A 42938-nucleotide genomic window follows, 5' to 3' on the forward strand; every position below is an offset into this window, starting at 1 on the left:
CGAACGCCATCAATTACCGCGATCTGATGACAGTCAAGCATGCGGCCGCCCGGGGTATCACTGAACCCCGCATTCCCAACTCTGATGGGGCTGGAATTGTCGAGGAAGTAGGATCGGGGGTCACGGACTTCAACGCGGGCGACCGCATAGTCGGAACCTTCTTCGAGGACTGGTCGTGCGGGGATATCAGCGCCGCGGCAAGGGCCTGTGCCCGAGGCGGCACAGCCGAAGGACTGCTCTGTGAATACGCCTTAATGACCGAGCGGAGCGCGCTTCCTATTCCTCAGAATTTATCCTTTGAAGAGGCGGCGACGCTTCCCTGCGCTGGCCTGACCGCCTGGAACTGCCTGATCGAAGCGGGAGGTGCAAGACCCGGAAATACCGCTCTGCTGCTCGGGACCGGGGGCGTCTCTGTCTTTGCTCAGCAGATGGCCAAGGCTTTCGGCATTCGCACGATCCTCACCTCCAGCAGTGATGAGAAGCTGGCACGGGCCGCGGACCTCGGGGCAAATGAGCTCATCAATTACCGGAAGAATCCGGAGTGGGAGCAGGAGGTCCTCCGCCTGACCGGTGGCAACGGTGTCGATCTGGTGGTCGAGGTCGGGGGTGCGGGCACGCTTGAAAAATCGATTGCGGCGGTCAAGGTCGGCGGGCGAATTTCTCTCGTCGGTGTTCTGACAGGAGGCCAAATCAATCCGACCCCCATCATGCAAAAATCGGTTCGGCTGCAGGGAATATATGTCGGGCCGCGTGATATGTTCGTCAGAATGAACGCCGCGCTTGAGCAGAACGATATCCACCCCGTTATCGACAGCGTGATCGATTTCAAGGACGCCAGGGACGCCTATCGCCACATGGAAGGCGCGACGCATTTCGGAAAAATAGTTATTTCAATTTAAGCCGCGACACGGCCGCCAGCAGGAGAGTAAAATGAAGTTGTTACGATACGGGTCCGCGGGTCAGGAGAAGCCGGGCATGCTGGACGAAGCGGGCCAGATCCGCGACCTGTCGGCGATCATTGGCGATATATCCGGGGATGTCCTCACCGATGCCGGGCTCAAAAAACTTGGCGCCGTCGATGTGCAGACCCTGCCGGTTGTCAGCGATGGCTCCCGGATCGGACCTTGCGTCGGCGCGGTCGGCAAATTCGTCTGTATCGGCCTGAATTATTCGGATCACGCGGCGGAGGCCGGACAGCCGGTCCCGACCGAACCCATTGTCTTCATGAAAACCACATCGGCAATCTGCGGGCCCAATGACGACGTTGAAATCCCGAGGACATCGCAGAAGACCGACTGGGAAGTCGAGCTTGGCATTGTCATCGGCAAACGGGCAAAATATATTACTGAGGCTGAGGCGCTTGACCATGTGGCCGGTTATTGCACGGTAAACGATGTGTCGGAACGGTCTTTCCAGTCGGAGCGGCTGGGCCAATGGACGAAAGGCAAGAGCCACGATACCTTTGGCCCCATCGGTCCGTGGCTGGTCACCCGCGACGAGGTGCCAGACCCGCAGAACCTCAATCTGTGGCTGGAGGTGGACGGCGTCCGCCGTCAGGACGGCAATACCGGCACGATGATTTTTGGTGTCGCCACCATTATTTCCTATCTCAGCCAGTTCATGACCCTTAATGTCGGCGACGTGATTTCCACGGGAACGCCGCCGGGTGTCGGGATGGGACAGAAGCCGAAACCAATTTTCCTGAAGGCCGGACAGGTCATGAAGCTTGCAGTCGAGGGCCTTGGCACGCAGGAACAGACAACCATACAGGCATGATATTGCCAAAACAGAAAACATCAGGATATTCAACATGAAAGCAATCAAATCGCCCGAAAGTATTGGCTTCAGTTCCGACCGGCTGGAATATGTCACCGACTGGATGGACCGCTATGTGGAGGAGGGCAAGCTCGCGGGCTCGCAAACCATAATCGCCCGCGGTGGAAAAATCGCCTATTCCAAATCCGTCGGCCTGGCGGATGTCGAAAATAATCTGCCGTGGGCAGACGATACCCTGGTGCGCTTTTATTCGATGACGAAGCCGATCACCTCCGTCGCCCTGATGATGCTGTTTGAAAAGGGTCTGTTCCACCTCGACGATCCGGTCGAGGATTTCATCCCGGCCTTTAAGGATATGCGGGTCCTGCGCCTCGGCGCGCGCAATATCGACGATACGGAACCCGCGACGACGAAAATGACGGTTCACCACCTGCTGACCCATATGTCCGGCCTGACCTATGGCTTCAATGAAGGCACTCTTGGCACCCATTATACGGAGTCGAAGATGGATTTTGGGCCGCGCCGGGGCACCTTGGCGGAACAGGTCGATAAACTCGCCGGCATGCCGTTACTGTTCGATCCGGGCACGCGCTGGAATTACGGCGTGTCCACCGATGTGGTCGGGCGCCTAGTCGAGGTGATTTCCGGACAGGACCTGAAAAGCTACTTCGAGGAACATATCTTCGGGCCGCTCAACATGACCGATACCGCCTTTGATGTGTCCGAGGACAAGGTGGGGCGCTATTCCTCGGCCTATGGTGTCTCCGGGGACGGGAGCCTCAAGCTCATGGATGCGCGCGAGAAAAGCATCTTCCTTGCTGGAAGAACGGTATGCTATTCGGGTGGCGGTGGCCTGATTTCCACCGCCGGGGACTATTTTAAATTTGCCGAGATGCTGCGGCGACGCGGGGTGCTGGGCGATGCCCGGCTGCTCGGCAGCCGCACGGTTGATTTCATGACCCGCAATCACCTGGAAGGCGATCTCGCCCTGAACGGCCAGCCGTTGTTTTCGGAAGTCTCTTTCATCGGTGTTGGGTTTGGACTGGGTGGTTGGGTCATGCTGGAGCCGACACGTTCTCAGATGATGGGCTCCGTCGGTGATTTCGGCTGGGGCGGCATGGCCAGTACCGTTTTCTGGGTGGACCCGATCGAGGACCTGACGATCATCTATCTCACCCAGTTGATGCCGAGCAGCCATTACCCCTTGCGCAAGGAACTCCGCTCCCTGGTTTATCAGGCGCTTATCGACTAGGCGCCTGTCCGCGATATGCAAAGGTTTAATGTCGAGATCGGCTATGTGGTTGTGAAGGCTCTGTCTTAAAACTGCCATCAAACAACAACCGTTCTGTCACTGAATGGACATGTCCCTGCAACAGCGTGCGGCGATAAACGCGATAATCTCTGTAATGTATTGGAGTTTATCGTGGAAACATTGCAATTTAATAATCTCGAACTGCGCCTGGCCCAGTGCGCCGCCGATGTCGACGCGGCGCAAAGCCTGAGATACCGTATTTTTTATGAGGAAATGGGGGCGACGCCGACGCCGCAATGCCGGGCTTTTGCCCGGGATGTTGATCGGTATGACGAGATTTGCGACCATTTGCTGGTTATCGATCTTGACCGCAGTGACAATCGCGGGCCCTGTGTCGTCGGCACCTACCGGTTTTTGCGCAGCAGCGTGGCGCGAAAATTCTCGGGCTTTTACTCCGAGAACGAATTTGATCTCGGCAATCTACATGCCTTTCCCGGCGAGATCATGGAGCTTGGCCGTTCCTGTATCGATGCCGCCTATCGCCGCCGCGGGGCCATGCAGCTTTTATGGCGGGGCATTGCCGCCTATATTTTCGAGCATGATATCCAGATTATGTTTGGCTGCGGCAGTATTCACGGCATCAACCTCAAGGAACAGGCGCGGGTTCTCTCCTATCTGCACCATTTCCACAAGGCGCCGGGCCACCTCCGCCCGCGCGCGCTGGACGATCGGTATATCCCGATGAATGTCCTGCAAAAGAAGGAGGTTGACCGGGAAAAGGCTCAGGCCGAATTGCCGCCGCTACTGAAAGGCTACCTACGGCTTGGTGGTTATATCGGGGACGGCGCGGTCATTGACCGGCAGTTTAACACAATTGACGTTTGCGTCGTCGTCGAAACCGAAAACGTGACCGGTAAATATATCCGTCATTTCGCCCGCAACCGCACGGAGGGCGTTGCGCCAGGTTTCGCGGCCTGACGGCCCTAATTATCCCGGTGGGCGCCTTGTGAAATCCACCAGCCGATGAGAGCGCGCTCATCATCGGTCATCTTCGTGATATTGCCGAGCGGCATAGTATGGGTATCAATGGCCTGCTGGCGGATACGGGTTGCCGCGCCGGCGATCTGGGCGGGGGTTTCAAGCTTGAGCCCCTTTGGCGGTGTGGCGAAATCTTTGTTCGCTGGCTTCGCCGCATGGCAACTGGTGCAGCGCGAATGGATAATCTCCTCGACTTGTGTAAAGGATATTTTTTCCGTCGGCGCTTCGTCCGATGATTTCGGGGCGGCGGCATAGGCAATAAGGAAAAATAGCACGAACGCAAGCGGCAGCAGGAAAAATCCCTGCTTCGCCCGGCCCTGGTTCTTCATATTGAAATAATGCCGAACCAGCACTCCGACGAGAGAAATCCCGGCCAGCAGAAGCCAGCCATATTGATTGCCGAAGGTCATCGGGTAATGGTTGCTGATCATGATAAACAGCACAGGCAGAGTGAAGTAATTGTTATGGAGCGAACGCTGTTTGGCCCAGAGGCCGGGTTTCGGGTCGGGCGTTTTGCCCTCTTTCGCCGCGGCGACCATCGCTGTCTGGCCCGGAATAATGACCATCAGGACGTTGCCCACCATAATCGTGCCGATCATCGCGCCGATATGAATATAGGCCCCGCGGCCACTGAACACTTTCGATAGCCCATAGGCCGCAAGGGTGAGCAGGACGAACAGGATCACGCCAAACAGAGCCTGATTATTGATCAGCGGAGATTTGCACAGCTGGTCATAGAGGATCCAGCCGCCAACAATTGCCCCAAGCCCGATAAGGATGGCAGCGTCTCGTGAAATATCGGCAATGCTGCGATCAATCAGGTAAATGTCAGCGCTGAAGTAATACAGGATGGTCAGCAGGATAAAGCCGCTGATCCAGGTGAAATAGGCCTCAAATTTGAACCAGTGTAGGACCGGCGGGATTTCCGGCGGGGCGAGGCGGTATTTCTGTACCTCGTAAAAGCCGCCGCCATGAACAGCCCAAAGCTCGCCGCCCACCCCGGCCTTGTCCTTGTATCCGTCCTTGACCGGCGGGGTCAGGTTCATATCGAGCCAGACAAAATAAAAGGAGGCCCCGATCCAGGCAATTCCGGTAATAATATGGATCCAGCGGATTGCCATCTGTACCCATTCCATAATGTCCATTTCCATCGCCGATTGTCCCCTCGCAACAGATCCCGTCCAATATTGCCGCAAATTTTTGTCTCTGGCAATTTCTAGGGATATAACATTTACTTATGTGAGATTCTGACAGGCGCGGATGATTTCACACGCGGCATACTGAACCTCTGCCTTGGTGGTAGAGCGCCCAAACCCGACCCGGATCGTTGCTGCGGCCTCACGCGCACTCAATCCCATCGCTCGCAACACATGGGACGGTTCGGATAGCAATGACGTGCAGGCGGAGCCCGTTGACAGGGCAAGTGCGGGCAGATCGTGCAGCAGGTCTTCGGCGTCCACACCGACGAGTGTAACACTCAGGCATCCGGGAATATGCGGGGCTTCCTCGCCATTGAACTGCACCTGCTCGCCTAAACTCGCACTCAATGAGGATTGCAGGCTCTCGCGAAGCTGTCGGAGATGCTGCGCATCGCGCCCGCGCTCAGCCCCGATGATTCGGCAGGCGGCCCCAAGTCCGACACAGAGGGCGGTCGGAAGTGTTCCTGCCCGCAGATTTCGTTCTTGTCCGCCGCCCACAACCTGTGGCTTGATCCGGGTTCGGTCACGGACGTAGAGCGCACCGATGCCCATAGGGCCATATAATTTATGTCCTGACAAGCTAAGAAGGCTGAGATGGAATTCCTCAACGTCGATTTTTTCGGTGCCTAGACCTTGCGCAGCATCGCTGTGAAAGGTCACCCCGTGCTTTTTACAGATGGCGCCGATCGCCGCTAAATCCTGGCATGTCCCAGTTTCATTATTGGCAGCCATGACAGAGACAAGCAGGGTTTCAGGTCGGATCGCTACTTCGAGGGCATCAAGATTAATACGTCCGGTACTGTTCACGGCCAGCAGGGTGATATCGAGCCCTTCCTCGGCGAGAGCCTCTAGTGGGCGCAGGATGGCTTCGTGCTCCGTTGTGACTGAGATGATATGACGCGCGCCGGCGTTTGCCCGAGCGATCCCGAGGAGGGCGAGGTTGTTTGCCTCTGTCGCGCCGGAGGTGAAGATTATTTCATGAGGGTTGGCGGATATTAGTGCGGCAATTTCCGTGCGCGCGATTTCGATGGCGTCCCGGGCTCGTGCACCAAAGGCATGGGTCATGCTATGGGGATTGCCAACTCCGTCTCGCCAAAAAGGGGCCATAGCGTCGGCCACCCGTTCGTCCACCGGCGTCGACGCCTGATGGTCGAGATAAATTGGCAGAGTTAGGGGCTTGCCCTCAAAAATTATTTGCCGGGGCTGTCGGTCATCGTCGGTCATCGGGTCAGGCGCTATAGGCCTCAAGGCGTGCCAGCATCGCCTGTTTCCGCGTGTCAGGGCAGAAGCTCGCCTCGAACCCGTTGCGTGCTAGAACGAGAATATCGTCGCGTGTGAGATTGAGACTATCGGTGATTGCCTGATAATTTTCGTTGATGTAACCGCCGAAATAGGCCGGATCGTCGGAATTGATCGTTGCCTTCAATCCCCGTTCCAACATTCTCCGGATCGGGTGATCGCGCATATCGTCAACGCCCGCGAGTTTCAGGTTGGAAAGCGGACAGACGGTCAGGGCCATCTGCTCGGCCGCGAGCCGGTCGCAGAGCGCGTCATCTTCAAGCGAGCGGTTGCCATGGTCGAGCCGGTCAATTTTAAGAATATCGAGCGCCTCAAGGACATAGTCGGGCGGGCCTTCCTCCCCGGCATGGGCGACGGCGAGGAATCCGTCGGCCTTCGCCTTGGCAAAGACCCGCGCAAATTTGGAAGGCGGATGACCGAGTTCGGAGGAGTCAAGCCCGACGGCGATGATCTGATCCTTATGGGCAATTGCCTGATCCAGGGTTGCAAAGGCCTCCTCCTCACTCAAATGGCGGAGGAAACATAGGATAAGCGCCGAGGTGATGCCATATTCCGCCTGTCCCGCCGCGAGCGCCCGGCTGATGCCGTTCACGACGGTGTCAAAGCTGATCCCGCGCGCCGTATGCCCTTGAGGATCGAAAAATATCTCCGTATGAATGACATTCTGGCTATGTATTTTTGTGAGGTAAGCAAACGTCAGGTCGTAGAAATCCTGCTCAGTGATGAGAACGCTCATTCCCTGATAATAGATATCGAGAAAATCCTGAAGGTTGGAGAATTGATAGGCCTCTCTTACCGCCTCGACGGAGGCAAAGGGCAGGGAGATGTTGTTTCGTTTAGCGAGCGCGAACATCAGTTCCGGCTCCAGGCTGCCCTCAATATGCATGTGCAATTCAGCCTTGGGCATGGAGTTGATGAAATCTGTCAGATCGGTCATTGCGCTCTCCGTTGTGATGGTTTGCAGCATAAAATAAAACCCCCGCCGATCTGATCAAGAACGGCGGGGCTGAGTATGGCAGATAACGCCGTTACTTCGGCAGGTTGCCTTCAATACCTTCAACATACCAGTTCATGCCGAGCAGGGTGCCGTCATCGAGGGCGGTGCCTTCGGCCGCGCCGACAGAACCGTCCTGCTTGTTAAACGGACCGGCAAAGGGTTGGATTGAGCCATCCTCGATGCCCTTGCGGGTATCCTCGGCCAACTTGACCACTTCCTCCGGCAGTTTCTTATTATATGGCGCCAGCTTGACCATGCCTGACTTGAAGCCGCCCCATGTATCCTCGGACTTCCAGGTGCCGTCGAGCATTGCATTGGTCCTCTCGATATAATACCCGCCCCAGTCATCGATAATCGCGGTCAGCTGCCAATTTGGCGCAAATTTGGCCATATCGGACGCCTGTCCAACCGCCCAAACACCTCGGCTCTCGGCGACCTGCATGGGGGCGGCGCTGTCCGTATGCTGCAAGATAACATCCGCACCCTGATCGATGAGGGCCTTGGCGGCATCCCCTTCTCTGCCCGGATCATACCAGGAATTAACCCAGGCGACCTTGACGACGACATCCGGGTTTACGCTGCGGGCAGCGAGGGTCGCCGCATTGATACCGCGCACAACTTCCGGGATCGGGAAGGAGCCAACATAACCGATGACATTGGTTTTTGTCATCTTCCCGGCGATCTTGCCAACCACATAGCGGCCCTCATAGAAGCGGGCGGAATAAGTGGCGACATTGTCGGCGCGCTTATAGCCGGTGGCATGCTCGAATTTTACATCCGGAAACTGCTTCGCGACTTTCAGCGTCGGGTTCATGAAGCCAAAGGAGGTGGTGAAAATGAGTTTATATCCTTCGGAGGCCATCTTCCGGATAACGCGCTCCGCATCCGGGCCTTCTTTTACGCTTTCGACAAAACCTGTTTCCACCTTATCGTTTAGAGCCTTCTGCATGTCCTGACGGCCGACGTCATGGCGATGGGTGTAGCCAAAGTCACCAACCGGGCCGACATAGATGAAGCCGACCTTCGCTTTCTCATCGGCGGCGGCAGCGCCCCCGATGAGCAGGCTGCCGACGATGGCGGCAGTGCCAATCACGGCAGAAAGTTGTTTTAGCATCATGTGTTTCTCCTTAAACTTGAGTAAATTGGTGCGTATTTTTACTTCGTTACGCCGCCGGGTGAAATATTTTTCCGATACAGGCTGGCGCATGTTTTCTGATTCTGGATTGGTCTTTTGAGATCAGAACCAGTACGATCACAGTTGCCAGGTACGGAAGCATCGAAAGGATCTGTGAGGGAACGTTAAGTCCGGCTGCCTGTGCATGCAACTGCAAAATTGTGATGCCGCCGAACATATAGGCCCCGACTAGCACTAAACCCGGCTTCCATGTGGCAAATACGATCAGCGCCAGCGCGATCCAGCCGCGGCCCGCGGTCATATTCTCCGCCCACATTGGTGTATAGGCGAGGGAAAGATAGGCGCCGCCGATGCCCGACATGGCGCCGCCGAAGATGACAGCAAGATAGCGGATACCGATCACCGAATAGCCGATGGAGTGGGCGGCGTCATGGGAATCACCGACGGCCCGTAAGATCAGCCCGCTTTTGCTTTTGTAGAGGAACCAGCTGACGAGGGCGACCATAACGAACGACAGGTAGACCAGCGCATCCTGTGCAAAAAGGATCGGGCCAATATAAGGCAGGTCCGACAGCCCGGCAATGTCCAGTTGAGGCAGCGGCGGCACGGGTTGTCCGACAAAGGCCTGCCCCATCAGCGCGCTTAATCCGACACCGAACAGGGTAAGCGCGAGCCCGGTCGCCACCTGGTTCGCCATAAGCGACAGCGTCAAGATGCCAAAAAGGAATGCCATGATCCCTCCGGCAACAGCAGCAACAATGATGGCGAGGATATAACTCCCGCTAACCGTCGCGGTCATGAAGCCGCTGACCGCGCCGATCAGCATCATGCCCTCAACGCCCAAATTGAGGACGCCGGATTTCTCAGTGACAAGCTCGCCTAGACTTGCAAATACGAGGGGTGTTGCTGCCGTGATGATGGTGAGAATAACCGGGACGATCCAATCAAATCCAGACATTACAAGGCGGCCTTTCTCGCTGTGTTCAGGCGGAAACGGTAATGGACAAGGACGTCACAGGCGAGCAGGTAAAACAGAATCATACCCTGAAACACGCCGGTGACCGCGACGGGCAAGCCAAGGTTGATCTGGGCTGTCTCGCCGCCAAGATAGGTGAGGGCCATCAGCAACCCGGCGAAAAAAATGCCGACCGGATGCAGCCGTCCGAGGAAGGCGACGATGATCGCCGTGAAACCGTATCCTGGCGAAATGCTGGGTAGCAGCTGTCCGATCGGGCCGCTAACCTCCGAGATACCGGCAATACCCGACATGGCGCCGCCGAATAGCAGGGAAAACCAGACGATCTTTTTCTGGCTGAACCCGGCATACCCACCCGCCGTCGGGGCGGCACCGATCACCTTGATCTGGAACCCGATGAGTGTGCGGGCCATCATGATCCAGGTACCGAGAACCGCTAGGAGTGCCAGCAGTGTACCAAAATGCAGACGGGTGCCGGATACCAGGATAGGCATGGTGGCGCTGTCGCTGAAGGTCTGGGATTCGGGAAAGTTATAACCGGCAGGATCGCGCCACGGCCCATGGATCAGCAGCGATAGCAAAAGCAGGGCGACATAGACCAGCATCAGGCTGGTCAGGATTTCATTGGCATTGAACCGGGTCTTGAAATAGGCCGGTATCGCCGCCCACGCCGCTCCGCCAACCGCACCTAAAATGATCATTGCCGGGAGGAGAAAGATGCTGTCGGTATCGGGAAAGTAAATGAACAGCGCGCTGCCGGTAATGGCGCCGATCGTCAACTGTCCCTCGGCGCCGATATTCCAGACATTAGCGCGAAAGCCCACAGAAAGCCCAATCGCGCACAAGATCAGCGGCGTCGCCTTCACGAATAGTTCCGACCGGCCGTAGGCAGAATTGAGCGGCGCGACGAAGAAATTGACAAGTGCGTCAACCGGATCGACCCCGAGAATATGGAACAGGACGATACTGCTCAGCATTGTTAGGACAAGCGCGAGCAAAGGAGTGACATATACCATCGCCCTCGAATACTCGCTGCGCTTCTCAATCTTAAGCAACATGAGCCTGCCCTCCCTCGGCGGTAGTGCCATTCGCACCGCCCATCAGCAGGCCGATTTCCTCAAGTGTGATTTCGCTGAGGGGGCGGGCAACCGACAGCCTGCCGTCGGCAATCACCGCAATGCGGCTGCTGATGGCGAACAATTCATCGAGGTCTTGACTGACGACGAGAACAGCCGTTCCCTGTTCGGCCAGGTTGATCAGCGTCTGGTGGATGTCCGCAGCGGCCCCGGCGTCGACGCCCCAGGTCGGATGGGCGACGATAATCACATTTGGCTGCTGCAGCACTTCGCGTCCGACGATGAACTTTTGCAGGTTGCCACCGGACAGGCTGCTCGCCGTGTGTTTTATTCCCGGGGTGCGGACATCGAATTTAGCGACAATATCCTCGGCATAAATGGCAGTGGCACCCTTGTCGATAAAACCGCCCTTAAGGAGGTTCTTGCGCCGGAAACCGCTCAAGAAAGCATTCTCGGCCAGTGTCATTTCCGGCACCGATCCATGCCCGAGCCGATCCTCTGGCACGAAGGCAAGACCGAGATTGCGGCGGCCGTTTGGCCCCAACTGGCTGATGGATTTTCCGTCGAGCTGGATGGCCTCCGCATCGCGGCAGATGGTCTCGCCGCTGAGGGCAGATAACAGCTCAATCTGGCCGTTTCCGGCAACTCCGGCGATGCCGAAAATCTCGCCGCCGCGCACCTCGAAGTTAATCGTAGTGAGATTGAAGCCAAACTCGATATCCGCATCGATACTGAGGTTACGGACTTTTAGACGAACCGGGCCGGAGGCTCCCTCCGTTTGACGTTTTGGTGCATGTAAATCGGTGCCAATCATCATTTCCGCAAGGCTTTTGGCGGTTTCAAGCGTCGGATCGCATTCGCTGATATATTTGCCACCGCGTAGGATCGTCGCCTTGTGGCATAGCGCCTTGATCTCGTCGAGTTTGTGACTGATATAGAGAATGGAAACGCCCTCCGTGGACAACCGCCGAAGCGTTTCAAACATCTTGTCAACTTCCTGCGGGGTGAGAACGGAGGTGGGCTCATCCATGATCAGGAGCTTCGGGCTTTGTAGCAGGCAGCGGACAATCTCGATGCGCTGTTTTTCCCCGACCGAGAGCGTATGAACCTGGCGATGGGGTTCGAGCGGCAAGCCGTAGCTGGTGGAAATTTCGATGATCCGTTTTTCCAGCGCCTTCATGTCCTGCCGTCCGGGCATGCCGAGGGCGATATTTTCGGTAACGGTCATGGCTTCAAATAGTGAGAAATGCTGAAAGACCATACCAATGCCAATTTTCCGGGCCGCATGCGGGCTCGAGATTTTTACGCATTCGCCTTCCCAGAAAATCTCCCCCTCGTCGGCCTGAAGAACGCCGTAGATGGTCTTGACGAGCGTGCTTTTGCCAGCACCGTTTTCGCCGAGCAGGGCATGGATTTCGCCGGGCATGATTTTCAGATCAATATGATCATTGGCCAGGCAGCCCGGATAGGCTTTTGTAATCCCCCGCAATTCCAACTGCGGCGTCTCGGCGCTGTTCCCCGTCATTCACCCCTCGCTTCCTGTTCACGCACGCGTTACATCCCCTGTAGATATTGCGTCCTCGATCAGCTATTTCTCAGCAAACCATATTTACGGTCCATTTGCACCTGTTGACTTTACTCGAACACATTCTGCCGCCCGCTGCTGGTGCCGGAGCAGCAAATCAGTGGCGACACTCGCCGCAATTTCCGCCGGACGCTTGCCGGTAAGCCCGTCAAGGCCGATCGGGCAGGTGATCCGGGCGATGGTTCCGGCATCGAACCCGCGCTGCGCGAGGCGCTTCTCAAACTTTACCTTTTTTGTCTTTGAGCCGATCAAGCCGATATAGGCATCCGGCGGCGCCTGCCGTAGCAAGGCCTTGCATATCTCGAGGTCCAACTGGTGGCTATGGGTCATCACCAGATTAAAGTCGGCCGAGAGTAGCTGCGTGACGATACCAGCCGGACTGTCGGTGAGCCGTTTCGTGACATTGCCGGGCAGGACTTGCGGAAATTCGTCCGCGCGCATATCCACCCAGGTGAGGGCGCAGGGCAGCGGCGACAGGGCCTGGACGATCGCCTTGCCCACATGGCCCGCGCCGAACAGGGTGATATGAAATTCCGCATCAGAAAAAGACTGAACCAGCGTAAACCCGGTCTCGCCGGGGGCAATGACAATCTCCGCGCCGGGCTGGTTCCGGCGCCGATCAATGGCTGCCTGCAAGGGCTTGTCGAGATAGATCGCGGCGTCCTCTTGCAGAACGATCCGGCGGCGGCAGGCATCCTTCGACCAATGGGACAGAAGCAGCGAACCCTTTATATTTTCATTTAACTGGTTAAATAATTTTATGTCGCTATCGGTTAGTCTGCCGAGCAGAATATTGACATGGCCGCCGCAACATTGGGCGAGTTCCGGGCCGAGCGGAAAAGTGAGGATCGCTGCCTCCCGATCCGGTGCCTTGAGCAGCTCCCGCGCTTCCGCCGTCGCAAGATACTCAAGCCGCCCGCCGCCGATGGTGCCGACGGTGGCAGTGATTGTCACCAGCATTTGGGCGCCGGTCTCGCGCGGGGTCGAGCCCTTGACAGCGCCAACCGTCACCAGCACGGCGGGGTCTTCGTTTGCCCTCAGGGCCGAAAATATGTCGCGCCAGTCACTCATTGTGCAGCTTCAACGACGGGCGTTTGCCGCGCCGCGTCCGCCATGTCCTGAACCGCCTTCAGGACCCGTTCCGGCGTCGCCGGGGCATCAAGGTCGGGATAAAGGCGGTAGTTCGAGACGCTGGAGATCGCATCGGCAATGGCGTTGAAAGCGGAGATGGCCAGCATGAGCGGCGGCTCGCCGACCGCCTTGGATTTGTAGATCGTCTCCTCCACATTTTCACCGGCGTCAAATATTTTCATGTTGAAGATTGCCGGGCGGTCACTGCAGGCGGGTATCTTATAAGTGGAGGGGGCATGGGTTTTAAGGTTGCCCTCGGCATCGAAGAAAAGCTCCTCCGTCGTCAGCCAGCCCATGCCCTGAATGTAGCCGCCCTCAATCTGGCCAAGGTCGACATAGGGATTGAGGCTCTTGCCCGCATCATGGAGGATATCCACCGCGGTAATCTTGTTCTCCCCGGTCAGGGTATCGACGACTGCCTCCGACAGGGCCGCCCCATAGGCGAAATAGTAAAAGGGCCGCCCGGTCAGGGTTTCTGCGTCGTAATGAATTTTCGGGGTGCGGTAATATCCCGTTGCCGACAGTGAGATCCGGTTGAGGTAGGCCTGCTGGACCAGCTCGGTGAAAGTGATCTCCGTCGCGCCGATCCGAACGCGGTTCGGCAGGAAATGTATTTCATGCTCAGCGACATTATAATGGGCAGTGGCAAAGGTGATGAGCCTGTCTTTCAGGGTCTGGGCCGCTGCCTCGGCCGCCTTGCCGTTCAAGTCAGCCCCGGAGGACGCCGCGGTCGGTGAGGTGTTCGGCACTTTGTCAGTGCGGGTGGCGGTGATCTTTACCCGGTCAATATCGACCTGCAGGACCTCGGCGACGACCTGCGCGACCTTGATATAGAGCCCTTGGCCCATCTCGGTGCCGCCATGATTGATCATCACGCTGCCGTCCGTATAGACATGGAGCAGGGCGCCCGCCTGGTTCATATGGGTGGCGGTGAAGGAAATGCCGAACTTGACCGGCGTCAGCGACAGGCCTTTTTTCAGGTAGGGGCTGGTCTCGTTGAAGGCGCGAATGGCCACCCGACGGTTCACATAATCTGCACTTTTCTCAAGCTCGTTTATAATCTCTGGCGCGATATTATCCTCTACCGTCATCTGGTAGGGTGTGATATTGCGTGTTTTTTTGCCATAGAGATTGATCTTGCGGACCTCCAGTGGGTCCCTGCCAAGATAGGTGGCAATGACATCCATCATCCGTTCCGGCGCCAGCATACCTTGCGGCCCGCCAAATCCGCGAAAGGCGGTGTTGGAGACCGTGTGGGTTTTGCAGCGATGGGAAGTAATGGTGACATTCTCGAAATAATAGCAGTTATCGACATGGAACATGGCGCGGTCATTGATGGAGGCGGAGAGGTCAACCGAGCGACCACAGCGGGAGGCGAGGATGAACTCCGCCCCGCTCACCCGTCCGTCCTTGTCGAAGCCGGCCTCGAACTTGACAACAAAATCATGGCGCTTGCCGGTCATCACCATGTCATCGTCGCGATCAAGGCGGATTTTGGCGGGGCGGCCGATCTTGGCGGCGGCGAGGGCCGCCATGGCCGCGAACCAGGCTCCTTGCGTCTCCTTGCCACCAAAGGCCCCGCCCATGCGCCGCACCTGCACGGTCACGGCGTTATCGGGCAGATCGAGAAATTTGGCGACGTTATGCTGGACTTCCGTCGGATGCTGGGTTGAGGAATAGACGAAGATATCCCCGTCCTCGCCGGGAAGGGCAAGGGCGACTTGCCCCTCAAGATAAAAATGATCTTGCCCACCGACCTCGAACGTCCGGCTTATCTTGTGTTCTGCTGCGTTGATGGCGTCACGGGCATTGCCGCGCTTGATCTCGCGGCTCGGCAGCACGTAAGATCCGGCGGCCATTGCCTGCTCGACGGTGATGATCGCTGGAAGCTCTTCATATTCAATGACGGCGTGGGCGGCGGCGGCGCGGGCCTGCTCCAAGGTCTCTGCGACGACCGCGAACAGGGCCTGCCCGACATATTCGACCAGTCCGTCGGTAAACACCGGGTCGTCCCCGGCGATGGGGGAGGCATCATTGATCCCGGGCACGTCCTCTGCCGTCAGCACGGTAACAACACCGGGCCGTGTGCGGACATTGGCGACATCAAGCTTTATGATTTTTGCATGGGCTTTTTTACTTTGCGCAATATAAAGATGCAGCAGGTTTTTCGGTTCGTGGATATCGTCAATATAGTGCGCCTCGCCCGCCGCCTGCTTTGCCGCGCTGTCATGGACAATCCCGCCATTCACCCGGCCGCGAATTTCGGTTGTGCCCGCCGGAGGATTACGCATAGGCAAGCCCCCCTGCTCCAACAATGCGGGTGGCGACCCCTGGCGTTGTCGTCTCAATGGCGAATTTCTTCAGCAGGTTCTGCGCGCTCATCAGCCGGTATTCCTTGCTCGCGCGCATGTCGCTCATTGGTTGGTAATCTTCGGCCATCATGGGTAGCGCGGCCTCGATGCTGGCGACCGACCACTCGGTACCGATCAGGGCTTTTTCGGTCTGGTGCGCGCGCGCCGGCGTTCCCGCCATTCCGCCATAGCAGATGCGGATATCCTTGACGCGGGACCCGTCGAGGGTCAGGCGAAAGGCGGCACAGGCCGCAGAAATATCCTGATCGAAGCGTTTGGAAAGTTTATAGGCGGCAAAGCGGCTGTTCCCGTCCGGAAGCGGCACAAATAGTTTTTCGACGAATTCCTCGGGCCTCAAGTCCTGCTGGCCATAGGTGATGAAAAAATCCTCAAGCGCGATGTCCCGTGTTCCCGTGGCCGAGCGCAGCCGCAACCGGGCGCCCAGCGCGATCAGGGCAGGGGGTGTGTCGCCGATCGGTGAACCGTTGGCGATATTGCCGCCGATTGTCCCGCTGTTGCGAATCTGGGTTGAGGCAAGGCGGCGGATCAGTTCGCCGAAATCGGGATAATATCCGGCAAGCTGCGACCAGGCCTCGCTATAGCTGACACCGGCGCCGATGCTGAGCTGGTTTTTCTCCTCCGATATCTGCCGGAGTTCGGCGATCTGGCTGATATGGATAACGCAAGGGAGGTCGCGATGTTGCTTGGTGACCCAGAGCCCGACATCGGTGGCCCCCGCCAGAATTGTGGCCTCGGGAAAGCGCTCAAGTAGTCCGGCAAGCTCGTCCGTCGTCTTGGGGGCAAAATAGTGCCGGTCCGCCCCCGTGAGGGATAGGCTTTCGTCTTTTTGCAGGGTTTGGAGCAGCGCCGTGGTGGCAGAGGCGCGGTCGTGAAACTGGTCGCGCAGGTCGGCGCGGGCAATGTCTTGTGCCGCCTGGATAAGCGGGCCATACCCGGTGCAGCGGCAGAGATTTCCGGCGAGAATATTGTCGATATGACCGCGATCGGGCGTGCGGCCGGTATGCATCTCGGCGAAGATTGACATAACGAAGCCCGGTGTGCAGAACCCGCATTGGGTTCCGTTGGCAGCGACGAGCGCCTCCTGAACCGGATGCAAGGTACCGTCCGACGCCTTCAGGTCCTCCACCGTGATTATCTCCTTGCCGTCCAGCATCGGCAGGAACTGGATGCAGGCATTGACCGCTTGATACCGAAGGCCGCCGTCGTGAAGATCGCCGAGGACAACACTGCAGGCACCGCAGTCGCCTTCGGCGCAGCCCTCCTTGGTGCCGGTCAGGGCCCTGTCATAGCGAAGATAGTTGAGCAGGGTTTCGGTTGGATCGATATTCTCCAACTCGACAATCTCACCGCGGTGAACAAATCTCAATTTATTGCGCATGTTCAACTCCGAAACCGCTTTTCGCCACTATATCAAATTTATCCTGTGCGCGAAATCCTGACAATTCTAACTTCCCCTATAGGTCGAATAGCTATAGGGGGAAACCAGTAGTGGGACGTGATAATGTTCGGTTGCATCGGATATTCCGAACCGCACAACAATCTCGTCCAGAAAGGGGGGGGCTGCAAGTGGCCCGTCCTGCTTGTTAAAATAGCCCCCAACATGAAAAATCATCTCATACTGGCCGACTTCAAACGCCGCGCCCTCCAGGAGCGGTCCGTCGCAGCGGCCATCAGCATTGGTGGTAACCGTTTTGAGCGAGGCTCGGTCATTCATCGAAATGCGGTAGAGGTCGATGGCGATGCCGCCGCCCGGCCTTCCCGTGGCCGTGTCCAGAACATGCGTCGTCAGTTTGCCCATATCATCCCCCAGGATGCCCAGCCTTTGTCCCGGCTGGGGCCTAAAAAAGCTTTGCATGACCGTGCCCACATTGTCTACATAATTTATTTATTTTGTATACAATAATATAATATATTGTATAAATGACGGAAGGGAAATACGCAGGTTAAGGATTATTTATGCGCAGGACTGCCCCAACAGTCGCTTTGAACATCGCCGGGACATCGGCCCGCAGCGCCGCACCGAACGAGCATATTCACGCGGAAATGTTCGCCGCCATTCTTGAGCAGCGCCTTGCCCCCGGTACGAAGCTGTCGGAGGACACGCTTGGCGAGATATTCGGCGTTAGCCGGACTGTCGTCCGGGCAGTGCTGCAGCGCCTCGCCCATGAGCGGATCGTGCGCATTCATCCCAACCGCGGTGCCTTCGTCGCCGAACCGACCCCGGAGGAGGCGCATGAGGTTCTGCAGGCCCGCCACTTGATCGAGGAGGGGATCATCCGTCTTGCCGCACAAAAGCGGACGGCCTCCGATATTGCCGATCTTCGCCACATGGTCGCGGCGGAACAAGATAGCCTGAATGCCGGAGACCATCAGGCCTGGGTACGGCAATCGGGAGATTTTCACCTTAAGCTGGCGACCATTGCTGCAAGTCAGACACTGTATGCCTATCTCAAGGAGTTGGTGTCCAGAACCTCGCTGATTATCGTGCAATATCAGAAAGGCAACCTGTCCGCCTGCAACTGTGATGAACATACTGATATTATTGATGCCCTCGCAGCGCCGGACGAGGAGCGGGCGGTTGCCGTCATGCATGTCCATTTACAAGCCTGTGAGGACAAGCTGAGCCTGAACGGCGAGACGCCGAAAAGCGATCTTCATGCGATATTCTCCAGATCTTCGAAAAACCAGGAGCCGACATCGTGACCGAACCGTCAATCTATCCCCGTAACCTCATCGGCTATGGCGGCAATCCGCCCGATCCGAAATGGCCGAACGGGGCGCGGATTGCTGTTCAGTTCGTCCTCAATTATGAGGAGGGCGGTGAAAATTCCATTCTTCATGGCGATGCGGCCTCGGAAGTGTTCCTGTCGGAGATTGTCGGCGCTGTGCCGTTGCCGGGCGTCCGCCATATCAGTATGGAATCGATCTATGAATACGGCAGCCGCGCCGGGGTCTGGCGGATCTTGAAACTGTTCGAGAAATTCAACCTCCCGCTCACGATTTTTGGCGTTGCTATGGCTCTGGAGCGCCATCCTGATGTCGCCCGTGCCTTTGTCGAGGCCGGTCACGAAATCTGCAGCCACGGATATCGCTGGATTGACTATCAATATGTGCCCGAGGCGGTCGAGCGCGAACATATGCAGAAGGCGATCGCGATTATTGAGAATTTAACCGGCGCGCGGCCGCTCGGCTGGTATACGGGCCGGACCAGCCCGAATACGCGACGACTAGTCGCCGAAGAGGGGGGCTTCCTCTATGATGCCGATGCCTATGATGACGATCTACCCTACTGGATCGAGGAGGCCGGGCGCAGCCAGCTGATCATCCCCTATACCCTCGATGTGAACGACATGCGCTTCGCCTCCTTTCAGGGATTTAACTGCGGTGACCAGTATTTCACCTATTTGAAAGACAGCTTCGATACCCTGTATGAGGAGGGGGCCACCAGCCCGAAGATGATGTCTGTCGGGATGCATTGCCGCCTTGTCGGGCGGCCTGGACGGATCGCCGCGCTGAAACGGTTTCTGGAATATGCAACCGGGCATGAGGATGTTTGGTTCTGCCGCAGGATAGATATTGCCCGTCACTGGTACGCCGAACATCCGCCGGGCATTGGATCGGCAAAAAAATGACCAGATTTGGAACATCACCTAGTAAAATGAACAAGGTTCAATTTATTGAGGCTTTCGGGGATGTTTACGAGCATTCTCCGTGGGTGGCAGAGGCAGCCTGGGCGCGGGGAATAACCGGGCGTCATGATGAGGTCGAGGTACTTGCGGCGATGATGGCTGACATCGTCGCCACTGCCGGGATGGATAGAAAATGCGCGCTGATAGAGGCCCATCCAGATCTGGCCGGCAAGGCGGCGGTTCGCGGTGAATTGACCTCGGCGTCAAGTTTTGAGCAGGCAGGGGCCGGTCTTGCTGAATGCAGCCCAGAGGAATTTACAGTGTTCCAGGCCTGTAATAATGCCTATCGGGAGAAATTCGGTTTCCCCTTTATCATGGCAGTGAAGAACAGCAATCGCCATGACATCCTCGCCGGATTTGAGGCGCGGCTTAAAAATTCGCCTGAACGGGAATTTGAGACGGCGCTTGCGGAAATTGATAAAATTGCGCAGTTCCGGCTTATGGAACGATAGAATTCGGGGCGTACGTCCCCGGTAATGGAGATAGTTTATGAATGTGTTTGCCCCGGAGGCGGCGGAATTCGCCGCGAAATATACGGATCTGGCGTCTCCGCGATTGGGGGCCGAGGTCACCTTTGCGACTGATGATTTTTTTGCCGACAAGGCACGCCTGATAGATTCAGCCGATCCGGTTTTCACTGCCGACAAATACGATGATAACGGCAAATGGATGGATGGGTGGGAAAGTCGCCGAAAGCGCGGGGAGGGCTTCGATCACTGTATCGTCCGTCTTGGCCTGCCGGGAATTATCCGCGCCGTCGATATTGACACAAGTCACTTTACCGGCAATTTCCCGCCGGCGGCCTCGATTGATGCCTGTCATGTGAATGGGGAGCCGTCGGCGGAGACGGACTGGACGGAAATCGTCCCGGCGGTGACCCTTGCCGGGAACAGCCACCATGTGGTTGCCGTCGCGAATGTTGAGACATGGAGTCATTTACGGCTCAATATCTATCCCGATGGCGGTGTCGCCCGGCTCCGTGTCTACGGCGAGGTGCAATGTAACTGGGAGACGCGGGACGCCAACGAAATTGTTGATCTCGCCGCGCTCGTCAATGGCGGGCGCGGGGTCGCGGCCAGTGACCAGCATTACGGCTCTCCGTCCAATATTCTGGCACCGGGGCGTGGGATCAATATGGGCGATGGCTGGGAAACCCGCCGCCGCCGTGAACCCGGTAATGACTGGGCAATCATCGCTCTCGGCCATCCAGGAGTGATTTCGAAAATTGAGGTCGATACGGCTCATTTCAAAGGCAATTTCCCGGATCGTTGCTCAATTCAGGCGGCTTTGGTGACTGGCGGCACTGACGCGTCCCTGATCCCCCAGAGCATGTTCTGGAAAACGCTGCTGCCCGAACAGAAGCTTTCCATGGATAACATCCATGACTTCACGGGTGAAATTGAAAATATCGGCCCGGTCAACCATGTCAGGCTGAATATCATTCCCGATGGCGGGATAAGCCGCCTCCGGCTGTTTGGAAAGATCGGCGGGGGGCGCCATGAAACTTGAAATAACGCCGCTCACGAAAGAGGCTTTCGCCGCCTTTGGTGACGTGATCGAGACCGATGGTGCCCAGAATTTCGAGATCAATAACGGCTCAACCGTCCGCTACCATGATCTGGCGAACATCGAGACAGACGCCAAAGTTCTGGTGAATATCTTTCGCGCGGCCCCCCTCGATTATCCGGTCAGCGTCAAGATGGTGGAACGCCACCCCAAAGGCAGCCAGGCCTTCTTCCCGCTCGACAACCGCCCCTATCTGGTGCTGGTCGCGCCGAAGGGGGAAACAGTGGCCGCAAAAGATCTTCGTGCCTTTACGGCGGGGGGGCGGCAGGGCGTGAACTATCACGCGGGCACTTGGCATCACCCGGTTCTGGCGCTCGAGGCGGTCAGTGACTTTCTGGTGATCGATCGCGGCGGTGAGGGGGAGAATTGCGACGAAATCTATTTCGACGCCGAGGATATCCGTCTCGCGCTATAATTTTGTCCTGTAATGGTAACTGTAGAGAATGTCGTTAAAGCCCATTCTTTCCCAGAATGCCTGCCCCGATGCATTAGTCGTGACGACCTGAAGATAGGCGGTCCCGATTCCCTGATCGCGGGCTTGGCCCATGAGGGCGAGAGTGATCCGGGCGGCGAGCCCTTGTCTTTGATACGCGGGGTTGGTGGCGAATTCAAAAAGGCCAAGATGAGCATTCGAGCCAACACCAAGACCACAGGCAACGATTTTGCCCTCCTTTTCGATATGCGCGCAGAGAAGCGGGAGATTCACCTGCATCAGCATGTCACGGAAAATTCTTTGTTGACGCGGGTTCTGCCCGGTCAGCGCCGCCAGCCCTTTCAACCACGCGGGCGTGGGGGTGTCACTGATCATAACGTCATTCACGGCGGCCTGGCTGCCAAGACCGGCAAGCGACCGGGTCCGCACCTCAGTGTTGCGAGAGCGGCTGTATCCCCGCTGATCGAGCAGCGGGTCAAGCTCCGGTTCGGCGAGCGGGGTCAGCCGGAAATGACAAGGTTGCCGCCGTCCCGCATAGACTTCCTCGCAATGAGTGATTTTTGCCTCCAGCGGAAGTTTTCCGCGGTGGATCACATTGACCGAATTGGCACGATGTGTATGGTTCCGGGCAAAGCGGATAAGCCAGCCGTCATAGTTCTCGGTCTCGAGTGCAGGGATAGCAGCTAGCGAATGGGTTTCGATTTCGGTAATCATCTCGCGCACAAAAATCGGGTCTGGGTTGAAGAAGGCTTGAATTCGCATGAAGGCCAGCAATAATCAAGGACATTCTGTCTCAGGAGAGCAACGCTGCCAATGGCTTCACTTTTAACCACAGCTCCGGCCCGGTTGCTGGCGGCGTGCCTCGTTGTCATGGGGGTCATTGCTCTTCTGTTCTTCACAGTGGTGGACTTGCGGCCACAGATATCGCCGGATTTTTTCTTCGGTCCGAACGATCCGGAACTGGCACAGTCCACCCGCATCCACGATCTTTTTCCCGCCGACGAGTTCCTGGTAATCAGTGCCGCCGGTGATGACATTTTTTCGGTGCGATATCTTGAGCGGCTCGCCGCCTTTTCTTCCGATCTCTCGCGTATTGCGGGGATTAGCCGTCTGGTCAGTGTCGTCGATGGTCCGGAGACCGTTGCGACAGCGATGAAAAGCCCGTTCTGGCGCCCGCTCCTGATCAGTGACGACAGCCATGCGACCCTGGTCATAGCCTTTATGGACGCGGCGGACCCGTCGCATGTCATTACCGAAATCGAGGCAGCGGCCCGCCTGTTTGACGAAGGCGATGCATTCCACATCCGCCTGTCCGGCATGCCCTATATTACGGAGCAGATAAAGCGCAGTCTGGTCTATGATTTTCGGCTTTTCAGCGGCGCGGCGCTGGCGATATTCTTCGTGCTTTTAATGATTGTTTTCCGCTCTGCAGTGATCGCCTTGGGCGCGAGCATGAGCGGGATTACGGCGGTTTTCCTGACCCTGCTACTCCTCCAGATGATTGGCCAACCGGTCGGTATCCTGACAGCCAACCTCGCGGTCATTGTCTTTGTCCTCGCGCAGTCACAGATTATCTATCTTACCTCCAACTGGCGGCGGCGGACCGAAACAGATCCGCTTGCGGCCGTGAAAAAAGCGGTTCACCAGACCTTCGGCGCGTCCTTCTGGTGCATGGTGACGACACTTCTGGGCTTCACAACCCTGCTTGCCGTCGCCGCCGAACCGCTGCGTCAACTTGGCACGGGCGGCATTGCCGGCGCACTTTCGGCCCTTATTTGTAGCTTCGTCCTCTATCCAGCTTTTCTGTTGTTCGCGGTGCGAAAGCCGCGCTCGGAAAGCCCTGCGGCCCCGGCGCGAGACATTCCGCGCCGCACGAAGCTCGCAGGATACGGGATCGGGGGTGTCCTGCTGGTGATCGCCGGGGTTGCCCTCCCCGGACTGTTGACACTGAACACAGACCCGGGCCTGCTGTCCTATTTCAAGGAGGGATCGGATATCCGCGCCGGCCTCGCCTTTATTGATAAAAACGGTGGCAGCAGCCCGCTGAAACTCGTCGTCCGGCGCGAGAACGGCGAACGACTGGACAGCGAGGTCGGGTACGAAGCCATGTGGAAATTGCATAACGAACTCGCCGCTCAGAAGGAGGTGGGAACGGTGATCTCACTTCCCGCGCTGATGGCCGAGGCTAATAACCATCCGCTTGCCTTTCTACTGCCCTGGCGCGAGATTATCAGCGTGCTGTCAATGGATATGAACCAGCGGATCGCAGACAATTTTCTTACCGAGGTCCGCCGGGACACTCTGTTCCTTCTTCGCATGAAGGAGGAGGGACGGCAGCAGGACCGCACGGAGATTACGGCGAAACTGCACCGGATTGTCACCGAGGCTGGGTTTGAACCGGTCCTCACTGGCGGGGTTTATGTGCTGCAGGGGCGGTTGTCCGATCTGGTCGCTAAGAGTTTGCTTGTCGGCAGCGCCTATCTGATCGGTGCCTTTGGCGCCCTTGCCTGGTGGATCAGTCGCGATGGCGCTGTCACGGCGGCGATGACGGTAACGGCGGCCTTGATCCCGCTGGTTATTCTGGGCGCGGCTGGCTGGTTCCGGGTTCCCATCGATGTCATTTCCGCCCCCGCCGCCACGGTCAGCTTCGGGATTGCCGTCGATGCCCTGATCCATCTTGCGCTGGCGCTCAAGCGCTATCGACGGAGCCACGGCGCGAAAGCCGCCTGGCACCTTGCCCTCCGTGAACAATCTACCGGGGTGATTGTGTCCACGGCAGTGATTGCTGCGGGGTTTGTTATTTTTTCGCTTTCCGGTTTTCCACCGATTGCCCGTTTCGGCAGCGCCATCGTTCTTGGCGCGATATTCGCCGGACTGGCGACCCTTACCCTGTTCCCGCTTCTGGCCCAAGGCTTCGGCCGCATTGGTCGTCGCGCATGAAACTCAATTTCCCTGAAACCGGTCTGCCGGTCGCTAATATCCTGCCGGATCTGGCGGCGGCTCTTTCAACCGCCCCGGCGGTGATATTGCAGGCGGCTCCCGGGGCCGGCAAGACGACATTGGTACCGCTTTTTCTGCTGAAGGCTGGCTTATGCGGAAACCGGAAAATTATCATGCTGGAACCGCGTCGTCTGGCCGCCCGCGCCGCCGCCCGGCGGATGGCTGACCTGCTGGGTGAGGAGGTCGGTGACACGGTAGGCTATCGTGTCCGTCTTGACAGCCGGGTAAGTGCGCGGACCCGGATCGAGGTCGTGACAGAGGGGATTCTCACCCGGCGAATGCAGGACGATCCGGAACTTGCCGATGTCGGGATCATTATCTTCGATGAATTCCACGAACGCAGCCTGCAGACGGATCTCGGCCTCGCGCTTGTTCGGCAGGTACAGGAGATATTGCGTGCGGACCTGAAACTTGTTGTCATGTCGGCAACGCTGGAAACAGAAAGACTGGCCGCGTTCCTGAACGACGCACCCGTCCTCCGGAGTGTTGGTCGCCAGTTCCTGGTGGAGACGCGCTTTCTTGACCGGCCGCCAACGGGCCGCCCGGAACGGGAGGTGGCTCTGGCGGTCGAACAGGCGCTTGCAAACGATTCCGGGGATATCCTCGTCTTTCTGCCGGGGGCGGGGGAAATCAATCGCGCTCAGGCGATGCTTGGAGGGGCCTCGTCCCGCGCTGGGGCGGTGCTCGTTCCGCTCTATGGAAACCTCCCCCAGAAAGAACAGGACAGGGCGATACTGGCGGACGCCGAAGGGCGGCGCAAGATTGTTCTCTCCACCGATATCGCGGAGACCAGCCTGACCATTGAAGGCGTGCGGATCGTGATTGACGCGGGGCTTGCCCGATATCCGCGCTTTGATCCCAACAGCGGTATGAGCCGGCTGGAAACACGGCGCGTCTCCCGCGCCTCGGCGGATCAGCGGCGGGGGCGGGCAGGACGTCTCGGCCCCGGCGTCTGCTATCGTCTCTGGACCGCCGCTGAGGATCGCGGGCTCATTGAGCATGCGGAGCCGGAAATCGTCACGGCGGATTTAAGCGCCCTCCTGCTGGAACTGGCCAAATGGGGGGTCTGCGACGTCGCCGACCTTGCGTGGATGACGGTTCCACCGCCCGGTCCGGTGGCACAGGGGCGGGATATGCTGACCGCGCTCGGCGCGCTTGATCCGGCGGGGAAGATCACGGCGCTCGGCGAAAAAATCGTCCGTCTGCCGCTGCATCCCCGGTTAGCGGGCATGGTGATCCGCGCGCGTGCCCTGAAGGCGCAAGCGCTCGCCTGCGATATCGCCGCACTGCTGTCGGAGCGCGATATCCTGTCCCGCGACAGGGAGGCCCCCAATGCCGACCTTCGCGACCGGCTTGAGATGTTGGCATCCAGCCGTCACCGGTCGGGGAAAGGCGCGGGGGCGCTTGGACAGGTTGCACGGGTCAGCCGCGATATCGCCCGGCGTCTGAAAGTGACGCCGGAGCCGTTCGATCCGGCAAAAAGCGGTGCGTTGCTGGCTTTCGCCTATTCCGACCGTATCGGGGAGCTGCGCGAAGGCAGCATGGTTCAGTATCGCCTGTCCGGCGGTCGCGGCGCGCGCCTTGCTGATAATGATAAGCTGCAGGGGGAGCCTTATCTGGTCGCCGCTGATCTGGACGGCAAGGGACGGGAGGCGACGATACGCCTTGCTGCCCCGATTACTCATGCGGAAATTGAACAGGGGTTTGCCGCGGATATTCTAAGTCTTCGCCGGGTATTTTGGGACGAGAAGAAAGAGCGGGTCCTTGCGGTGAGCGAGAGGAAACTCGGGGCGTTGGTGCTCGAGTGCAAACGCCTCAAGTCACCGGAGCCCGCGGAAATCTCTGCGGCGCTGCTGTCGGCAATCCGGCAAAAGGGCCTGACCGTTCTGCCGTTTGATGAGGACAGCCGGTCGCTCATGGATCGCCTGTGCTTTGCGGCGGTTCACCAGCCGAACGGCGGTTGGCCCGACTCGTCGGAGGAGACCTTGTTGGCAACCCTCGATGACTGGCTGCTCCCGTTTCTTGGGCCGCTATCGACTCTAGCGGGTCTGAAAAAGCTGAATATCCGGGAAATTCTGCTGGCTCAGCTTGACTGGGACCAGCAGAAATCCCTCGACAGAATTGCGCCTGAGCGGATCGTCGTGCCGAGCGGATCCACCATCCGCCTTGACTATTCCAACCCGCAGCATCCGGTTCTCGCCGTCCGCCTGCAGGAAGTCTTCGGACTTGAGGACTTGCCCAAGCTGGCCAACGGGGCGGTTGCCATTACGGCGCATTTACTATCACCCGCCCGGCGTCCCGTCCAGATCACGGAGGACCTCGCAAGCTTTTGGAGCACGACCTACGGCGATGTCAAAAAGGACTTGAAAGGCCGCTACCCCAGGCATTACTGGCCCGATGATCCCCTGCAGGCGGAGGCAACGGCGAAGCTGAAACCGCGCCCGGGCAGAGGGACTAGCCGATAATCGCGACACAGGCGAGAAGGATGAACAACTCGCTGATTTGCTGGACAGCACCGAGGACATCGCCAGTCTGACCGCCGATCTGACGATAGGCAACAGCGCCTATCAGCGCCGCGCCGATAATGGCGGCGAGCAGGGCGATGGCGCCAATGGACGCACCAAGGATCAGGATGGCAATCAGAACGGTGAGGAGCGTCGCGCCCAGGACCGCCATAATCTCCGGCTGTCCCGCCCCCCGGCCAAGCCCGTCGTCGCGCGCGGGCGGCAGCAGGTAAAGCGCCCAGCCCATCAGACCGCGACTAATTGATGACGCCGCGACCAGCAGGGCGAACACCATCAGCGGATCCTCAATCTCGCTGATTGCGGCGGCCTTTATCCCGATAACGAGGATCAGGGTGACCACCGCATAGGTGCCCACGTGGCTGTCGCGCATAATAGTGAGCTTGCTGTCCCTGTCCGTGCCGCCACCGAACCCGTCGGCGACATCAGCGATCGCATCCTCATGCAGGGCGCCGGTCAGCATAACTTGTGCGGCAATGGCGATGAGGGCGGCGACGAGCGAGGGCAGGCCGAACATGGTGGCCAGCACATATAACGTGCCGGAGAGACCACCGACGATCAGTCCGACAAGCGGGAAGGCGCGGCAGGCAGTTCGGAGCGCGCCCATCCCAAAGGTAAATCCGGGACGGATTGGAAGGCGGGTTAAAAAGACCAGCGCCACCGCAACATCCTGAATCCAGCCGCCCTTAAACGGCGGGAGGTCTTGCATCGGCTCTTCAGTCATGATCTGCCTGTTTCAATATCTGCGGTATGCCCGCCGTGACAAAATAAACTGTTTCCGCCGCCGCTGCCAGACGTTGATGCAGTCGCCCCGCATGATCGCGGAAGGCACGCGCGAGGGCGTTATCAGGAACAATGCCTTGTCCGACCTCGTTAGAAACGAAAAGGACAGGCCCCGGCAGGTCAGGGAGCGCCAAGACCAATCGCTCAATTGCGCCCACCACCGGCATCTCCCGTCCCATGACATTGCTGAGCCACAAGGTCAGGCAGTCGACAAGAATAATATTATGTTTTGTGGAATGTTTCTCTAGCGCAGCGGTGAGATTAAGGGGTTCCTCGACCGTGGTCCAGCCGATCCCGCGTTCTTCCTGATGGCGGCTGATCCGCGCTGTCATTTCACCATCAAAGGCCTCAGACGTAGCGAGATAAACACGGGAACGCCCAGACCCAACAGCCAGCTCTTCGGCAAACTTGCTTTTGCCCGATCGCGCGCCGCCGAGAATGAGGGTAACCGGGGATATTCTGTTTCCACTCATTTTATGCCTTGTCAATCAAATGGATGAAGGAGCCTGCTATCGAGCCCGCGATGGCACCGGCACTGCCGAGGTCGATCCCCCGGGCATCACAGATGTCAAACAGGGACGGGGCGGCATTTTCGGCCGTGATGCTGGCATAATGAAATTCATGAGCGGTAAAACTGCTATTTTTATTCCCAAGAATGCTATTGTTCGAAAGCTGGGCGCGGCGATAACCAAGATGCAGTTTTGGCGCGGCGAAGGAGGTTTGAACAGGCAGCAGACCAAGCATTTCATGGGACTGTTCTGCCTTGTCCGTCAGGCTTTCGCCGAGCACCATGAAGCCGCCGCATTCGCCATAAATCGATAGACTTGCTTCAGCTGCGCTTCGGAGAGCGGATTTAAAATTTTCGGCGCGCGCCAGTCTCTCACAATAGAGTTCCGGATAGCCGCCGGGCAGGAAAATCGCATCGCTGCCCGCCGCTGGTCCTTCATCGGCAAGCGGTGAGAAAAAGCTGAGTTCCACCCCGGCGTTGCGCCATCCGGCCAGCAGATGGGGATAAGTGAAGGCAAAGGCATCGTCCTCTGCTACCGCCATTTTTTGGCCCAGCGGCGGGAGGGGGGCGGCTTTGGATGAGCCGGGGGTAAGGCCGCACGGTGTCGTCGCTGTTCGCAGGAGCGCGTCGAGATCGCAATGGGCCTCGATACTGTCCGCAGCGGCATCGAGAAAGGCATTGAGCTCAGCATTCTCGCGCGCCTGCACAAGGCCAAGGTGACGATGGTCAAGCGCGAGCCCGTCCAATCTTGGCAGGAACCCTAGCGCCAGGATACCAGCTTTTTCCGCTGCCTCCCGCAGCAGGCGGACATGGCCCGGGCCGCCTACCTTGTTGAAAATAACGCCGCTGAGCCGAACATCATTGCGAAAACTGTTAAAGCCTTGCAGCAGGGCGGCAACGCTCGCCGCCTGACCCTTGGCATCGACCACAAGAACCAGCGGAATCCCCCAGTCGGCGGCGACGTCGGCGGTAGAGCCGCGCCCGTCCTGCGCCCCGTCGAATAAACCCATGACTCCCTCGCCAATGACAATGTCACTGTCGGCGAGCACGTCTTGCAAAATGGCGGATTGCATGTCCGGCCGCATCGCCCAGGGATCGAGGTTGGAACAGGCGCGCCCGGAAGCGGCCGCATGGAAGGCGGGATCGATATAGTCCGGCCCGACCTTGAAAGAGCCGACCCTGTGCCCGCGCCGACGAAGAGCCCGCAACAAGGCAAGTGTTATCGTCGTCTTGCCGGAGCCGGAGGCAGGCGCCGCGATCAGGAGAGCGGGGGCCGAGTGCGCCACGCTATTTCGCCGTTTTGCTGGCAAGGAATTCGCTGTACCAGTCAAGGTCCGGGCGGAGTTTGACAACTTCACCGATGACGATAAGGGCGGGCGGTTTCAGGCCGCTTTTCTCAACATCTGCGGTGACATGCTCAAGAGTACTGACGATGACTTGCTGTTCGTCCGTCGTCGCCTTGAAGATAACGGCAACCGGCTCATCCTTTGGCCGTCCGAACCCGATCAGCCGTTCGGTGATAATCGCGATGTGCTTGAGCGCCATATACAGCACAATCACCGGCGAGCCCTTGGCGATATGCTCCCATTTGACATTGGGTACGGCGCCGCTGGCGTCATGACCGGTGAGGAAGGTAACCGCCGAATTGGTTTCCCGGTGGGTAAGCGGAATGCCCGCATAGGCCAGACCGCCAACCCCGGACGAAATACCCGGGATAACCCGGAACGGGATATCATGGGCGGCAAGCATCAGGGCTTCCTCGCCACCGCGGCCGAAGATATAGGGATCTCCGCCCTTCAGCCGCAGCACCTTTTTCCCCTCCCGCGCGAGCGTAATCAGCCGCTCGGTAATATCCTTTTGCTTCGGCGACGGCTTGCCGCCGCGCTTGCCCGCATATTCAAGCAACGTATCGGGCCCGGTCAGCTCGAGGATGTCCTGCCCGACGAGGGCGTCATATACCAAAACATCGGCTTGTCGCAGCGCTTCGTAGGCATACAGCGTGAGCAGGCCGGCGTCTCCGGGACCCGCGCCCACCAGCCAGACTGACCCCGTTTCGAACACCGGCATTTTGCTTGTAATTCTATTCATAATTCTCTTTTACACATCTATGGCGATCCCGCCTAGCCATCTGTCCCACAGCCGCTTATAAATGTTTTTATGAAAGAAAAAAATGCAAAAGAGTTGCGCTATGGCTGGACGACGGGGGCCTGTGCCACCGCCGCGACCAAGGCGGCTCTGACGGCATTTTTTGATGGTGGCTTTCCGGACCCGGTGATGATTACCCTGCCCAAGGGCCAGACGCCCGCCTTTGCGTTGGCGACGGAGGAAAAGGGCACCGATTTCGCCCGTGTCAGCATTATCAAGGATGCGGGGGATGATCCGGATGTCACCCATCTTGCCCGGATAATCGTGACAGTTCGGAAAAGCGACGGCGGCATCGTTTTCCGGGCGGGCGCGGGCGTTGGCATGGTCACCAAGGAAGGATTGCCGATTGCCGTGGGCGAGGCGGCCATCAATCCGGTGCCGCGTAAAATGATGCGTGAGGTTACATGCGAAGTCGCCGCCGCCTTCGGACAACCCGCGGATATTGAAATTGAGATCGGCGTTGAGAATGGTGAGGAACTGGCCCGCCATACCATGAACGGACGGCTTGGTATTATCGGCGGACTCTCCATCCTCGGTACGACGGGCATTGTCGTGCCCTATAGCTGCGCATCATGGATCGCCTCGATCCATCGGGGGATTGATGTCGCCCGAGCCGCCAGCGAACCTCATCTCGCGGCGAGTACCGGCTCGACGTCGGAAAAGGCCGTGGCCGATCTCTATGGCCTGCCGGAATTCGCATTGCTAGACATGGGAGATTTTGCGGGCGGCGTCCTTAAGTATATCCGGACTCATCCGGTGCCGTGGCTAACTTTCGCAGGCGGATTTGGGAAAATCACTAAACTTGCGCAAGGCTGCATGGATTTGCATTCTGGGCGCAGCAGTGTCGACTTCACTTTTCTGGCTGACCAGCTTGCCGGGCTTGGTGCGGGAGCGGAGTTGGTGGCGGAAACGCGCGATGCCAACACGGCGATGCAGGTGTTTGAATGGGCGCAGCGCGCACAACTCCCCCTCGCCGATAGGGTTGCGAACAAGGCACGGGCGATTGCCGTTGGGATTGCGGGGGATGAGACCCGTATCGATGTACTGATCTTTGACCGTGCGGGCGCGCTGGTGGGCCGAAGTGATGGCTGACGTAACCTCCATCCTGCTGATCGGCGGTACGCAGGAAGCGGTTCAGCTCAACACGGCACTGGCTAAGCGACCCGATGTTCGCCTTATTACCTCACTTGCGGGGCGCACCACCAGTCCGGCGGCGTTGCAGGGCGAGGTCGTGACCGGCGGGTTCGGCGGCGCGGACGGCCTCTCCCGGTTCCTAACAAAGCAAAAAATTGATTGCGTTATCGATGCCAGCCATCCCTTTGCCGCCGCAATCACCCACACGGCATATACCGTCTGCAAGGATCAGGGTATTGATTTCCGGCGCTACCAGCGGCCAGCATGGGAACCGACCGTAGAAGATCGCTGGATTGTGGCCGGCGACATGACCGCCGCGGCGGACAGGCTGGATGGATTTGCGCGTATCTTTCTTACCGTGGGGCGTCAGGAGCTGGCGGCTTTTGAGCATATTGAGAACAGGTTTTTCCTTGTCCGTAGTATTGAGACAGGTGAATTCGCTCCCCCGCATTCCGAGGTCCGTTTCATCCGCGCGCGTGGGCCGTTCACGATCGCTCGAGAGATAGCACTCCTGCAGGACTGGAAAATTGATTTGCTGATTGCCAAGAACAGTGGCGGGAATGCCACCTACGCCAAGATTGATGCCGCCCGCCGCCTCAATATCCCCGTGCTGATGATCGACCGGCCGGAGAGACCAGACTGCCACAGCTATTCAAGTCTAGACGTCCTGCTGACGAGCCTTCCCGCCTAGCCTGCCCAAAAAGTCAGGCCTTGCGTTTAGGCCGCAGCACATGCACATGATCCGCATGATAGAGCGCGCTGTCGCGATATCCCTTGGCGTCCAGCACCCGACCGACGATGATCAGAGCGGTGCGGGTGATTTTCTCGGCGCGGACCTTCTCGCGAATATCCGAAAGCGTTCCGCGAATGATGCTTTCATCGGGCCAACTCGCGCGGAAGACCACAGCGACCGGGCAGTCTTCGCCATAATGCGGAATGAGTTCGGCGGTCACGACGCGAAGGTTACGCACTGAAAGATGAATGGCCATGGTGGCGCCAGAGGCCCCGAGTGTTGATAGATCCTCCCGGTTCGGCATGGCGGTCGCCTTCATCGAGGTCCGGGTGAGGATGACGGTCTGGCTGACCTCGGGCAGGGTGAACTCGGTCTTTAGCGTCGCCGCCACGGCGGCAAAGGCCGGCACGCCCGGCGTAATGACATAATCGATGCCGAGATCGTCAAGGCGGCGCATTTGCTCGCCAATCGCTCCGTAAAGACAGGGATCGCCGGAATGCACCCGCGCGATATCAAAGCCTTGATCATGCGCCTTGACCATTTCGCCGATGATATCGTCAAGGGTGAGCGGGGCGGTATCGATGATCAATGCGTCTTCGGGGGCGTGGGTCAGGATTTCCTTTGGCACCAGCGATCCCGCATAGAGGCAGACAGGGCAGGCGGCGATCTGGTCACGACCGCGCAGGGTAATCAGGTCGGCGGCACCGGGTCCGGCGCCAATAAAATAAACGGTCATTTTTCTGTTCCTGTTTTGAGGGCCTGCTTGTTCATTTTCCCGGCATAGCCGCGCGGGGTGTAGACCCAGCTTTTCGCACCGGAATTGGTGGTGGTCAATCGGCTCTCACTCGAACCGACCATGACCAGCGTCAACATGTCGACTTGCTCCGGGTCGAGATCGACGAGCGGAACAAAGGTCACGCTCTCGGTCTCGCGCCCCAAGTTGCGGGCAATGATGACGGGGGTTTGCTCCGGTCGGTGGCGGAGCAGGATTTCCTTCGCCACCTGAAGCTGCGTCCTCCGCTTCATCGAGACCGGGTTATAGAAGGAAATGACAAAATCGCCCTCTGCGGCGGCGGTAATCCGGCTTTCAATCACCTCCCAGGGAGTGAGCAGGTCGGAAAGGGAAATAGTGCAAAAATCATGGCCGAGCGGGGCGCCGCTCCGGGCCGCGGCCGCCTGCAGGGCGGAGATGCCGGGGGTGACTTCTATATCGAGACGGTCCCAGCCTGCTTTTTGCTCCCGTTCGATCAGTTCGAATACCAGCGTCGCCATGGCATAGATGCCAATATCGCCCGAAGAGATGAGCGCGACATTACGGCCCTCCGCGGCCAGGTCAAGGGCGGCGCGCACCCGCGTTTCCTCCTCGCCGAGGCCGAAATCATGGCGGGTTTTCCCAGCAATGCGGCTCCCCAGAAGGTCGAGATAAAGGCTATAGGCGACAAGGTCGGTGGCCTCCCCGATCAGGCGGCTTGCCTCCGGTGTGCGCCACGCGTCCTGACCGGGGCCGATACCGATCACCGAAAGCTTGCCCTGAATTTTCCCGACTGCATGGGCGTCAATCGGCATGATGGCCTCGGCAAGGGCGCAGGTCGCCCGTTTGGATTTCGCCTTGGGCACGATGAGGGTGCCGGACGATCCCGCCGCGGCCAGCGCTGCGCCCTCACTGACGCCGTGACAGCCGACTTCGCGAAAAACGATATCGGAGGGCGTGGCGAGGCGCGGGGTTTCGCTCTCCAGCCGTGCGGCATCGAAAAACCGGGGCGCCAGACCGAAATGGGCGGCGACCGAATGAATTGCCCGCTCATCCGCTTTTACGTCAATGGAACCGACCCAACCGATGGCAAGTGGGCTCAGGTTGTTTCGTTCAATCACCTCTTTCACCAAGGTGATTACCTCGGACGGGTCCGTGTTCCGTTCACAGCCAAGACCGAGGGCAAGGGATTTTGGGTGGTAGACCAGCTTGCCCGTGTCTCCGGCAACGGCCTTGGTCGTGACCTCGATACAGAGGGAGCCGTCTTCCGCGATAGGCAGATCGGATTGCGCAAGCCAGTCATGGGCGCCCGTCAGGCGGATTTTCTCACCGTCCCGTAATTTTCCGACAAAGGCCTTCATATCCTGCGGGTTGGCAATTTCGAGACCAGCGGGAGGGGAATCGAGGGCGATATTGTAATGAATGTCGCTGGTCGTTGTAATGGCCGCATGGGTGCTGAAGGCGTCGGCGATTTCCCGCGCGAGCGCATTGGCGCCGTGATGGCCGCCGAGCAGGGGAACGACGCTGCCTCCGTCATCGGCCATGGCAATCACCGGCGGCTCAGAGAGTTTGTCTGCCAGCACCGGCGCCAGACAGCGGATCAGGATTGCCGAGGCGCAGAGCCCGATAATCGGCGCCCCGCTCCGGAACAGTTCCTGCAGATGGGCGGCGGTTTGCGGAAAGGCGATATCGGCGTCCGTCACACGGCCCCTGAGGCCGTGGATGAGCGCTTCGGGATAAAGCTGTTGCAGTTTTCGGGCGGTCGGCCGGGCGCTGTCATTGAGCAGGATGATGGCAAGGGGCGGTGTCATTTCCATGCCTGCCCCCGCTTATGGATCAGGATCATCGAGAAATAAGGCGCCGCATCGGCGGGGACGTCAGCAAGTGGCAGGATTTTCTGCGCCGCCATGGTGGCACGTTCGATATAGCGGGCGTTATCGGTGAGGCCGAGTTCCGATATCAGATCGCGGACCCGCTCAAAATGCCGGCCGACCTTCATGATCGCGGCGCTGTCGGTATCGCGCAGGCGGGCCGCCAGAATGTCGGAGGGAAGCGGCGCGGGCAGCACGGTCAGGATATCATTGCGGGCCGACAACGGCGATTGCAGGGCCGTCGCACAGGCCGTGAGTGAGGAGACGCCGGGCACCACCTCAACCGGGAAATGTTCGGCGATTCGACCAAAGAGATACATGAAGGAGCCATAGAAGAACGGATCGCCCTCGCAAAGAACTGCGACATCCTGTCCCTGATCAAGATGTTTACCAATTTCCTCTGCCGCCGCATCATAGACAGTCTGGGCGGGGGCGCGTTCCACGGTCATGGGGATACGGATGGCAATCTCGATTTTCGGCGTGGTCAGGTGCGGCGCGATAATGGCGCGGGCGAGGCTGTCGCCATCCTCCAAAGCCGGATAGGCCAGCACCGGTGCAGCCTGCAGGAGTTTCAGTGCCTTGAGCGTAATAAGGTCCGGGTCCCCGGGACCGATCCCGAGGCCGTAGAGCGTCCCTGTCATTCTTTTACCAATCTTAACTGTGTGACCTGACGGAAGGGCTTCCAGCCGGTGAAGCCGCCGATTTTCTCTGCGCGGGAAATGTTAAGCCGTGTCAGGCGGCCGCCAAACGCGCTATGAATTTCAAAAAGCCGCTGTTCGCCCTCAAGGGTGACGGCGTTGGCGACCAGCCGTCCGCCGGGCTTAAGGGCCTGCCAGCCGCCTTCAAACACACCATCATTCGTCAGCCCGCCGCCGATGAAAATGGCGTCGGGGGCTTCTATGTCGTGACAGGCGTCCGGGGCTCGGCCCTTGACGATTTTAAGGCCCGGGACACCAAGGGCCCGGCAATTTTGCTCGATAAGGCCGATGCGGTCCTTGCGGGACTCAATGGCAATGGCGCGGTTGGCGGGGTGACAGCGCATCCATTCAATGGCGATGGAACCGCATCCGGCGCCAATATCCCAGAGGAGCTGGCGGTTGAGGGGGGTGAGGGCAGCGAGGGTCGCGCCCCTGATTTCCTGCTTGGTAAGCTGCCCGTCATGGACAAAGGCGTCATCTGGCAACCCCGGTGAGGTCTGATAGATCTTGGCGGCGGGAGCATCGGGACATTTGATGGCCACGGTATTCAGGTTCCGATAGCTCGTGCCGGTGAGGTCCTGCGCGACGATTTTATGGATCTCTTCGTCTACGCCGCCCATATGCTCAAGGATCGTGAGCTCGCTCTGCCCAAACCCCCGTTCAGTGAGTAGCTTTGCAACATCGGCGGGCGTCTCGCCGCTGTCGGAAAGGGCGAGAATTCTGGCCGCTGGCGTGAGATGTGGGATCAGTAATTCCAGTGGCCGTCCATGTAGGGTGAGGGTTTCTGTATTTGTCAGGTCCCACCCAAGCCGGGCGGCGGCGAGGCTGAAGGCGGACAGGGCGGGGTAGATGGCCAGCTCCCGCGCTGGCAATCGCTTGGCAAAGGTGACGCCGATCCCGTACTGCATGGGGTCCCCGGTCGCGAGAATGCATATTTCCTCGCCGCGCCGGGCCATAATCTCGTCCACGAGAACCATCAATGGGCTCGGCCAGCTACGCCGCTCTCGTCCGTCATCGGGAAGCATGGCAAGATGCCGCTCCCCGCCCACGAGAAGGGTGGCGCTGGCAATCGCCGCCCGGGCATCGGGCCCAAGACGGTCCAGTCCTTCCTCGCCGATGCCGACAATGCTGAGCCAGGCCGTCACGCGGCGGCTCCGGCAAGACTGGCGGCGGCATTTACGGCGGCGGCGGCCATGGCACTCCCGCCCTTGCGGCCGCGAATGGTGATGAAGGGCACGCCGATGGCGCTTCTGATCAGGGCGTCCTTCGATTCCGCAGCCCCGACAAATCCGACCGGAAAGGCAAAGATAGCGGCAGGTTTCGGCGCTCCCGCCTCAAGCAGTTCCAGCAGATGAAACAACGCCGTGGGCGCATTGCCAAAGACTACGACGGCGCCTGCCAAACGCTCTATCCAAAGCTCAATAGCTGCGGCGGAGCGGGTCGTTTTCAGGCGCTGGGCATTGACCGGGACTTCGGCATTATTGAGCGTACAGATAACGTCGTTGTTCGCGGGCAGGAGCCGGCGGATAATGCCATGGGTCACCATTTCGCAATCGGACAGGATCGGCGCACCCTCGCGGATTGCGGCAACGGCTGCTGCCGCCACCCCTTCGCTATAGGCAAGGTCGGGCAGGATTTCTGGCATCCCGCAGGCATGGATGATCCGGGTGGCAATGCTCTGCATGTCGCGCGCCATGCCGGTGAAGTCCGTTTCCGCCCGAATGGTCGAAAAGGATTTCTCATAGATCGACTTGGGATCGCGAAGATAGTCATACATGATCAGCTAGCCGTCTTTTTTCATGCTGACTGGCCCGAGGGGGTGATCGGCGTGAGGGTAGGGATGATGGTGATGATCATGTGTGTCGTGGGAATGGCCGTCTCCATGGGAATGTTCGTGATCGTGAGATTCTTCGCCGTGAGGATGATGATGCGGGTGGTCATGGGAGTGGTCGTGGTTATGGGAATGTCCGTTGGTGGCGGCACCGGCGGCATTGATCCCTTCCACATGGTGGTGGTGGCTTTCCTGTTTCAGGCCGACCTCGTCCTCGAAGCCGAGCGCTTGCTCCCGGTATTTGCACATGCCGCAGTTCATGTTGTTTTCCCCGGCGAGAATTTCTGACACCCGTTCGGCGAAGCTGTCAAGCACCAGCGGATGATCATTGAGGTACGGCGCCTTAATAAACTCAATCTCCGGATGGGCGGCCGCGACCTTGTCCGTGTAGTCGTAGATGCGATTCACAAGGATGCCGGTAAACAGGAAGTAGGGGAAGACGACAATCCGCTTGTAGCCGAGCTTCGCCGCATGTTCCAGACCCGGTTCCACCAGCGGGAAGGTGACGCCGGAATAGACCGTCTCACCCCAGCCGAAGCCGAGACCTTCCCAGAGCAGACGCATAACCTTGGTGACGTTGGAATTGGCATCCGGATCGGAGGCCCCGCGTCCGACAACGACCAACATGGTTTCATGCATGGGAACGTTCTGTTCCGCGGCCGCCAAGGCTTCGCGGATACGGTCCCCGGCGGCGCGGATCATCTTGAGATCGATGCCAAGTTCCCGGCCGTAGGAGATTTTAAGGCCCTCATGCTCAGCGGCATAGCGGTTGAGCACCGAGGGGATATCATTCTTGGCATGTCCCGCCGCGAACAGCATGCCCGGAATGGCGAGAATGTGGTTATGCCCACTTTCGCGGAGACGGTCGAGGCCCTCGCGGATAATCGGCGTGGCAAACTCGAGAAAGCCGGAATCCACCTGATATTGTGGCAATCGTTCGGCAATTCCCTTCGCCACCGCTGCGAATTCGGTCACTGCGCCGTTATCGCGGCTGCCGTGGCCACAGACCATTACGCCATATTTATCTGTCATGTCTTGCTCCAGTTTGCGCGGGCTGTCTCGCGCGCGAAAAATAGTTTTAACGGGGCGGAACGCCCATTGCCAATAAATTCAGGATTGACGCTGCGCTGCGCCCATATCATCTTGCTGCGATGACCAGCATAATCTTTGGGCCCGGCTCGGCCTTTTTTACCCCACCGCTGATTGTCTTGCTGGCTTGTCTTATCGATGCGCTGGTGGGCGATCCGCCAGCACTCTATCGCCAGGTATCTCATCCGGTTGTCCTGATCGGATCGATGATTTCGCTGCTGGAAAAATACCTTAACCCCCTGAAAGGCAGCACTCTCCGGCGATTCATTGGCGGTGCGCTGACAACGGCGATTGTTATCCTTCTCGCCGTCTTTGCCGGGGTGCTGATTGCCCTCCTTTGTGACGCGCTGCCCCTCGGTATCGTTCTTCTTGCAATACTGGCCAGCAGCCTGATTGCCGGGCGCAGCCTTTTTGATCATGTCGAGGGGGTTGCGGTCGGGCTCGAGCAGGGCCTCGACACCGGGCGCAGGGCGATTGCCCATATTGTTGGCCGCGACCCGGAGAGCCTGGACGAAGCCGCCGTTTCCCGGGCGGCAATCGAATCGCTGGCCGAGAATTTCTCCGATGGAGTCGTCGCCCCGGTATTCTGGTTCGTCCTGCTCGGTCTGCCCGGGCTTCTCGGTTACAAGGCGATCAATACCCTCGACAGCATGATCGGGCATCACAGCGAGCGGTATGAATATTTTGGCAAGGCAGCGGCGCGCCTCGACGATCTGGTGAATTATATTCCGGCGCGGCTGACCGGCGCCCTGATTGTGGCCGCGGCTTATTGGCAGACCGGGGCCGATGGTCGCTGGGCCTGGGCGGCGGTGCGCCACGATGCGGCGCGGCACCGCAGCCCCAACGCGGGCTGGCCGGAGGCGGCAATGGCGGGTGCGCTCGGCATCGCCCTTGCGGGTCCTCGAACCTATGCCGGGAAAGAGGTCCGCGACCATTGGATGAATGCCCCGGGTCGGCGTAGCGTTGGCCCGGCGGACATTCGCGCCGCGCTTAAAGTCTATGGCCTCGCCTGCGGGCTGCTGGCAATTCTGCTGGTTGTCCTCGCCGCCGTGTTTGCGGTTGCTAATTAGCATTTTCGGCGACCTCCAGCAGTGCGTCGATATTGAGATATTGCTCCATATGTTCTGCCAATTTATCTAAAGTACCCTCCACAACTATTTCAAAATTATCAAGTTTCTCTTTTCTTATTTTAAACCGGTTAAGAAAATTATACCTAAATTCATCAGAGGAGAATATTCCGTGCAGGTAGCCTCCCATAATCCGGCTGTTAGCTGATATCGCCCCGTCCGGGCCCGAGGTGAGGGTGAACATCGGACGGTTGAGAGCAGCGCCGTCACAGCGGCCCACATGCATATGATAGCCGGAAATCGCAGCGCCCGTCAGATGGTCGGTGCCGTGTTCCTCTACCAGCTTTTTATCGGGACCGAGTTCGGTGTCGAAATCGAGCAGGCCAAGACCGTCGATCTCCCGGATCGGGCCTTCGATCCCGCCCGGGTCGCGAAGCCGGCGGCCCAGCATCTGGTATCCGGCGCACAGGCCGAACACTGTTCCGCCCTGACGGACATGCGCATGAATATCGATATCCCAGCCTTGCGCCCGGACAAACTCCATATCTGCAAGCGTTGTTTTGGAGCCGGGCAGCAGGATCACGTCCATGCTATGGGGAATTGTCTCTCCGGCGCGCACCATATGGACGGCAACGCCGGGTTCGGCCAGCAGCGGATCGAGATCGTCGAAATTCGCGATGCGGGAGAGGACAGGCACTGCGATGTTGATCACGCCCTCGCGGGCCGGCCTTGAGGTGATTGAGAAGGCATCCTCGGGCGGCAGTTTATGGGCATCAGCGAAAAAGGGAAGAACGCCGAAGCTTTCAAGCCCGGTTTTCTCGCTAATAATGGCAAGACCCGCATCGAACAGCGACAGGTCGCCCCGGAATTTATTGACGAGATATCCCTTTGTCCGCCTCTGCTCGGACGGGGACAGAAGCATATGGGTGCCGACGATCTGGGCGATGATACCGCCGCGATCAATGTCGCCCGCAAGGATAACCGGCACATCGGCGGCCTCGGCGAAGCCCATATTGGCAATATCATGAGCGCGCAGATTAAGCTCGGCCGGGCTGCCCGCGCCCTCGATGAGCACAAGATCAGCACCTTCGCCAATGCGGGCGAAACTCTCCAGCACCCGGCACAGTAAGGCGGGCTTCATTGCCTGATACTGCCGTGCCGTTGCATTGCCGTGGATTTTTCCCTGAACTATCACCTGCGCACCGGTCTCCGTCTGCGGTTTCAACAGGACCGGATTCATGTCATTGCGGAGCGGCGTTCGTGCCGCGCGCGCCTGCAGGGCCTGCGCCCGCCCGATCTCGCCGCCCTCGATGGTGACGGCGGCATTGTTCGACATGTTCTGCGGCTTGAACGGTCGGACGATAAGCCCCCGGTTGCTGCAAGCGCGGGCCAGACCAGCGACAAGCAGCGACTTGCCGACATCAGACCCCGTTCCCTGCAGCATGAGGGCAGCAGTCATCAGAATTCGATCCCGACCTGTGCCTTGACGCCGGAGCGGAAGGGATGCTTGATCTGGGTCATTTCGGTGACGAGATCGGCAATCTCGATCAATTCGTCCTTGGCATTGCGGCCCGTCACGACGACGTGCAACTTCTCCGGCTTGTTTTTGAGAAACTCAACCACAGCGGCAAGCGGCAGGCTGTCATAGCGCAGCACGATATTGAGCTCGTCGAGGATCACCATATTATAGGCGGGATTGTCGCCCCGGCTCGCCTCGATCATCGCCTTGGATTTCTCCCAGGCGCTTTCGGCGGCGCGGATATCGCGCTCGCGGTCCTGCGTCTCCCAGGTAAAGCCCTCGCCCATCGCATGGATCTCGATCTGGTCGGGGAAAGCCTCCAGCACCTTGCGCTCGCCCGTTTCCCACTTGCCTTTCACATATTGCACAACGCCGACTTTCATGCCGTTACCGATGGCACGGGCGGCGAGACCGAAGGCCGCCGTTGATTTGCCCTTGCCCTTGCCGGTATGGACGATGAGAAGGCCTTTCTCGATGGTTTTTGTAGCCAGCATTTTGTCGCGTGAAGCTTTCTTTTTCGCCGCTTTTTCATTGGCGCGGGCGATTTCTTCCGGTGTTAAATTCGGGCTCATGAGGTTTCTCCCTGTCGTATTCTTGTCAGTTCATCATGGATTGTATTGCGGCGGGGGCGCCAGAGGCCGCGGTCCAGCGCCTCCTGAAACTTATCGGCCATCTCTTTGAGAGCATCGGGATTATTCTCGCGCAAGAAATCGCGCACTTTCTCATCCATCAGATAGGCATCGAATACTGCCTCGAAATGATGGTCCTTGACGGCCTGAGCGGTGGCGGCGAAGGCGAAGAGATAATCGACGGTTGCCGCCATCTCGAACGCGCCCTTGTAACCATGGCGCATCACGCCATCGATCCATTTCGGATTGACGACGCGGGCGCGGACGACGCGGCCGACCTCTTCTTCCAACGTTCTGATCTTGGGGCTTTCGGGACGAGAATGATCATTGTGATAGACGATCGGCTGTGATCCCTTGAGATGGCGCACCGCCGCTGTCACGCCGCCCTCAAACTGGTAATAATCGTCACTATCGAGCAGGTCATGCTCCCTATTGTCCTGATTATGGATAACGGCCTCTACCTGCCCAAGCCGGCGTTCGAACAGGCCATGCTCGGCGACACCCTCTTCGCCGGCGCCATAGGCATAGCCGCCCCAGGCGACATAGGCGCGGGCCAGATCGCCGGTTTCACTCCAGCCGTTTTCATCCATCAACGCCTGCAGCCCGGCCCCATAGGCGCCGGGCTTGGAACCGAACAGCCGATAGGCGGCGCGCTTGGTCGCAATTTCCGGCGATAATCCGGATTTCACCAGGTCGGCGACATCCGATTTCACGCGTGCGGCAAGCGGGTTGGTTTTCTCATCCTCCTCAAGCGCCGCGACATCGCGAACAGCGCTATCGAACAGCGCCATCTGTTGTGGAAAGGCGTCGCGGAAAAAGCCGGAAACCCGTAACGTCACATCGACCCGTGGCCGGTCGAGCAGGCTGGCGGGCAGTATTTCAAAGCCGGTCACCCGGTTGGATGCCTTGTCCCAGGTCGGGCGCACTCCCATCAGGGCGAGGGCCTGCGCGATATCGTCGCCACCGGTCCGCATGTTGGAGGTGCCCCAAGCGCTGAGGATCATGGTTCTGGGCCAGGCGCCATTTTCCTGCCGGAAGCGGTCGATCAGAAGTCCGGCAGATTTCCACCCCAAAAGCCAGCCGGTCGGCGTCGGCACGGCGCGGCTATCTACAGAGTAGAAATTCCCTCCCGTC

Annotated in this window: 39 protein-coding genes; 14 read left to right on the plus strand and 25 right to left on the minus strand. The window is 58.7% G+C overall.

Annotated features, from left to right (window positions below; genetic code table 11):
• From ACESNI_RS04140 to ACESNI_RS04155, 4 genes are all read left to right on the plus strand, one after another.
• On the plus strand, nt 1-899 hold an 899-nt coding region (locus ACESNI_RS04140), incomplete at its 5' end, for an NAD(P)-dependent alcohol dehydrogenase (protein WP_373085205.1).
• Nucleotides 900-930: 31 nt separating this feature from the next.
• Entirely contained in the window at nt 931-1776 is an 846-nt protein-coding gene (locus tag ACESNI_RS04145) for an ureidoglycolate lyase (RefSeq protein ID WP_373085206.1), read from the plus strand.
• 34 nt (nt 1777-1810) lie between these two features.
• Nucleotides 1811-3028: a serine hydrolase domain-containing protein gene (locus ACESNI_RS04150; protein WP_373085207.1), complete on the plus strand. Its 1218-nt coding sequence runs from the start codon at nt 1811-1813 to the stop codon at nt 3026-3028.
• Between the two features lie 171 nt (nt 3029-3199).
• The gene (locus ACESNI_RS04155; protein WP_373085208.1) at nt 3200-4006 is read left to right on the plus strand and encodes a GNAT family N-acetyltransferase; all 807 of its coding nucleotides are present in this window, start codon (nt 3200-3202) and stop codon (nt 4004-4006) included.
• 5 nt (nt 4007-4011) lie between these two features.
• Here the strand turns inward: ACESNI_RS04155 and ACESNI_RS04160 are convergent, their stop codons facing one another.
• The 11 genes from ACESNI_RS04160 to uraH form a co-directional block, all read right to left on the minus strand.
• Nucleotides 4012-5217 (minus strand): urate hydroxylase PuuD, encoded by a 1206-nt coding sequence (locus tag ACESNI_RS04160; RefSeq protein WP_373085209.1) that lies wholly within the window; start codon nt 5215-5217, stop codon nt 4012-4014.
• An 84-nt stretch (nt 5218-5301) separates the two neighbouring features.
• Entirely contained in the window at nt 5302-6489 is a 1188-nt protein-coding gene (locus ACESNI_RS04165; protein ID WP_373085210.1) for a cysteine desulfurase family protein, read from the minus strand.
• Nucleotides 6490-6493: 4 nt separating this feature from the next.
• Nucleotides 6494-7501 carry an adenosine deaminase gene (locus ACESNI_RS04170; protein ID WP_373085211.1) on the minus strand — a complete coding sequence of 336 codons (1008 nt, stop codon included), beginning with the start codon at nt 7499-7501 and terminating at the stop codon, nt 6494-6496.
• Between the two features lie 91 nt (nt 7502-7592).
• Nucleotides 7593-8675 carry a BMP family ABC transporter substrate-binding protein gene (locus ACESNI_RS04175; protein ID WP_373085246.1) on the minus strand — a complete coding sequence of 361 codons (1083 nt, stop codon included), beginning with the start codon at nt 8673-8675 and terminating at the stop codon, nt 7593-7595.
• A gap of 49 nt (nt 8676-8724) precedes the next feature.
• The gene (locus ACESNI_RS04180) at nt 8725-9654 is read right to left on the minus strand and encodes an ABC transporter permease (RefSeq protein ID WP_373085212.1); all 930 of its coding nucleotides are present in this window, start codon (nt 9652-9654) and stop codon (nt 8725-8727) included.
• Nucleotides 9654-10730, minus strand: a complete 1077-nt coding sequence (locus ACESNI_RS04185; protein ID WP_373085213.1) for an ABC transporter permease — start codon at nt 10728-10730, stop codon at nt 9654-9656. The genes ACESNI_RS04180 and ACESNI_RS04185 overlap by 1 nt, the downstream gene beginning before the upstream one ends.
• Complete coding sequence (locus ACESNI_RS04190) at nt 10720-12273, minus strand: ABC transporter ATP-binding protein (protein WP_373085214.1); 1554 nt, start codon at nt 12271-12273, stop codon at nt 10720-10722. Before ACESNI_RS04190 ends, ACESNI_RS04185 begins: the two co-directional genes overlap by 11 nt.
• Before the next feature lie 84 nt (nt 12274-12357).
• Nucleotides 12358-13404, minus strand: a complete 1047-nt coding sequence (gene xdhC / locus ACESNI_RS04195) for a xanthine dehydrogenase accessory protein XdhC (RefSeq protein WP_373085215.1) — start codon at nt 13402-13404, stop codon at nt 12358-12360.
• On the minus strand, nt 13401-15755 hold the full coding sequence (gene xdhB / locus ACESNI_RS04200; protein WP_373085216.1) for a xanthine dehydrogenase molybdopterin binding subunit: 2355 nt from the start codon (nt 15753-15755) through the stop codon (nt 13401-13403). Before xdhB ends, xdhC begins: the two co-directional genes overlap by 4 nt.
• The gene (xdhA, locus tag ACESNI_RS04205) at nt 15748-17214 is read right to left on the minus strand and encodes a xanthine dehydrogenase small subunit (protein ID WP_373085217.1); all 1467 of its coding nucleotides are present in this window, start codon (nt 17212-17214) and stop codon (nt 15748-15750) included. The genes xdhB and xdhA overlap by 8 nt, the downstream gene beginning before the upstream one ends.
• A 66-nt stretch (nt 17215-17280) precedes the next feature.
• Nucleotides 17281-17634, minus strand: a complete 354-nt coding sequence (gene uraH, locus ACESNI_RS04210) for a hydroxyisourate hydrolase (RefSeq protein ID WP_373085218.1) — start codon at nt 17632-17634, stop codon at nt 17281-17283.
• A 158-nt stretch (nt 17635-17792) separates the two neighbouring features.
• Here uraH and ACESNI_RS04215 point away from each other — a divergent pair, with 158 nt between their 5' ends.
• Genes ACESNI_RS04215 through ACESNI_RS04235 form a run of 5 tightly spaced genes read left to right on the plus strand, consistent with a single transcriptional unit; the run spans nt 17793 to nt 21506 of the window.
• On the plus strand, nt 17793-18539 hold the full coding sequence (locus ACESNI_RS04215; protein ID WP_373085220.1) for a GntR family transcriptional regulator: 747 nt from the start codon (nt 17793-17795) through the stop codon (nt 18537-18539).
• Complete coding sequence (gene puuE, locus ACESNI_RS04220) at nt 18536-19468, plus strand: allantoinase PuuE (protein WP_373085221.1); 933 nt, start codon at nt 18536-18538, stop codon at nt 19466-19468. The genes ACESNI_RS04215 and puuE overlap by 4 nt, the downstream gene beginning before the upstream one ends.
• Nucleotides 19465-19977: a 2-oxo-4-hydroxy-4-carboxy-5-ureidoimidazoline decarboxylase gene (gene uraD, locus ACESNI_RS04225; RefSeq protein ID WP_373085222.1), complete on the plus strand. Its 513-nt coding sequence runs from the start codon at nt 19465-19467 to the stop codon at nt 19975-19977. Before puuE ends, uraD begins: the two co-directional genes overlap by 4 nt.
• A gap of 37 nt (nt 19978-20014) precedes the next feature.
• Nucleotides 20015-21034: an allantoicase gene (gene alc, locus ACESNI_RS04230; RefSeq protein ID WP_373085223.1), complete on the plus strand. Its 1020-nt coding sequence runs from the start codon at nt 20015-20017 to the stop codon at nt 21032-21034.
• Nucleotides 21024-21506 carry an ureidoglycolate lyase gene (locus tag ACESNI_RS04235; RefSeq protein WP_373085224.1) on the plus strand — a complete coding sequence of 161 codons (483 nt, stop codon included), beginning with the start codon at nt 21024-21026 and terminating at the stop codon, nt 21504-21506. Before alc ends, ACESNI_RS04235 begins: the two co-directional genes overlap by 11 nt.
• On the opposite strand, the gene ACESNI_RS04240 is transcribed toward ACESNI_RS04235, so the two are convergent.
• Nucleotides 21501-22286, minus strand: coding sequence for a GNAT family N-acetyltransferase (locus ACESNI_RS04240; RefSeq protein ID WP_373085225.1), 786 nt, complete (start codon nt 22284-22286; stop codon nt 21501-21503). The two genes, ACESNI_RS04235 and ACESNI_RS04240, sit on opposite strands and share 6 nt — an antisense overlap.
• A gap of 51 nt (nt 22287-22337) precedes the next feature.
• Here ACESNI_RS04240 and ACESNI_RS04245 point away from each other — a divergent pair, with 51 nt between their 5' ends.
• Both ACESNI_RS04245 and hrpB read left to right on the plus strand, forming a co-directional pair.
• Nucleotides 22338-24464 (plus strand): RND family transporter, encoded by a 2127-nt coding sequence (locus ACESNI_RS04245; protein ID WP_373085226.1) that lies wholly within the window; start codon nt 22338-22340, stop codon nt 24462-24464.
• A complete protein-coding gene (hrpB, locus tag ACESNI_RS04250; RefSeq protein ID WP_373085227.1) occupies nt 24461-26989 on the plus strand; it encodes an ATP-dependent helicase HrpB in 2529 nt (842 codons plus the stop codon). Before ACESNI_RS04245 ends, hrpB begins: the two co-directional genes overlap by 4 nt.
• On the opposite strand, the gene cobS is transcribed toward hrpB, so the two are convergent.
• From cobS to cobA, 4 genes are read right to left on the minus strand one after another with little or no spacing between them, the layout of a single operon-like run.
• The gene (cobS, locus tag ACESNI_RS04255; protein ID WP_373085229.1) at nt 26979-27770 is read right to left on the minus strand and encodes an adenosylcobinamide-GDP ribazoletransferase; all 792 of its coding nucleotides are present in this window, start codon (nt 27768-27770) and stop codon (nt 26979-26981) included. The genes hrpB and cobS overlap by 11 nt on opposite strands.
• Nucleotides 27763-28302, minus strand: a complete 540-nt coding sequence (cobU, locus tag ACESNI_RS04260; protein ID WP_373085230.1) for a bifunctional adenosylcobinamide kinase/adenosylcobinamide-phosphate guanylyltransferase — start codon at nt 28300-28302, stop codon at nt 27763-27765. Before cobU ends, cobS begins: the two co-directional genes overlap by 8 nt.
• A gap of 1 nt (nt 28303) precedes the next feature.
• The gene (locus ACESNI_RS04265; protein ID WP_373085231.1) at nt 28304-29623 is read right to left on the minus strand and encodes a cobyrinate a,c-diamide synthase; all 1320 of its coding nucleotides are present in this window, start codon (nt 29621-29623) and stop codon (nt 28304-28306) included.
• A gap of 1 nt (nt 29624) precedes the next feature.
• The gene (gene cobA, locus ACESNI_RS04270) at nt 29625-30425 is read right to left on the minus strand and encodes a uroporphyrinogen-III C-methyltransferase (protein ID WP_373085232.1); all 801 of its coding nucleotides are present in this window, start codon (nt 30423-30425) and stop codon (nt 29625-29627) included.
• Nucleotides 30426-30494: 69 nt separating this feature from the next.
• Between cobA and ACESNI_RS04275 the strand changes: the two genes are divergently transcribed.
• Both ACESNI_RS04275 and ACESNI_RS04280 read left to right on the plus strand, forming a co-directional pair.
• On the plus strand, nt 30495-31574 hold the full coding sequence (locus ACESNI_RS04275) for a cobalt-precorrin-5B (C(1))-methyltransferase (RefSeq protein WP_373085233.1): 1080 nt from the start codon (nt 30495-30497) through the stop codon (nt 31572-31574).
• Nucleotides 31567-32307, plus strand: coding sequence for a cobalt-precorrin-6A reductase (locus tag ACESNI_RS04280; protein WP_373085234.1), 741 nt, complete (start codon nt 31567-31569; stop codon nt 32305-32307). The genes ACESNI_RS04275 and ACESNI_RS04280 overlap by 8 nt, the downstream gene beginning before the upstream one ends.
• 13 nt (nt 32308-32320) lie before the next feature.
• Here the strand turns inward: ACESNI_RS04280 and cobM are convergent, their stop codons facing one another.
• The 6 genes from cobM to ACESNI_RS04310 are packed head-to-tail and all read right to left on the minus strand — an operon-like array spanning nt 32321 to nt 38532.
• Nucleotides 32321-33085, minus strand: a complete 765-nt coding sequence (gene cobM / locus ACESNI_RS04285; protein WP_373085235.1) for a precorrin-4 C(11)-methyltransferase — start codon at nt 33083-33085, stop codon at nt 32321-32323.
• The gene (cobJ, locus tag ACESNI_RS04290) at nt 33082-34917 is read right to left on the minus strand and encodes a precorrin-3B C(17)-methyltransferase (protein ID WP_373085236.1); all 1836 of its coding nucleotides are present in this window, start codon (nt 34915-34917) and stop codon (nt 33082-33084) included. The genes cobM and cobJ overlap by 4 nt, the downstream gene beginning before the upstream one ends.
• Nucleotides 34908-35612: a precorrin-2 C(20)-methyltransferase gene (gene cobI / locus ACESNI_RS04295; RefSeq protein WP_373085237.1), complete on the minus strand. Its 705-nt coding sequence runs from the start codon at nt 35610-35612 to the stop codon at nt 34908-34910. The genes cobJ and cobI overlap by 10 nt, the downstream gene beginning before the upstream one ends.
• Complete coding sequence (gene cbiE / locus ACESNI_RS04300; protein WP_373085238.1) at nt 35609-36814, minus strand: precorrin-6y C5,15-methyltransferase (decarboxylating) subunit CbiE; 1206 nt, start codon at nt 36812-36814, stop codon at nt 35609-35611. Before cbiE ends, cobI begins: the two co-directional genes overlap by 4 nt.
• On the minus strand, nt 36811-37446 hold the full coding sequence (locus ACESNI_RS04305; RefSeq protein WP_373085239.1) for a precorrin-8X methylmutase: 636 nt from the start codon (nt 37444-37446) through the stop codon (nt 36811-36813). The genes cbiE and ACESNI_RS04305 overlap by 4 nt, the downstream gene beginning before the upstream one ends.
• 6 nt (nt 37447-37452) lie before the next feature.
• Entirely contained in the window at nt 37453-38532 is a 1080-nt protein-coding gene (locus ACESNI_RS04310) for a sirohydrochlorin chelatase (RefSeq protein WP_373085240.1), read from the minus strand.
• Between the two features lie 119 nt (nt 38533-38651).
• On the opposite strand from ACESNI_RS04310, the gene cbiB reads away from it, so the two are divergent.
• Entirely contained in the window at nt 38652-39659 is a 1008-nt protein-coding gene (gene cbiB / locus ACESNI_RS04315) for an adenosylcobinamide-phosphate synthase CbiB (RefSeq protein ID WP_373085241.1), read from the plus strand.
• Here cbiB and ACESNI_RS04320 read toward each other — a convergent pair.
• The 3 genes from ACESNI_RS04320 to ACESNI_RS04330 form a co-directional block, all read right to left on the minus strand.
• On the minus strand, nt 39652-41115 hold the full coding sequence (locus tag ACESNI_RS04320; RefSeq protein ID WP_373085243.1) for a cobyric acid synthase: 1464 nt from the start codon (nt 41113-41115) through the stop codon (nt 39652-39654). The two genes, cbiB and ACESNI_RS04320, sit on opposite strands and share 8 nt — an antisense overlap.
• Nucleotides 41115-41747: a cob(I)yrinic acid a,c-diamide adenosyltransferase gene (gene cobO / locus ACESNI_RS04325; RefSeq protein WP_373085244.1), complete on the minus strand. Its 633-nt coding sequence runs from the start codon at nt 41745-41747 to the stop codon at nt 41115-41117. The genes ACESNI_RS04320 and cobO overlap by 1 nt, the downstream gene beginning before the upstream one ends.
• Nucleotides 41744-42938: cobaltochelatase subunit CobN (locus ACESNI_RS04330; RefSeq protein ID WP_373085245.1), on the minus strand; the 1195-nt coding region annotated here is incomplete at its 5' end. The genes ACESNI_RS04330 and cobO, both read right to left, overlap by 4 nt.

It is taken from the genome of Sneathiella sp. (assembly GCF_041689005.1).
GTDB lineage: Bacteria > Pseudomonadota > Alphaproteobacteria > Sneathiellales > Sneathiellaceae > Sneathiella.

Bases quoted from the DNA above. Each gene is read 5' to 3' on its own strand.
- ACESNI_RS04165 (WP_373085210.1), bottom strand. From the start codon at position 6,489: ATGACCGACGATGACCGACAGCCCCGGCAAATAATTTTTGAGGGCAAG.
- ACESNI_RS04170 (WP_373085211.1), bottom strand. From the start codon at position 7,501: ATGACCGATCTGACAGATTTCATCAACTCCATGCCCAAGGCTGAATTG.
- ACESNI_RS04320 (WP_373085243.1), bottom strand. From the start codon at position 41,115: ATGACTGCTGCCCTCATGCTGCAGGGAACGGGGTCTGATGTCGGCAAG.
- cobS (WP_373085229.1), bottom strand. From the start codon at position 27,770: ATGACTGAAGAGCCGATGCAAGACCTCCCGCCGTTTAAGGGCGGCTGG.
- hrpB (WP_373085227.1), top strand. From the start codon at position 24,461: ATGAAACTCAATTTCCCTGAAACCGGTCTGCCGGTCGCTAATATCCTG.
- ACESNI_RS04150 (WP_373085207.1), top strand. From the start codon at position 1,811: ATGAAAGCAATCAAATCGCCCGAAAGTATTGGCTTCAGTTCCGACCGG.
- ACESNI_RS04275 (WP_373085233.1), top strand. From the start codon at position 30,495: ATGAAAGAAAAAAATGCAAAAGAGTTGCGCTATGGCTGGACGACGGGG.
- xdhA (WP_373085217.1), bottom strand. From the start codon at position 17,214: ATGCGCAATAAATTGAGATTTGTTCACCGCGGTGAGATTGTCGAGTTG.
- ACESNI_RS04175 (WP_373085246.1), bottom strand. From the start codon at position 8,675: ATGCTAAAACAACTTTCTGCCGTGATTGGCACTGCCGCCATCGTCGGC.
- cobU (WP_373085230.1), bottom strand. From the start codon at position 28,302: ATGAGTGGAAACAGAATATCCCCGGTTACCCTCATTCTCGGCGGCGCG.
- cobA (WP_373085232.1), bottom strand. From the start codon at position 30,425: ATGAATAGAATTACAAGCAAAATGCCGGTGTTCGAAACGGGGTCAGTC.
- ACESNI_RS04185 (WP_373085213.1), bottom strand. From the start codon at position 10,730: ATGTTGCTTAAGATTGAGAAGCGCAGCGAGTATTCGAGGGCGATGGTA.
- alc (WP_373085223.1), top strand. From the start codon at position 20,015: ATGAATGTGTTTGCCCCGGAGGCGGCGGAATTCGCCGCGAAATATACG.
- xdhB (WP_373085216.1), bottom strand. From the start codon at position 15,755: ATGCGTAATCCTCCGGCGGGCACAACCGAAATTCGCGGCCGGGTGAAT.
- uraD (WP_373085222.1), top strand. From the start codon at position 19,465: ATGACCAGATTTGGAACATCACCTAGTAAAATGAACAAGGTTCAATTT.
- ACESNI_RS04245 (WP_373085226.1), top strand. From the start codon at position 22,338: ATGGCTTCACTTTTAACCACAGCTCCGGCCCGGTTGCTGGCGGCGTGC.
- cbiB (WP_373085241.1), top strand. From the start codon at position 38,652: ATGACCAGCATAATCTTTGGGCCCGGCTCGGCCTTTTTTACCCCACCG.
- ACESNI_RS04180 (WP_373085212.1), bottom strand. From the start codon at position 9,654: ATGTCTGGATTTGATTGGATCGTCCCGGTTATTCTCACCATCATCACG.
- ACESNI_RS04190 (WP_373085214.1), bottom strand. From the start codon at position 12,273: ATGACGGGGAACAGCGCCGAGACGCCGCAGTTGGAATTGCGGGGGATT.
- cobI (WP_373085237.1), bottom strand. From the start codon at position 35,612: ATGACAGGGACGCTCTACGGCCTCGGGATCGGTCCCGGGGACCCGGAC.
- ACESNI_RS04235 (WP_373085224.1), top strand. From the start codon at position 21,024: ATGAAACTTGAAATAACGCCGCTCACGAAAGAGGCTTTCGCCGCCTTT.
- cobM (WP_373085235.1), bottom strand. From the start codon at position 33,085: ATGACCGTTTATTTTATTGGCGCCGGACCCGGTGCCGCCGACCTGATT.
- ACESNI_RS04215 (WP_373085220.1), top strand. From the start codon at position 17,793: ATGCGCAGGACTGCCCCAACAGTCGCTTTGAACATCGCCGGGACATCG.
- cobJ (WP_373085236.1), bottom strand. From the start codon at position 34,917: ATGGAAATGACACCGCCCCTTGCCATCATCCTGCTCAATGACAGCGCC.
- cobO (WP_373085244.1), bottom strand. From the start codon at position 41,747: ATGAGCCCGAATTTAACACCGGAAGAAATCGCCCGCGCCAATGAAAAA.
- uraH (WP_373085218.1), bottom strand. From the start codon at position 17,634: ATGGGCAAACTGACGACGCATGTTCTGGACACGGCCACGGGAAGGCCG.
- ACESNI_RS04280 (WP_373085234.1), top strand. From the start codon at position 31,567: ATGGCTGACGTAACCTCCATCCTGCTGATCGGCGGTACGCAGGAAGCG.
- ACESNI_RS04160 (WP_373085209.1), bottom strand. From the start codon at position 5,217: ATGGAAATGGACATTATGGAATGGGTACAGATGGCAATCCGCTGGATC.
- ACESNI_RS04310 (WP_373085240.1), bottom strand. From the start codon at position 38,532: ATGACAGATAAATATGGCGTAATGGTCTGTGGCCACGGCAGCCGCGAT.
- ACESNI_RS04305 (WP_373085239.1), bottom strand. From the start codon at position 37,446: ATGTATGACTATCTTCGCGATCCCAAGTCGATCTATGAGAAATCCTTT.
- xdhC (WP_373085215.1), bottom strand. From the start codon at position 13,404: ATGAGTGACTGGCGCGACATATTTTCGGCCCTGAGGGCAAACGAAGAC.
- ACESNI_RS04240 (WP_373085225.1), bottom strand. From the start codon at position 22,286: ATGCGAATTCAAGCCTTCTTCAACCCAGACCCGATTTTTGTGCGCGAG.
- ACESNI_RS04145 (WP_373085206.1), top strand. From the start codon at position 931: ATGAAGTTGTTACGATACGGGTCCGCGGGTCAGGAGAAGCCGGGCATG.